The 55,206-nt window shown below is 71.1% G+C and carries 60 protein-coding genes and 4 tRNA genes (2 of these 64 only partly in view); 21 read left to right on the top strand and 43 right to left on the bottom strand.

Features of this window, described 5'->3' with window-relative positions; translation table 11 throughout:
• Together aceE and KV100_RS16895 are read left to right on the top strand one after the other, a co-directional pair.
• Window positions 1–2,290, top strand: partial view of a pyruvate dehydrogenase (acetyl-transferring), homodimeric type gene (gene aceE, locus KV100_RS16900; protein ID WP_220344265.1) — the 3' portion only. Its footprint begins 473 nt before the window's first position; the window shows 2,290 of its 2,763 coding nt (coding positions 474–2,763); its start codon lies off the left edge, out of view; it ends in the stop codon at window positions 2,288–2,290.
• A 161-nt stretch (window positions 2,291–2,451) separates the two neighbouring features.
• Entirely contained in the window at window positions 2,452–3,555 is a 1,104-nt protein-coding gene (locus KV100_RS16895; RefSeq protein WP_220344264.1) for a phosphatase PAP2 family protein, read from the top strand.
• A gap of 33 nt (window positions 3,556–3,588) precedes the next feature.
• On the opposite strand, the gene KV100_RS16890 is transcribed toward KV100_RS16895, so the two are convergent.
• Entirely contained in the window at window positions 3,589–4,584 is a 996-nt protein-coding gene (locus KV100_RS16890; RefSeq protein ID WP_220344263.1) for an alpha/beta fold hydrolase, read from the bottom strand.
• A 77-nt stretch (window positions 4,585–4,661) separates the two neighbouring features.
• On the opposite strand from KV100_RS16890, the gene KV100_RS16885 reads away from it, so the two are divergent.
• The 3 genes from KV100_RS16885 (at window position 4,662) to KV100_RS16875 (ending at window position 7,104) form a co-directional block, all read left to right on the top strand.
• Window positions 4,662–5,855, top strand: a complete 1,194-nt coding sequence (locus KV100_RS16885; protein ID WP_308291465.1) for a helix-turn-helix domain-containing protein — start codon at window positions 4,662–4,664, stop codon at window positions 5,853–5,855.
• Between the two features lie 365 nt (window positions 5,856–6,220).
• Window positions 6,221–6,478 carry an acyl carrier protein gene (locus KV100_RS16880; RefSeq protein WP_220344261.1) on the top strand — a complete coding sequence of 86 codons (258 nt, stop codon included), beginning with the start codon at window positions 6,221–6,223 and terminating at the stop codon, window positions 6,476–6,478.
• A gap of 80 nt (window positions 6,479–6,558) precedes the next feature.
• A complete protein-coding gene (locus KV100_RS16875; RefSeq protein WP_220344260.1) occupies window positions 6,559–7,104 on the top strand; it encodes a hypothetical protein in 546 nt (181 codons plus the stop codon).
• A gap of 11 nt (window positions 7,105–7,115) precedes the next feature.
• Here KV100_RS16875 and KV100_RS16870 read toward each other — a convergent pair whose 3' ends face one another.
• Window positions 7,116–7,613, bottom strand: a complete 498-nt coding sequence (locus KV100_RS16870; RefSeq protein ID WP_220344259.1) for a DUF3145 domain-containing protein — start codon at window positions 7,611–7,613, stop codon at window positions 7,116–7,118.
• A 161-nt stretch (window positions 7,614–7,774) separates the two neighbouring features.
• Between KV100_RS16870 and KV100_RS16865 the strand changes: the two genes are divergently transcribed.
• Complete coding sequence (locus KV100_RS16865) at window positions 7,775–8,440, top strand: SDR family oxidoreductase (RefSeq protein ID WP_220344258.1); 666 nt, start codon at window positions 7,775–7,777, stop codon at window positions 8,438–8,440.
• 18 nt (window positions 8,441–8,458) lie between these two features.
• Here KV100_RS16865 and KV100_RS16860 read toward each other — a convergent pair whose 3' ends face one another.
• A complete protein-coding gene (locus KV100_RS16860) occupies window positions 8,459–8,725 on the bottom strand; it encodes a hypothetical protein (RefSeq protein ID WP_220344257.1) in 267 nt (88 codons plus the stop codon).
• Window positions 8,726–8,820: 95 nt separating this feature from the next.
• A tRNA-Ile gene (locus tag KV100_RS16855) sits at window positions 8,821–8,895 on the bottom strand.
• A gap of 64 nt (window positions 8,896–8,959) precedes the next feature.
• On the opposite strand from KV100_RS16855, the gene KV100_RS16850 reads away from it, so the two are divergent.
• Complete coding sequence (locus KV100_RS16850) at window positions 8,960–9,715, top strand: PIG-L deacetylase family protein (protein WP_220344256.1); 756 nt, start codon at window positions 8,960–8,962, stop codon at window positions 9,713–9,715.
• 67 nt (window positions 9,716–9,782) lie between these two features.
• Here KV100_RS16850 and KV100_RS16845 read toward each other — a convergent pair.
• From KV100_RS16845 to KV100_RS16825, 5 genes are all read right to left on the bottom strand, one after another.
• Window positions 9,783–9,855: transfer RNA gene (locus KV100_RS16845), tRNA-Asn, on the bottom strand.
• Between the two features lie 62 nt (window positions 9,856–9,917).
• Window positions 9,918–10,433 carry a hypothetical protein gene (locus tag KV100_RS16840; protein WP_220344255.1) on the bottom strand — a complete coding sequence of 172 codons (516 nt, stop codon included), beginning with the start codon at window positions 10,431–10,433 and terminating at the stop codon, window positions 9,918–9,920.
• A gap of 18 nt (window positions 10,434–10,451) precedes the next feature.
• Window positions 10,452–11,315 carry a sigma-70 family RNA polymerase sigma factor gene (locus KV100_RS16835; RefSeq protein ID WP_220344254.1) on the bottom strand — a complete coding sequence of 288 codons (864 nt, stop codon included), beginning with the start codon at window positions 11,313–11,315 and terminating at the stop codon, window positions 10,452–10,454.
• Between the two features lie 118 nt (window positions 11,316–11,433).
• Window positions 11,434–13,374, bottom strand: coding sequence for a DNA primase (dnaG, locus tag KV100_RS16830; RefSeq protein WP_220344253.1), 1,941 nt, complete (start codon window positions 13,372–13,374; stop codon window positions 11,434–11,436).
• A 54-nt stretch (window positions 13,375–13,428) separates the two neighbouring features.
• Window positions 13,429–14,715, bottom strand: a complete 1,287-nt coding sequence (locus tag KV100_RS16825; RefSeq protein WP_301021765.1) for a deoxyguanosinetriphosphate triphosphohydrolase — start codon at window positions 14,713–14,715, stop codon at window positions 13,429–13,431.
• A gap of 138 nt (window positions 14,716–14,853) precedes the next feature.
• On the opposite strand from KV100_RS16825, the gene KV100_RS16820 reads away from it, so the two are divergent.
• Entirely contained in the window at window positions 14,854–15,831 is a 978-nt protein-coding gene (locus KV100_RS16820; RefSeq protein WP_220344252.1) for an alpha/beta hydrolase fold domain-containing protein, read from the top strand.
• Between the two features lie 24 nt (window positions 15,832–15,855).
• Here KV100_RS16820 and mutM read toward each other — a convergent pair whose 3' ends face one another.
• The 9 genes from mutM to KV100_RS16775 form a co-directional block, all read right to left on the bottom strand.
• Window positions 15,856–16,707: a bifunctional DNA-formamidopyrimidine glycosylase/DNA-(apurinic or apyrimidinic site) lyase gene (gene mutM, locus KV100_RS16815; protein WP_220344251.1), complete on the bottom strand. Its 852-nt coding sequence runs from the start codon at window positions 16,705–16,707 to the stop codon at window positions 15,856–15,858.
• Between the two features lie 15 nt (window positions 16,708–16,722).
• Window positions 16,723–17,559 carry a ribonuclease III gene (gene rnc, locus KV100_RS16810; RefSeq protein ID WP_220344250.1) on the bottom strand — a complete coding sequence of 279 codons (837 nt, stop codon included), beginning with the start codon at window positions 17,557–17,559 and terminating at the stop codon, window positions 16,723–16,725.
• Window positions 17,560–17,569: 10 nt separating this feature from the next.
• Window positions 17,570–17,755, bottom strand: a complete 186-nt coding sequence (rpmF, locus tag KV100_RS16805) for a 50S ribosomal protein L32 (RefSeq protein WP_220344249.1) — start codon at window positions 17,753–17,755, stop codon at window positions 17,570–17,572.
• A gap of 2 nt (window positions 17,756–17,757) precedes the next feature.
• Window positions 17,758–18,345, bottom strand: coding sequence for a DUF177 domain-containing protein (locus KV100_RS16800; RefSeq protein ID WP_220344248.1), 588 nt, complete (start codon window positions 18,343–18,345; stop codon window positions 17,758–17,760).
• A 125-nt stretch (window positions 18,346–18,470) separates the two neighbouring features.
• A complete protein-coding gene (gene coaD / locus KV100_RS16795) occupies window positions 18,471–18,953 on the bottom strand; it encodes a pantetheine-phosphate adenylyltransferase (protein ID WP_220344247.1) in 483 nt (160 codons plus the stop codon).
• Window positions 18,946–19,512, bottom strand: a complete 567-nt coding sequence (gene rsmD, locus KV100_RS16790) for a 16S rRNA (guanine(966)-N(2))-methyltransferase RsmD (RefSeq protein WP_220344246.1) — start codon at window positions 19,510–19,512, stop codon at window positions 18,946–18,948. Before rsmD ends, coaD begins: the two co-directional genes overlap by 8 nt.
• Window positions 19,509–20,222 carry a DinB family protein gene (locus tag KV100_RS16785; protein WP_220344245.1) on the bottom strand — a complete coding sequence of 238 codons (714 nt, stop codon included), beginning with the start codon at window positions 20,220–20,222 and terminating at the stop codon, window positions 19,509–19,511. The genes rsmD and KV100_RS16785 overlap by 4 nt, the downstream gene beginning before the upstream one ends.
• Window positions 20,219–22,432 carry an ATP-dependent DNA helicase RecG gene (gene recG / locus KV100_RS16780; protein WP_220344244.1) on the bottom strand — a complete coding sequence of 738 codons (2,214 nt, stop codon included), beginning with the start codon at window positions 22,430–22,432 and terminating at the stop codon, window positions 20,219–20,221. Before recG ends, KV100_RS16785 begins: the two co-directional genes overlap by 4 nt.
• Complete coding sequence (locus KV100_RS16775; protein WP_220344243.1) at window positions 22,432–24,045, bottom strand: DAK2 domain-containing protein; 1,614 nt, start codon at window positions 24,043–24,045, stop codon at window positions 22,432–22,434. The genes recG and KV100_RS16775 overlap by 1 nt, the downstream gene beginning before the upstream one ends.
• A gap of 126 nt (window positions 24,046–24,171) precedes the next feature.
• Here KV100_RS16775 and rpmB point away from each other — a divergent pair, with 126 nt between their 5' ends.
• Window positions 24,172–24,357, top strand: coding sequence for a 50S ribosomal protein L28 (gene rpmB, locus KV100_RS16770; RefSeq protein WP_220344242.1), 186 nt, complete (start codon window positions 24,172–24,174; stop codon window positions 24,355–24,357).
• Between the two features lie 115 nt (window positions 24,358–24,472).
• Here rpmB and KV100_RS16765 read toward each other — a convergent pair whose 3' ends face one another.
• Window positions 24,473–25,441: a thiamine-phosphate kinase gene (locus tag KV100_RS16765; protein ID WP_220344241.1), complete on the bottom strand. Its 969-nt coding sequence runs from the start codon at window positions 25,439–25,441 to the stop codon at window positions 24,473–24,475.
• Window positions 25,442–25,582: 141 nt separating this feature from the next.
• On the opposite strand from KV100_RS16765, the gene KV100_RS16760 reads away from it, so the two are divergent.
• Window positions 25,583–25,819, top strand: a complete 237-nt coding sequence (locus tag KV100_RS16760) for an Lrp/AsnC family transcriptional regulator (RefSeq protein WP_220344722.1) — start codon at window positions 25,583–25,585, stop codon at window positions 25,817–25,819.
• Complete coding sequence (locus KV100_RS16755) at window positions 25,798–26,274, top strand: DUF3515 domain-containing protein (RefSeq protein WP_308291464.1); 477 nt, start codon at window positions 25,798–25,800, stop codon at window positions 26,272–26,274. The genes KV100_RS16760 and KV100_RS16755 overlap by 22 nt, the downstream gene beginning before the upstream one ends.
• Window positions 26,275–26,295: 21 nt before the next feature.
• Here the strand turns inward: KV100_RS16755 and KV100_RS16750 are convergent, their stop codons facing one another.
• Entirely contained in the window at window positions 26,296–27,420 is a 1,125-nt protein-coding gene (locus KV100_RS16750) for a D-alanine--D-alanine ligase family protein (protein ID WP_220344240.1), read from the bottom strand.
• Window positions 27,421–27,457: 37 nt separating this feature from the next.
• Here KV100_RS16750 and KV100_RS16745 point away from each other — a divergent pair, with 37 nt between their 5' ends.
• Window positions 27,458–28,525: a PLP-dependent aspartate aminotransferase family protein gene (locus KV100_RS16745; protein WP_220344239.1), complete on the top strand. Its 1,068-nt coding sequence runs from the start codon at window positions 27,458–27,460 to the stop codon at window positions 28,523–28,525.
• 28 nt (window positions 28,526–28,553) lie between these two features.
• Here the strand turns inward: KV100_RS16745 and KV100_RS16740 are convergent, their stop codons facing one another.
• Complete coding sequence (locus KV100_RS16740) at window positions 28,554–29,555, bottom strand: NAD(P)H-dependent glycerol-3-phosphate dehydrogenase (RefSeq protein ID WP_220344238.1); 1,002 nt, start codon at window positions 29,553–29,555, stop codon at window positions 28,554–28,556.
• A 5-nt stretch (window positions 29,556–29,560) separates the two neighbouring features.
• Window positions 29,561–30,331, bottom strand: coding sequence for a 1-acyl-sn-glycerol-3-phosphate acyltransferase (locus KV100_RS16735; protein ID WP_220344237.1), 771 nt, complete (start codon window positions 30,329–30,331; stop codon window positions 29,561–29,563).
• 70 nt (window positions 30,332–30,401) lie between these two features.
• Here KV100_RS16735 and cofC point away from each other — a divergent pair, with 70 nt between their 5' ends.
• Together cofC and KV100_RS16725 are read left to right on the top strand one after the other, a co-directional pair.
• The gene (gene cofC / locus KV100_RS16730) at window positions 30,402–31,025 is read left to right on the top strand and encodes a 2-phospho-L-lactate guanylyltransferase (protein WP_220344236.1); all 624 of its coding nucleotides are present in this window, start codon (window positions 30,402–30,404) and stop codon (window positions 31,023–31,025) included.
• A 5-nt stretch (window positions 31,026–31,030) separates the two neighbouring features.
• Window positions 31,031–31,222, top strand: coding sequence for a hypothetical protein (locus KV100_RS16725; protein ID WP_220344235.1), 192 nt, complete (start codon window positions 31,031–31,033; stop codon window positions 31,220–31,222).
• A gap of 51 nt (window positions 31,223–31,273) precedes the next feature.
• Here the strand turns inward: KV100_RS16725 and KV100_RS16720 are convergent, their stop codons facing one another.
• The 3 genes from KV100_RS16720 to leuC form a co-directional block, all read right to left on the bottom strand.
• Entirely contained in the window at window positions 31,274–32,110 is an 837-nt protein-coding gene (locus KV100_RS16720) for an HU family DNA-binding protein (RefSeq protein WP_220344234.1), read from the bottom strand.
• Window positions 32,111–32,304: 194 nt separating this feature from the next.
• Window positions 32,305–32,904, bottom strand: coding sequence for a 3-isopropylmalate dehydratase small subunit (gene leuD, locus KV100_RS16715; protein WP_220344233.1), 600 nt, complete (start codon window positions 32,902–32,904; stop codon window positions 32,305–32,307).
• Between the two features lie 23 nt (window positions 32,905–32,927).
• A complete protein-coding gene (leuC, locus tag KV100_RS16710; protein ID WP_220344232.1) occupies window positions 32,928–34,334 on the bottom strand; it encodes a 3-isopropylmalate dehydratase large subunit in 1,407 nt (468 codons plus the stop codon).
• 105 nt (window positions 34,335–34,439) lie between these two features.
• Here leuC and KV100_RS16705 point away from each other — a divergent pair, with 105 nt between their 5' ends.
• Window positions 34,440–35,159, top strand: coding sequence for an IclR family transcriptional regulator (locus KV100_RS16705; protein ID WP_220344231.1), 720 nt, complete (start codon window positions 34,440–34,442; stop codon window positions 35,157–35,159).
• Window positions 35,160–35,194: 35 nt separating this feature from the next.
• On the opposite strand, the gene KV100_RS16700 is transcribed toward KV100_RS16705, so the two are convergent.
• Complete coding sequence (locus tag KV100_RS16700) at window positions 35,195–35,896, bottom strand: VOC family protein (protein ID WP_220344230.1); 702 nt, start codon at window positions 35,894–35,896, stop codon at window positions 35,195–35,197.
• 78 nt (window positions 35,897–35,974) lie between these two features.
• Here KV100_RS16700 and KV100_RS16695 point away from each other — a divergent pair, with 78 nt between their 5' ends.
• Window positions 35,975–36,196, top strand: coding sequence for a hypothetical protein (locus KV100_RS16695; RefSeq protein WP_220344229.1), 222 nt, complete (start codon window positions 35,975–35,977; stop codon window positions 36,194–36,196).
• A 39-nt stretch (window positions 36,197–36,235) separates the two neighbouring features.
• Here KV100_RS16695 and KV100_RS16690 read toward each other — a convergent pair whose 3' ends face one another.
• The 11 genes from KV100_RS16690 to KV100_RS16640 form a co-directional block, all read right to left on the bottom strand.
• Window positions 36,236–36,715 carry a methylated-DNA--[protein]-cysteine S-methyltransferase gene (locus KV100_RS16690; RefSeq protein WP_220344228.1) on the bottom strand — a complete coding sequence of 160 codons (480 nt, stop codon included), beginning with the start codon at window positions 36,713–36,715 and terminating at the stop codon, window positions 36,236–36,238.
• Window positions 36,712–38,202, bottom strand: a complete 1,491-nt coding sequence (locus tag KV100_RS16685; protein ID WP_220344227.1) for a DNA-3-methyladenine glycosylase 2 family protein — start codon at window positions 38,200–38,202, stop codon at window positions 36,712–36,714. The genes KV100_RS16690 and KV100_RS16685 overlap by 4 nt, the downstream gene beginning before the upstream one ends.
• A gap of 76 nt (window positions 38,203–38,278) precedes the next feature.
• Entirely contained in the window at window positions 38,279–39,187 is a 909-nt protein-coding gene (locus KV100_RS16680; protein WP_220344226.1) for an SDR family NAD(P)-dependent oxidoreductase, read from the bottom strand.
• Window positions 39,188–39,292: 105 nt separating this feature from the next.
• Window positions 39,293–39,365 (bottom strand) — tRNA-Glu (locus KV100_RS16675).
• A gap of 44 nt (window positions 39,366–39,409) precedes the next feature.
• Window positions 39,410–39,481 (bottom strand) — tRNA-Gln (locus KV100_RS16670).
• 259 nt (window positions 39,482–39,740) lie between these two features.
• Window positions 39,741–41,234 carry a glutamate--tRNA ligase gene (gene gltX, locus KV100_RS16665; protein ID WP_220344225.1) on the bottom strand — a complete coding sequence of 498 codons (1,494 nt, stop codon included), beginning with the start codon at window positions 41,232–41,234 and terminating at the stop codon, window positions 39,741–39,743.
• The gene (locus tag KV100_RS16660) at window positions 41,227–42,006 is read right to left on the bottom strand and encodes a fumarylacetoacetate hydrolase family protein (protein WP_220344224.1); all 780 of its coding nucleotides are present in this window, start codon (window positions 42,004–42,006) and stop codon (window positions 41,227–41,229) included. Before KV100_RS16660 ends, gltX begins: the two co-directional genes overlap by 8 nt.
• A gap of 57 nt (window positions 42,007–42,063) precedes the next feature.
• Window positions 42,064–42,426, bottom strand: coding sequence for a YchJ family protein (locus tag KV100_RS16655; RefSeq protein ID WP_220344223.1), 363 nt, complete (start codon window positions 42,424–42,426; stop codon window positions 42,064–42,066).
• Window positions 42,423–43,142, bottom strand: a complete 720-nt coding sequence (locus KV100_RS16650) for an isoprenyl transferase (protein ID WP_220344720.1) — start codon at window positions 43,140–43,142, stop codon at window positions 42,423–42,425. The genes KV100_RS16655 and KV100_RS16650 overlap by 4 nt, the downstream gene beginning before the upstream one ends.
• A 62-nt stretch (window positions 43,143–43,204) precedes the next feature.
• Window positions 43,205–43,933 (bottom strand): DNA repair protein RecO, encoded by a 729-nt coding sequence (gene recO / locus KV100_RS16645; protein WP_220344222.1) that lies wholly within the window; start codon window positions 43,931–43,933, stop codon window positions 43,205–43,207.
• Between the two features lie 90 nt (window positions 43,934–44,023).
• Entirely contained in the window at window positions 44,024–44,413 is a 390-nt protein-coding gene (locus KV100_RS16640) for a helix-turn-helix domain-containing protein (protein WP_220344221.1), read from the bottom strand.
• A gap of 104 nt (window positions 44,414–44,517) precedes the next feature.
• Here KV100_RS16640 and KV100_RS16635 point away from each other — a divergent pair, with 104 nt between their 5' ends.
• Together KV100_RS16635 and KV100_RS16630 are read left to right on the top strand one after the other, a co-directional pair.
• A complete protein-coding gene (locus KV100_RS16635) occupies window positions 44,518–45,405 on the top strand; it encodes an alcohol dehydrogenase catalytic domain-containing protein (RefSeq protein WP_220344220.1) in 888 nt (295 codons plus the stop codon).
• A gap of 37 nt (window positions 45,406–45,442) precedes the next feature.
• Complete coding sequence (locus KV100_RS16630; protein ID WP_220344219.1) at window positions 45,443–47,074, top strand: MFS transporter; 1,632 nt, start codon at window positions 45,443–45,445, stop codon at window positions 47,072–47,074.
• A gap of 50 nt (window positions 47,075–47,124) precedes the next feature.
• On the opposite strand, the gene leuA is transcribed toward KV100_RS16630, so the two are convergent.
• Window positions 47,125–48,840, bottom strand: a complete 1,716-nt coding sequence (gene leuA / locus KV100_RS16625; protein ID WP_255559409.1) for a 2-isopropylmalate synthase — start codon at window positions 48,838–48,840, stop codon at window positions 47,125–47,127.
• Between the two features lie 193 nt (window positions 48,841–49,033).
• On the opposite strand from leuA, the gene KV100_RS16620 reads away from it, so the two are divergent.
• The 3 genes from KV100_RS16620 to KV100_RS16610 all read left to right on the top strand — a co-directional run bounded on the left by KV100_RS16620 (window position 49,034) and on the right by KV100_RS16610 (window position 51,423).
• Entirely contained in the window at window positions 49,034–49,534 is a 501-nt protein-coding gene (locus KV100_RS16620; RefSeq protein WP_220344218.1) for an NAD(P)H-dependent oxidoreductase, read from the top strand.
• 34 nt (window positions 49,535–49,568) lie between these two features.
• Window positions 49,569–50,420, top strand: a complete 852-nt coding sequence (locus KV100_RS16615; RefSeq protein ID WP_220344217.1) for a septum formation family protein — start codon at window positions 49,569–49,571, stop codon at window positions 50,418–50,420.
• An 85-nt stretch (window positions 50,421–50,505) separates the two neighbouring features.
• Window positions 50,506–51,423 carry a septum formation family protein gene (locus tag KV100_RS16610; RefSeq protein ID WP_220344216.1) on the top strand — a complete coding sequence of 306 codons (918 nt, stop codon included), beginning with the start codon at window positions 50,506–50,508 and terminating at the stop codon, window positions 51,421–51,423.
• A 13-nt stretch (window positions 51,424–51,436) separates the two neighbouring features.
• On the opposite strand, the gene era is transcribed toward KV100_RS16610, so the two are convergent.
• The 5 genes in view from era to KV100_RS16585 are tightly spaced (at most 23 nt apart) and all read right to left on the bottom strand, a layout consistent with a single transcriptional unit that may run on beyond the window.
• Window positions 51,437–52,354, bottom strand: a complete 918-nt coding sequence (gene era, locus KV100_RS16605; RefSeq protein ID WP_220344215.1) for a GTPase Era — start codon at window positions 52,352–52,354, stop codon at window positions 51,437–51,439.
• Complete coding sequence (locus tag KV100_RS16600; protein ID WP_220344214.1) at window positions 52,351–52,707, bottom strand: cytidine deaminase; 357 nt, start codon at window positions 52,705–52,707, stop codon at window positions 52,351–52,353. Before KV100_RS16600 ends, era begins: the two co-directional genes overlap by 4 nt.
• Before the next feature lie 23 nt (window positions 52,708–52,730).
• Window positions 52,731–54,038: a hemolysin family protein gene (locus KV100_RS16595; RefSeq protein ID WP_220344213.1), complete on the bottom strand. Its 1,308-nt coding sequence runs from the start codon at window positions 54,036–54,038 to the stop codon at window positions 52,731–52,733.
• Entirely contained in the window at window positions 54,035–54,529 is a 495-nt protein-coding gene (ybeY, locus tag KV100_RS16590) for an rRNA maturation RNase YbeY (protein WP_220344212.1), read from the bottom strand. Before ybeY ends, KV100_RS16595 begins: the two co-directional genes overlap by 4 nt.
• Window positions 54,510–55,206, bottom strand: partial view of a PhoH family protein gene (locus KV100_RS16585; protein ID WP_255559410.1) — the 3' portion only. It continues 296 nt past the right edge of the window; the window shows 697 of its 993 coding nt (coding positions 297–993); the start codon falls outside the window, past its right edge — the gene reads right to left on this strand; its stop codon occupies window positions 54,510–54,512. The genes ybeY and KV100_RS16585 overlap by 20 nt, the downstream gene beginning before the upstream one ends.

Below are 55,206 nucleotides of genomic sequence, written 5' to 3'. Positions count from 1 at the left end.
CGGCATCTATGCCCGCGCGTTCCTCGAGGGTCGCCTGACCGCCGAGCAGCTCGCCAAGTTCCGCCAGGAGGTCAGCCATGGTCCGGGCAAGGGGCTCGCGTCCTACCCGCACCCCCGGCTGATGCCCGACTTCTGGGAGTTCCCGACCGTCTCGATGGGGTTGGCGGCACTCAACTCGATCTATCAGGCGCGGTTCAACCGCTACCTCCAGAACCGCGGCATCAAGGACACCAGCGAGCAGCGCGTGTGGGCGTTCCTCGGCGACGGCGAGATGGGCGAGCCCGAGTCCCTGGGCGCGATCGGACTCGCCGCCCGGGAGGAGCTCGACAACCTCACGTTCGTCATCAACTGCAACCTGCAGCAGCTCGACGGGCCGGTCCGAGGCAACGGCAAGATCATCCAGGAGCTCGAGTCGACCTTCCGCGGCGCCGGCTGGAACGTCGTCAAGGTCATCTGGGGTCGCGAGTGGGACGACCTTCTGGCCCGTGACGTCGACGGCGTCCTGGTCAACCAGATGAACCGTACGCCCGACGGGCAGTTCCAGACCTACTCGATGGAGGACGGCGCCTACACGCGCGACCACTTCTTCGGGGCCGACCCGCGGCTGCTCAAGATGGTGGAGCACCTCACCGACGACCAGATCTCCAAGCTGCCGCGCGGTGGTCACGACTACCGCAAGGTCTTCTCCGCCTTCGATGCGGCGATGAACCACACCGGGCAGCCGACGGTGATCCTCGCGCAGACCATCAAGGGCTGGACGATCGACGCGCTCGAGGGCCGCAACGCGACCCACCAGATGAAGAAGCTCACCAAGGCCGACCTCAAGAAGTTCCGCGACCGGCTCTACCTGCCGATCAGCGACGAGGAGATCGACGGGTCCGAGCTCGCGCCGTTCTACCACCCGGGCGAGGACTCCGACGAGATGCAGTACATGCGGGAGCGTCGCCGTCAGCTCGGCGGGTCGCTGCCCAAGCGCGTCGTCCGGGCCAAGCCGCTCGAGCTGCCCGGCGACGCGACGTACGCCGAGCTGCGGGGCGGGTCCGGCAACCAGCCGGTCGCGACGACGATGGCCTTCGTCCGCCTGCTGCGCAACCTCATGCGCGACAAGGGTGTGGGCTCGCGCGTCGTGCCGATCGCGCCGGACGAGTTCCGGACGTTCGGCATGGACTCGATGTTCCCGACGGCCAAGGTCTACAACCCGCACGGGCAGTCGTACGAGTCGGTCGACCGCAAGATCCTGCTGGCCTACAAGGAGTCGACGTCCGGCCAGCTCCTTCACGAGGGCATCAGCGAGGCCGGCGCCGTCGCCTCGATGACCGCCGCCGGATCGGCGTACTCGACCCACGGCGAGCCCATGATCCCGGTCTACATCTTCTACTCGATGTTCGGGTTCCAGCGCACCGGCGACTCGCTGTGGGCGATGGCCGACCAGCTCTCGAAAGGCTTCCTGATCGGCGCGACCGCCGGTCGGACCACCCTGACGGGCGAGGGACTGCAGCACGCCGACGGCCACTCGCCGCTGCTCGCCCGCACCAACCCCGCGGCTGTGCACTACGACCCGGCGTTCGGGTTCGAGATCAGCCGCATCGTCCAGAACGGCATGGAGCGGATGTACGGCTCCACCGAGGACCACCCGCACGGCGAGAACATCTTCTACTACCTCACCGTCTACAACGAGCCCATCGTCCAGCCCGCCGAGCCCGAGGGCCTCGATGTGGACGCGCTGCTGAAGGGGATGTACCGCTACCGCGAGGCACCCGAGCGTGGCGAGGGGACCCCGCAGGCGCAGATCCTCGCTTCCGGCGTCGCCGTGCCGTGGGCGCTGGAGGCGCAGCGGATCCTCGCCGAGGAGTACGACGTCCGAGCCCACGTCTGGTCGGTGACGTCGTGGAACGAGCTCGCCCGTGACGCCGACGCTGCAGAGCGGGCGACCTTCAACGCCCCCGGAGACGAGCCTGCGACGCCGTACGTCACCAGGGCGCTGGCCGATGCCCACGGCCCGGTGTTGGCGGTGACCGACTACATGCGTGCCGTCCCCGACCAGATCGCCCGCTGGGTGCCCCAGCCGTGGACGTCCCTCGGCGCGGACGGGTTCGGCTTCGCTGACACCCGGGCTGCCGCGCGGCGGTTCTTCCAGATCGACACCGCGTCGATCGTGGTCGGCGTCCTCGAGGCCCTGGCCGCCAACGGCGAGGTCAAGGCCGAGACGGCGGCAGAGGCGTACGCACGGTTCCGGCTCGATGATCCGACCGCGGTCGCCGACGTCCCCCAGGAGGGCAGCGACGCCTGAGGGCGGCGGCACGGACGCGGTGGTGACCCCCGGCACACAAATTGGTTGCCGGGGGCCAACCCCCCGTCCTCTAAGATGTCCCCATGGCCCCCCGTGACGATTCGACGCCGGACAGCGCCACGGCAGGGTCCACGAGCTCGAGAGCGAGGGGTGGTCCGGTCATGGTCGAGACCGCGACACCGCCGGCGCTGCGACGGACCCCGACGTGGGTCCGCATCCTGCGCTGGCCCTACACCTTCCTGGTCGCCTTCTCGATCGCCGTGGGCGGTTTCACCATCTGGGCGTCCTACTACCTCGACCTGCCGATGCGGGACCCGGAGGGCTTCCTCGGGCCGGCCTACGTCCGGCTGCCGATGCTCGGGCTGCTCTTCATCGGCGGCGGCCTCGCCGTCCAGGCGTTCCTGCAGACCAGGAGTCTTCGGGGCCTGCGGTCCCGCGTCACGACGATCGTCCGCACGGAGTGGAGCTGGAGCCGGCTCATCCATGCCGCGCTCGGCCTGATCGCCTTCTACATCTCCTACGTCAGCTATCGCAACCTCAAGAGCTTCCTGCCGATCGTGCGCGAGGAGGTGCTCCACGACGCCGACCTGATGAAGATGGACCACTGGCTCTTCTTCGGTCACTACCCGGCACTTGTCCTGCACGACGTCCTCGGCACGGGGTTCATCGCGCTGATCCTGTCAACGATCTACGTCTCCTACCTGATGCTGACGCCGGTGTCGCTCGCGGCGGTGCTCGTCCTCAACAAGGACCTCTCGCTCGGCGCGTGGTACGCGACGGCGCTCAGCCTCAACTGGATCCTCGGCGTCGGCAGCTACTACCTCGTGCCGACGCTCGGACCGGTCTTCGCCAACCAGTCGCTCTTCGCCGACCTGCCTGGCGACAGCGGGGTGGCGGCGCTGCAACGATCGCTGGCGCACGCACGCTACGACGTCCTGAGCGACCCGTGGGCGACCGAGAAGATCCACGGCATCGCCGGGTTCGCCTCACTCCACGTCTCCGTCGTCCTGACCGCGTGCCTCTTCTTCGCCATCATCGGGATCAACAAGTGGCTGATGCGCGGCCTGTGGATCTACTTCACAGGCACCGTGCTGGCCACGATCTACTTCGGCTGGCACTACGTCGCCGACGACATCGGTGGCGTCGTCATCGCCGTCCTGTCGATCGCGATCGGCGCTGCGGTTACCGGCAACTGGGGCTACCGCAAGACACGCAGTCGCGAGCGCAAAGCTCAGAAGGCCGCCCTCCACTCCTCGTCGGTCTGACGGCGTACGCGCGGGGCGGCGCGCGCCGGCGTGTCAGCCGGCGACGCCGAGGTCGTCGGTGGTGAGCTCGACGATGCTCGCCGCAGCCCCGACAGAGTCCTGCGGGCCCTCGGTCTGCGCTCCGTCCCTGAGCGTGGCCCCCCACCGCCGCGGGCGGAACCTCGCGGGCGGTGCTCCGTCGACGAACCGCGTGAGCACGTCGACGAACAGCTCCGGCTGATCCTTGTGCGGGAAGTGTCCGGAGTCGGGGAACAGCTCCACGATCGTGTGGGGCGACCGTCTCTGGGCGGCGAGCGCGTGCCGGGACGGGATGACGGAGTCACCGGCACCCCACACCAGGCAGAGCGGAATCACCTCGGCGAGGTAGGCGCGGTCCTTCATGGTGATGCGCTGACCGCGCCAGTCGACGACGTGACTCGTGACGGCGCGCACGGCGGCGCGGGCACCGGGGTCGCTGAGCGACTCGTAGATGTCGGCGGCCTCGTCGAGGTCGCGGGTGTAGGGAAGACCCGTCCGGGCGAGCGTGCGGAGCGCGACGCGGACCGGCACCCGCAGCGGTGGGATCGTGGCCAGCCCGAGACCCACGCCCGCTCCCGGGACGGTGATCAGCCTGATCAGCGGCGACACCTCGGTGCCGAGCCCGCCCGTGGCGACGAGGCAGATCCGCTCGGTCCGGTCGGGATACTGGTAGGCGAACTGCATGGCCACACCTCCGCCGAGGCTGTGACCGACGACCGTGACGCGATCGATCTCGAGATAGGTCAGGAGGTCGCGCATGCCGTTGGCGTAGCCGCCCAGCGAGTAGTCGGCCCGTGGCTTGTCGGACTCGCCATGGCCCAGGAGGTCGGGGATCACCACGGTGAAGCGTTCGGCCAACCGTTCGGCCACCGGCAACCACGTCGTCGAGTCGCAGCCCAACCCGTGCAGGAGCAGCAGCGCGGGCCCTTCACCGGTGATCCGGTACGCGCGGCGGTAGCCGTGCAGCCTGACGAACCGCGTCTCCAGCGAACCTGGGCTGAGTCCGTTCATCGAGCAGCTCCTCGGCGCCGGGGGAAGTGGAGCCACGATACCGGCCGATGAGCCGTCCTGCACCTAGTCTGGGCCCTGTGACCGCCGGGACTCACGAGGACTACGCGCAGGTGCTGGACAAGGCATCCGGCGATCTGACGACGGCCGCGATCGCGACGATGGAGCGCGAGCTCCGGTGGTTCCACGAGCTCGACGCCGAGCACCGGTCGTGGATCTCCCTGATCGCGCACGCCGGGATCGCCCAGTGCGCCGAGTGGATGCGCACCGGCACGTCGGCTCTCGACGTGACGGGCTCGGTGTTCGGCGCAGCGCCGCGGGAGCTGACGCGCCACGTCACACTCCACCAGACGGTGTCGATGGTCAAGACGACGATCGAGGTCATCGAGCGCCACATCGACGACCTGTTCTCGGCCGACCAGGCCCAGGAGGTGCGCCGGCAGGTCTCGGCCTACGCGCGGGAGGTGGCGTTCGCGACCGCAGACGTCTATGCCCGCGCAGCGGAGTCGCGCGGGCAGTGGGACGCGCGGATGGAGGCGCTGGTCGTCGACGCCGTGGTCCGCGGCGAGCCCGAGGAGGTCATCCGGTCTCGAGCAGCGGCCCTGGGATGGGAGGCAGAGGGCGGCGTGACCGTGCTCGTCGGTGCCGCACCGCCCCCCGCAGGTGCCGGTGACGAGGGCGTCGAAGAGGAGGTTCGCCGTCGGGCTCGGGTGGCGGGGATGTCGACGTTGACCTCCGTGCAGCTCGAGCGGCTCGTCGTCCTCCTCGGCGACGTGGCTGATCTCGAGCACGCAGCGGAGGCGGTGGCCGACGCGTTCGGCCCCGGCGCTCTCGTCGTCGGCCCTGTGGTCGACCACATCGCCCACGCGCACCGCTCGGCGAGGGCCGCGCTCGCCGGACTCCGTGCTGCTCGCGGCTGGGCGGGTGCGCCGCGGCCGGTGCACGCCGACGACCTCTTGGTCGAGCGGTCGCTGGCCGGCGACGGCCATGCCCGGCGGGCGCTGGTCGACATGGTCCACACGCGGCTGTCCGGCACCGATCCCACGCTCCACGGGACGTTGGCGACGTTCCTCGAGCAGGGAGCGTCCGTGGAGGCCGCCGCGCGCCGCTTGTTCGTCCACCCCAACACCGTCCGCTACCGCCTCCGGAAGGTCCGCGACGCGACCGGGCTCGACCCGCTCAACCCTCGCGGCGCCTACACGCTGCGGGTCGGTCTCACGCTGGGCGGGCTGCTGTCGGTCCCCGACGAGACGCGACCACGTCCGTCGTTGTAGGAACCCCACAACCGACTCCCGCAATTTTGGGTCGAGTCTTCTTCGTGGTCAGAGTTTCTGGCAGGCAGTCTTGGTCTCGTGCTCGCGAAATGCCATTCGCGACCGACATCGCAGGGAATCCGACCTACGCGGCTCGGACCGGCCCGGCGACCAGGGAGCGGGGCATGGCGCGGCGGCCGCGAGAGCGGCCACAACGGGGGTCGTCCATCGCCGTACGCCGACGATGACGAGTCGCGCAACGACCACACCTCGCTGGGGCGTGGGGGGGTCGCCTTTGTAGAGTCGTCGGCCGCGTCCGCACCGGGCGCGGCCGACGATCCCGACCGGCGTCTCGTGCCGGTGCCACCCGAACCCCTGAGGTCACCATGCACGCGCCCCACGTCCCCGTGATCGACGAGCTCGCCGCGATCCTCGAGCAGATCGCTCCCGGATCGACCACGGCTCCGCTCAACCCGTCGTCGTCGTTCACCGAGGACCTCGGTCTCGACTCGCTGTCCCTGGTCCAGCTGGCGCTCGCCATCGAAGAGCGTCTCGGTGTGCGTATCCCCGACGCCGACCTCGCGACGTTGCGTACGGTCGGGGACGCGGTCGCCTACGTCGAGCGGCGTCTCGCCTCCTCCTGACGCACCCCTCCCGACGGCCCCGTGTGTGGTCCCCCGTGTCGTTTGTCATGATGGAGACCGATCACCGAGGAAGGGCCTTGATGGATCTCAGCAGGGAGACGGCGGACGGCGCGCGCAATCGTCTTGTCCTCAAGATCGTGCTCGGGCTCGTCGCGGCAGGGATCACGATCGGGCTCCTCATGGGGATCGCGGGTGCCTCCGCGATGCGGGCGCTGGGGTTCAAGGCGGACGACGCTCCGGCGGAGCCGGCCGCAAGTTCTCCCACCACCACGCCCAGCGCACCGGACACGGAGCCGACGACACCCGCGCCGACCGCGCCCAGCGCGACGCCCGAGGCGACTCCGAAACCGAAGAAGGAGCCCGCGTTCCGCGCCAGCAGCAGCCGGGTCAGACCCGGGGAGCGCATCGAGTTCCGAGGCCGCGCACCCGGCCTCGGAGCAGGCGCCACCCTGACCATCCAGCGCAAGGGCGACGGCGGCGGGTGGTCGGACTTCCCGGTCCGCCTCGAGACCCGCAAGGGCGGAACGTTCTCGACCTGGATCGTGACGAGCCGGTCAGGGCGTTGGGAGTTCCGTGCGGTTGGTGACGGCTTCTCGTCCCCGTCCGCGACGGTAGAGATCGGCTGAGCGGGAGGCACTCAGCCGACGTGCAGCCAGCGAACCGGCGCCCCGTCCCCGGCGTACCGGAACGCCTCGAGCTCGTCGTCCCACGGACGACCGAGAAGCAGCGCCACCTCCTCCTCGAGTGCCGCGGCCCCCAGCTCGGCCTTGGCCATCGCCGCCTTCAGCCGCTCTTCGGGGACCATGATGTCGCCGTGGAGGCCGATCGCCGCGTGGAAGACGCCCAGCGACGGCGTGGACGAGAACCGCATGCCCTCGCTGCGCGCTGTCGCCTCCTCGGTGACCTCGAAGCGCAACCGGTCCCAGCTGCGCAGGGTCGACGTGAGCGTGGCCGCGAGACCGACCGGCCCCTGCCAGGACAGCTCGCAGCGGTAGGTGCCCTGCTCGGCCGGCTGCGGCGACCACGCCAAGGTCGCGGGCATGCCGACGACGCCTGCGACCGCCCACTCGACGTGTGGGCACATCGCCGACGGTGCGGAGTGAACGTACAGAACACCCCGGGTGGCGTTGCTCATCAGTGCCTCCTGGATCGAGATCCGCCTTCCCCAACGTCCTCGACGGCAGGCACTCCCCTCATTGTGCCGCATCGGGGGGCGACGCACCACGCCTGTTGTGGGTCGTGCCGCTCCGCGTGCAAGGATCGGATGGAACCGTCCCACGCTCGAAGGAGGATCCTGTGAAGGTCGCCATCGCCGGAGGACACGGCAAGATCGCCCTGCTGCTGGCCCGCCAGCTCACGGCAGCCGGTCACGAGGCCGTGAGCCTCATCCGCAAGCCCGAGCAGTCCGACGACGTCCGCGCCACCGGGGCGACGCCCGCGGTCCTCGACCTCGAGCACAGCACCGCGACGCAGGTCGCCGAGGCCCTCACGGGATGCGACGCCGCCGTCTTCGCCGCGGGCGCCGGGCCCGGCTCGACCATCGAGCGCAAGTGGGCGGTCGACCGCGACGCTGCTGTCCTCCTGGCGGCGGGAGCGCAGCTCGCAGGTGCCTACCGCTTCGTCGTGGTGTCGTCGATGGGCGCGGGCGAGGGCGATCCCGACAGTGACGACGTCTTCCAGGTCTATCTCGCCGCCAAGGGCCAGGCCGACGACGCCGTTCGAGAGAGCGGTCTCGACTGGACGATCGTGCGTCCCGGCGGGCTCACCGACGATCCCGGCACGGGCCGGGTCGCGGTGGGCGACCACGTGGGACGCGGCACGATCCCGCGGGCGGACGTCGCAGCGGTCCTGGTGGCGGTGCTCGAGGCGCCGTCCACAGCACGCACCACCTTCGAGCTCATCGGGGGTGACGTCCCGATCGACGAGGCGTTGGCCTCGCTGCCGCCGGGCCCGCCGGTCTGACGAGGTCTCCGTCCGGCCTCAGCTGCGGATCGTCGCGATGGCGGAGACGACGTACTCGCGCGGCCGGCTCTTGCCGGTGAAGGCGACCCGCATGCTGCTGTCGTCATCACCGGACCCGACGACGGTCACGTCGTGGCTCACCGCGACGATCTCTCCGCCGCCCTCGGCGGCGACGGTGTCCTGCAGGCGAACCGACACCTCGGCCATGGCGGTCTGGATGCTCGTGCTGGCCGACGAGACGGCATAGACCAGAGCCGTGCCTGCAGCGGTCGGTTCGTTCGACATGGATCGCGTCCTCCGGCAGGGTGAGGGCCCATCTCGGGGCCGCGTGGTCACGCGCGGACGTCGGGCGTGTTGGCGCACCACCCTCGCGTCGCACGTGGGGCGGGTGGGGCTCGAACCCACGACCTGACGGATTATGAGTCCGCTGCTCTAACCGGCTGAGCTACCGCCCCGGGAAGGACAGCCTAGTGCGGCGAGGGAGGGCGCGAACAGCCCGGATGGGCCTACGATCGCGGGATGACAGACCTCCAGCGCGACGTTCCGCAGGCGCTCGAACCGCTCGACGAGAGCTGGTCAACCGCGCTCGCCGTCGTGGCCCACCCCGACGACATGGAGTTCGGCGCAGCCGCCGCCGTGGCGCGCTGGACCGGTCAGGGCAAACGTGTCGTCTACTGCATGGCGACCGCGGGCGAGGCGGGCATCGACGGCATGGAGCCCGAGACCACGAAAGAGGTCCGGACCGCCGAGGAGATCGAGTCCGCCCGGATCGTGGGCGTCGACACCGTCGAGTTCCTCGGTCTCCCTGACGGGACGATCGAGTACGGCGTGCCGCTGCGTCGTCTGATCGCCCAGATGGTCCGGACCCACCGACCGGAGATCGTGATCACCGGCAACTTCGACCAGTTCTTCCCCAACGGCATCCTGAACCAGGCAGACCACATCGCCGTCGGGCGGGCGACCCTCGACGCGGTGCGAGACGCCGGCAACCGCTGGGTCTTCCCCGAGCCAGGGCTGGAACCCTGGGGAGGCGTGCGTCAGGTCTGGGTGTCTGGCTCGCCGGGCGCTCGCCACGGCGTCGACATCACCGACACCTTCGATGCCGGTGTGGCGTCGTTGCGAGCGCACCAGGCCTATCTGGACGGGCTCGGCTGGGTGGACTTCGACCCGGCGGCATTCCTGGGGAGCATGGCCGAGCCGGCCGGCGCCCTCATGGGCACCCGGTATGCGGCGTCGTTCGAGGTGTTCTCCCTGGGGTTCCCCGACGACGACTGACCGGAGGCTCCGGGACACGAGAAAGCGGCCTGACTGCGGAAGTCTCCGCCTGTCAGGCCGCTGCTTGCTCCCCCGACTGGACTCGAACCAGTAACCTGCCGGTTAACAGCCGGCTGCTCTGCCAATTGAGCTACAGGGGAACGCCCCGAAGGCGCGACCGCTAGCCTACCAAGCACGTCGCGGGCCGCCCAAACCGGGGTCGTCAGTCGTCGGACGCGAGCCCGAGGTCGGAACGCACCACCGCCAGCGCTCGGGCGGTCGCCTCCTTGACCGCGGCGTCCTCGGAGGAGAGGCCCCGGTCGAGCAGGTAGGAGAAGGTGACCGGACCCTGCCGGGTCGGGGATCGCCGCGCCACCACCGTCACCGCGTCGCGACCGTCACCGACCCTCTGGTGCGCGCGAGCGAGGATGCTCGCATCGACGCGCTCCCGGGCCAGCTCGACCAGCCGCCCCGACCCTTCCAAGGTGACGACGTCGCGTCGCAGGGCTCCCTCGTCCGCGGTGAGGACGGTGACGGTGGACGCCTCGGCGTCCCACGCGAGCGACTCCACCCGCTCCCACGGGATGCGCCGCCGGTCACCGTCACCGAGGTCGAGGTGCAGGGCGGCGTCCGTGCCCAGCTGCCAGGCGCCACGTAGGTCTTGCTGGGCAGCGAGCACCCGCTCACCGTGCTCGCGGGCGATGTCACGGCGGACCTGGCGGGGCAGGGTGGGGGCCATGTCCCCCATCATCGACCATCACCCTCCGAGCCCGGACACGGCGGGATGCGTCCGCAGCGCTCGCAGCACGCGTCGCTCGGTCGCCCGGACCCAGGCGGTGGTGCGCCCGAGCTCGTCGGCCACGGCGCGGGCCGTACGAGGACCGCCTCCGTCGAGCCCGAACCTGCGCTCCACCACCTCACGGTCGCCTTCGGGAAGCGTCCTCAGCGCCTCACGCACCGCTGCCTCGGCGGTGAGGTCACGGCTGGCGGCCCCCCCGACCACGGCCACGTCGAGACCCGCGGCGTCGAGAGACACGACTGGGGCATCGGCAGCCATCAGGCGCTCGACGACCGACACCGCGAGGCCCGTCCGAGCGGCGATCGCGGCAGGCGCGGGCACACGTCCGGCCTCGTGGACCAGCGCCTCCGCCGCCTCGCGGCACGAGACCGCGTCACGCTCAGCCCTCGGAGGCAGGCGCACGGCACGCCGAGTGCTCATGCCGTCGGACACGTGGCGGCGCACCCATGCGACGGCGTACGTCGAGAACCGCGTGCCGTGTGAAGGATCGAACCGGTCGACCGCGGCGATGAGACCCAGCGTCCCCTCCTGGACCAGGTCACCGAGAGGCACGCCACGGTGCTGGTGGGACCGTGCGAGCGCCACCACCAGCCTCATGTTGGCCAGGACGAGGTGCGAGCGTGCCCGCAGACCGATGTCGACGGTCTCCTCGAGGGCGACACGGTCGCCTGGAGGATCCTCGAGCGAGGTCAGCCGCGCAGCAGCGCGCCGCCCGGCGGCGCAGGCCTCAGCGAGGCGGCGTTCGTCCTCGGCGCTCAGCAGCGGTGTGCGCGTCAATGCGCGCACCGGATCGAGTCTCAGCGGCACGGGGGCAGGAGGCATGCCCACAGTCTCGTGCCGGGGTCGCCGCCGTCGCGGGCCCGCGCACGGCCGCTGTGGACGGCGCCTGTCATGGCGACAGTGGGGACGAGGTCGCCGCGGGCTCGAGGGTGCTGGCGACTCAGGCCAGCGAGCCGCCGATGGCCCTCTCACGCAGCTGGCGGCGCTGCTGCTCGAGCGCCACCAGGTCGCCGAACATCGCGTTGTAGTCGGCCGTCGACTCCAGAGGATCGGTGCGCTGCAGCCTCGACTTGACCGCGGCGATCCTGCGCAGGATGGCGAGCTCCTGGACGCGGGCGGCGAGGGCGACGACGAGCGCGGCGTCAGGGACGCCCGACACCGGCAACGGGTCGACCGACAGATGGGCGAGCGTGCGCTGTGCCTGCGGGTCCCCGAGGCGGTCGCGAACCCGGGCGGCCCAGGCGTCGTCGGGCTTCGACGGCAGCCCTTCCGCCTTCGCCGCCGACCAGATCGCCGTCGCGTACGGGTGCGTGAAGACGTCGTCGTCGAGCGCGTCGGCGTACGGGGCGAGGAGGTGAGGGTGCTGGACGAGCACCTTCAGGAGCTCGCGCTCGTCGGTGAACCGCTGCTCCCCCAGGCTCGGCACCGGCGCCACAGGCTCGTCGGCCGCAGGACCCGACGTCGGGCTTGCCCCGTCGGTCGCCCCTGCCTCGTCGGACCGGCCCGCGCCACGGCTGCTGCTCGTGCGCGTGGCGGGGCGCGGAGCGGGACGGCGGCGGGCCTCACCCAGCTCGCGGCGGACCTCGTCGAGCTCGACGCCCACCGTGGAGGCGATCTCGCGGACGAACTGCTCGACCTTGCCCTGGTCGCGGACCGCCGAGACGAGCTCGACCGCCGATCGAAGGGCGTCGACCCGTTGGTCGGCGTGGTCGAGGTCATAACGGGCGACGACGTTGCGCAGCACGAAGCGGTAGAGCGGGATCCGGGACGCGACCAGCTCCTGCACCGCCGCGTCGCCCTGGTGGAGCCGTACGTCGCAGGGGTCCAGGCCGTCGGGCTGGACGGCTACGTAGGTCTGGGCGACGAACTGCGCGTCGCCCTCGAACGCGCGCATGGCGGCCTTCTGGCCCGCCTCGTCCCCGTCGAACGTGAAGATCACCTCACCGCGCATCGCCTCGTGGTCGAGGAGCAGCCGCCGGAGGACACGGGCGTGCTCCTCCCCGAACGCCGTGCCGCAGGTCGCCACCGCCGTGCCGACGCCGGCCTCGTGACAGGCCATGACGTCGGTGTAGCCCTCGACCACCACCGCCTGGCTGGACTTGGAGATCGCCTTGCGTGCGAGGTCGACCCCGTACAGGACCTGGCTCTTCTTGTAGAGCGGCGTCTCCGGGGTGTTGAGGTATTTCGCCTCGATCCGGTCGTCGTCGAAGAGGCGGCGCGCGCCGAAGCCCACCACGTCGCCGGACGCGTCGCGGATCGGCCACATCAGGCGGCCACGGAAGCGGTCGTACGGTCCGCGGTTGCCGCGGGCGACGAGGCCGGCGGCCACCAGGTCGTCGTCGGCGAACCCGCGCCCGCGGAGGTGCCGGTAGAGCGCCTCTCCGTCGCGAGGGGCGAACCCGACGCCGAAGCGTTCGGCCGCGTCGCGGGAGAACCCTCGCTCGGAGAGGAACTGGCGCCCCTTCACGGCGACCTTGTCGGACGCGAGCTGGTCGGAGTAGAACTCCTCTGCGGCGGCGTTGGCCGCGACCAGTCTCCCCCGCTGGGCGAAGTCCCGCTGCGGGCCTGCTGGACCATCGACGTAGGTCAGGGTGATCGCGTACTTGGCGGCCAGTCGCTCGACGGCCTCGCTGAAGCTGATCTGGTCGATCTTCTGGAGGAACGTGAAGACGTCACCGCCCTCTCCGCAGCCGAAGCAGTAGTACATCCCGCGCGACGGAGTGACGTTGAACGACGGCGACTTCTCGTCGTGGAACGGGCAGAGGCCCTTGCGGGAACCACCACCGGCGTTGCGCAGCGTCACGTACTGCTCGACGATCTCGTCGATCCGCGCACGCTCGCGCACTGCTGCGATGTCGTCCTCGCGGATCCGGCCTGCCACGCAGGCGAGTCTACGGTGCTCCCACGAGCCGGCCGCCGCCGTGCACGACGATGCCTAGAGCAGTCGTCGTCCCCAGGCGCGGGCCGAGTCGTCGGTGAGCGAGGCCACCTGGTCGACCACCACGCGCAGCCGCGACTCATCGGAGTCGGCCAACCGCAGATCGGCCGCGAACGGCGCCTCCAGCAGCTCCGGCCCCTTGGTGACCAGGACCTCGACGAGACCGGTGAGGAGGGTGCGCTGCTGCGCCAGCAGCTCGACTCTGGCGTCGTCACGCATGACGTAGTGCGCCGCGACCGCCTTCAGGACCGCGATCTCGTCGCGTGTCTCGTCGGGGACGACCAGGTCGGCCTCGTAGCGGGTCAGCGGGACCGACCCGTACGACGCACGGGTCGCGTCTCGCGCAGCCGCCGCGAAGCGTCCGACGAGCGCGCTCGTGAGTCCCTTGAGCGCGCCGAGCGAACGGCGGCTCCCGTCGTACGGCGAGGTGGGCCACTCGGGCATCGCGGTGAGCCGGGAGTACGCCGCGTCGAGCCGGCGGTCGGACGCGTCACGGACGTACCACTCGCGGACGGTCGACCAGATCACGTCGCGGTCGTCGGGGATGGCGAACAGGTCGACGCTGCCGGCGACGATCCCGTCCTCGACGTCGTGGACGCAGTAGGCGATGTCGTCGGAGAGGTCCATCACCTGGGCCTCCACGCAGCGGCGGTCGCCCGGGGCGTCGCGGCGGATCCAGCCGAAGACGGCGAGGTCGTCGTCGTAGACGCCGAACTTGCGCACCAACCGCGGAGACCCGTCGCCGTGGGTCCCCTCCGGGACGGGCGCGGCGTCGCGGGTCCACGGGTACTTCGTGCAGGCGTCGAGCGTCGCCCGCGTGAGGTTGAGGCCGACGCTGACGCCGTGCGGGTCGAAGGTCTTGGCCTCCAGCCTGGTGAGGATCCGCAACGTCTGAGCGTTGCCCTCGAACCCCCCGCACGCCGCCGCCACCTCGTCGAGCGCGCGCTCGCCGTTGTGCCCGAACGGGGGATGACCGAGGTCGTGAGCCAGCGCGGCCGAGTCGACCACGTCGGGGTCGCAGCCCAGCGACTTCCCGAGCTCCCGGGCGACCTGCGCGACCTCGAGGGAGTGCGTCAGACGGTTGCGCACGAAGTCGTCGGTGCCGGGTCCGACCACCTGGGTCTTGGCGGCGAGACGACGTAGCGCCGCCGAGTGGAGGATGCGTGCCCGGTCACGCTCGAACGCGCTTCGGCCGGCCCGCTTGGGCGGCTCCGGCACGACCCTCTCGCGGGCCGATGCGGGGTAGGGCTCGCGCGAGGGGGCGGGCACGTCGGGCGGGGTCACGTCCACGAGCCTAGCGATCCGTCAGCCCCTCTTGCGCATGCGTGCGGGAGGCCATACGTTTCGGAACGCCGTTCCACCGTCATCTCGGGAACGCGTCGGTCGGTGCCGTGTCCATCACCTCACGCACCAGGAGCACCGTTGAAGAACTCGTCACCGCGGCGTCTGCCGCGCCTGCTCGCCACTGCCGCCGGAGCCGTCGGCGCGATCGCCGCACTCCTCGTCGGCTCGCCGCCTCCGGCGTCGGCCGCCGTCGCCTGCTCGGGCTACTCCTCCTCCACCACCACCTGTGTCAGCTCCCCGATCACGGTCGGCGGCACGTCGTACGCCGCCGACTGGTACCTGCCCAACGGGACCGCCACCGGGCTGATGCTGGTCGAGCACGGCTTCAGCCGCAGCTGCAAGCACCTCCGCGGCACCAGCAAGGCGATCGCGCAGAAGGGCCTGATGGTCGTCTGCCTGAACGAGGACATGACAGCCGGCAACCCCGGGCTCGCCACGATCATCGGCAACGCCCTGGCCGACAGGGCCGTCGTCCCACCCAACGGCAAGCCCCTCCCCACGGCCTACATCGTCGGAGGCCACTCCGCGGGCGGGCACTTCGCCGCCCTCGTCGGGCAGCGACTCGCTCAGCGCGGCTACGCCGGGCTCAAGGGCGCCGTGCTCTTCGACCCGGTCGCGGCCGACGGGTTCACCGCCGCGCTCCTGGCGGTCTCTGCCGGCGGGTCGCGCCCGGTCCTGAGCATCGCTGCGCGCCCGAGCGTCATCAACCTCTTCAACAACTCGTTCGGTGCACTCACCTCGCTCGGCGCGGACTTCGTCGGTATCCAGCTGGTCTGGTCGAAGATCTCCCTGGGCACCCCGAGCGGCGGCAGCTGTCACATCGACAGCGAGGGCGAGAACACCGACTTCATCGGCGTGGCGGGAGCGCTCTGCAGCCCCAACGCCACGCAGACCGCTCGGCTGCGTGACTTCGCCTCGACCTGGGCGAAGGACCTCGCGACGGGCACACGCACGGCGTCGCACTACTGCACGGACGCCGACGTGGTCGCCACCTGCGGGTCGGTCGTGAGAGACCTCGTCGACCGGTCGCTGCCGCTCGCGGCACCGATCCGATGAGGTGACGTGTCCCCGCTGCCGGCCTCACCAGCGCCCGTTGCGCGGCCGGGGCTGGCAGCGGGGGCACGTGTACGACGAGCGGTTCATGAAGGAGTCGCGCCGGACGGGTGTCCCGCAGCGCGAGCACGGCTCGCCCTCCTGCCCGTACACCTCCAGCGACCGCGAGAAGTAGCCGCTCTCGCCGTTCACCGCGACGTACAACGCGTCGAACGACGTGCCGCCCTGCGCGAGCGCCGCGGTCATCACCTCCCGTGAACCCTCGAGCACCCGCTGCGCCTCGGCCCGCCGGAGGGTGTCGGTGGGCCGGGCGTAGTGCAGCCGCGCGAGCCACAACGCCTCGTCGGCATAGATGTTGCCGATCCCCGAGACGAGCGTCTGGTCGAGCAGCGCACGCTTGAGCCCCGTCCGACGACGGCGCAACCGATCGACGAACTCCGCGTCGTCGAACGAGTCGTCGAGCGGGTCTCGCGCGATGTGCGCGATCTCGGAGGGGAGCTCGGCCCCGCCGTTACTGAGGGCCAGCCCGCCGAACATCCGCTGGTCCACGAACCGCAGCTGCACGCCGTCCTCCAGGTCGAGCACGACCCGGAGGTGTCGCTCTGTCGGGGCGTCCGGCGGCTGCACCAGGAACTGGCCGCTCATCCCCAGGTGCGCCAGGACTGCGTCGCCCGACTCCAGCGGCAGCCAGAGGTACTTGCCGCGACGTGAGGCTCCCAGCACGCGGTCGCCGGTGAGGCGCAGCGCGAAGTCCTCGGGCCCGGCGAGGTGGCGACGCACGGGGCGGGGGTGGAGCACCTCGACCCGCTCGATCCGGCGTCCCGACACGTGATCGGCGAGGCCACGCCGGACGACCTCGACCTCGGGAAGCTCAGGCATGGCTGGCCGACCGGCTCAGGAGTCGGCGCGTGACCTGGACGTGCCGGCGCCGGAACCTGCCGCGGCGGCCTCGGCCGACTCCGCGGCATCGACGACCTCGGCTGCCGGGGCGACGGTGCCGTCCTCATGATCGACCGCGTCGACGGTCGCCTTGATGGCCCGCCAGGCCGTCTCCGCGACCTGCTGCTCGGCTTCCTTCTTGGAGTGGCCGGTGCCCTCGCCGTAGACCTGCCCGCCCACGCGGACGTGGGCGGTGAAGGTCTTGTCGTGGTCGGGACCCTCCTCGGTGAGGCGGTACTCGGGCACGCCGAGGCGTCGGTCGGAGGAGAGCTCCTGAAGACTCGTCTTCCAGTCGAGGCCAGCGCCGAGCTCGGCAGCGCGCGCCATCACCGGGTCGAAGAGCCGGTGGACGACCGTGTCGGCGCCGCTGAACCCGTCCTGGAGGTAGACGGCCCCGATCACCGCCTCGACGGTGTCGGACAGGATCGAGGACTTGTCGCGACCACCGGTCGCCTCCTCGCCCCGCCCCAGCCTCAGGTAGGCGCCCAGCCCGAGCGTGCGAGCCACGTCGGCCAGCGCGCGGGCGTTGACGACCGCAGCTCGCAGCTTGGCGAGGCGGCCTTCGGGAAGGTCGGGGTGCGCGTTGTAGAGCGTGTCGGTGATCACCAGACCGAGAACGGCGTCCCCCAAGAACTCGAGCCGCTCGTTGTTGGGGATGCCGCCGTTCTCGTACGCGTACGACCGGTGCGTCAACGCCTGCGTCAGCAGCCCCGGCGCGAGGCCGGGCACGCCGAGGCGCTCCAGAAGGGCAGCGTTCGCTGCCCCGTCACCGTCGTCGACGACGTCGGACACGAGAGGCTTCTCAGACGACCTGGCGCAGCTCGCCGCGGGGACCGTACTGGCCGCAGTCCGGGCAAGCGCGGTGCGGCAGGTGCTTGGCGCGGCACGCCGGGTTGGCGCAGATCACGAGCTGAGGCGCGGAGGCCTTCCACTGCGAACGACGGTGGCGGGTGTTGCTGCGCGACATCTTGCGCTTCGGGACTGCCACTTCTACTCCTCGTTTGGGCCGGACTCACGCCCGGTCTGGTCCGTACCGCCCGCGGGGCGGTCGTTGCCTTGCTTCAGCTGGCTGAGCGCCGACCACCTCGGGTCGACGGCCTCGCCGTGTGTGTGCTCTGGGTCGTCCGCGAGCCGTGCTCCGCACTCGGCGCACAGTCCCGGACAGTCCGGGGCACACAACGGGTTGTGCGGAAGTGCGAGCACCACCGCGTCCCGCAGGACAGGCTCCAGGTCGAGCAGGTCTCCCTGGAGTCGGGCGATATCGTCCTCCTCGCCCTCGTCGTCATACACGTACAGCTCCTGAAGGTCGACGGTGACCTCACCGTCGATCTCCTGCAGGCAGCGTACGCACTCACCAGAGGTGTGCACCGAGGCGGTCCCTGTCAGCAGGATGCCTTCCATGACCGACTCGAGCCGGAGATCGAGATCGACGTCACTTCCCTCGGGCACGCCGAGCATGTCGACACCCATGCCCGCCGGAGCCTTCGCCGAGTAGGTGAACTCGCGCTGCGTTCCGGGTCGGCGCGCGATCTCGTGCGTGTCGAGAACGAACGGCGCCCGGGAGTCGAGCGTGGTCACACGTACTCCTTAAAGGCATGGCGAGGTGCGGCCCAGTTGCAGGCCACGGACCAGGATAGCGAACCCACCCACGCGAGCGCGAACCCGCATGCGCGGGTGGCCCGCCGGGCGCCAGGCCCCGCGGGCTACCCCTCGGCGGCGAGCTTGCGCTCGAGTGCCGCGAGGACTACCGGCGGCACGTGCGGGGACACGTCTCCCCCGTGTCGCGCGACCTCCTTGACGAGGCTGGAGGCGAGGAAGGAGTATTCCGGGCTGGTCGGCATGAACAGCGTGTCCACCCGGGCCAGCGTGGAGTTCATCTGGGCCATCTGGAGCTCGTAGTCGAAGTCGGAGACCGCCCGGAGACCCTTCACGACCGCCTGGATGCCGTGGGCGGTGCAGAAGTCGACGAGCAACCCGGAGAACGTCATCACCCGGACGTTGGCGAGATCGCCCAGCACCTCCTCGAGGAGCGCGACCCGCTCGGCCGTGTTGAACATCACCCGCTTGGAGTCGTTGATCCCCACCGCGACGACAACCTCGTCGAAGAGATGGGACGTGCGGGCGACGATGTCGACGTGCCCGAGCGTCACCGGGTCGAAGGATCCGGGGCAGACGGCCCTACTCATGCGGCCGACCGTACCAAAGCGTCGTCTCGCCATAACGGCGGTCTCCGAGCGGCTCGACGGCCTCGGGCCACGCGAACGCGCCGTCGCGGGTGGAGCGCTCGACGACCACGATGCCGTCGCTCGACCACCAGCTCTGGGACGTCACCACCGCGACCACGGCACTGACCTCGTCGTTCGGCACGTCGTACGGAGGGTCGAGGACGAGGAGGTCGTACGGCGCCGGCGGCGGCGTCCGGACGAACGAGCGCACCTTCTCCGCCACGACGTCGACGGCGCCGGAGACCCCCAGCTCACGCGCGTTGCGGCGGATCACCTGCGCCGTACGCCGGTCGGCCTCGACAAGCGTCGCGTGGACCGCCCCACGCGAGACCGCCTCGAGGCCGAGAGCGCCCGACCCGGCGTACAGGTCGAGCACCCGTACGCCGTCGAACCCGCCGAGCCGCGTCTCCAGCGCGGAGAACATCGCCTCGCGCACACGGTCGGAGGTCGGCCGCGTCGCGGAGCCGGGCGGGGTCGCCAGCCGCCGGCCGCCGAGCGCGCCCGCGATGATCCGTGTCATGAACGCCCTCGCTCGTCGATCTCCAGGTCCCGCAGCGCGAACCGGAGATGTTCCCACTCCTCGTTGAGGACGACGTGCAGGCACTGCAGCACGCTCACCCTGACCGTCGGCCTCCACGGGTCGACGCGTGGCTGGGCGAGGAGCTCGTGAGTCACGTGGTCGAGGAACTCTCTGACCAGCGCCTGGTGCTCGCCACGGACCGCGAGGATCTCGTCGTACGAGGTCGGCTCGCGGAAGATCGTGACGTCGCCGCCGGTGTCGGCGAACTCGGCGAACGGCTGGCCGATCGGGTGGTACGGCTGCTGCTCCCCGAAGATCGCGCCCTTCAGCCACACGTCCGTCGCCATGACGAGGTGGCGGAGGGTCTGGGCGAACGTCCACTCGCCGTCGACCGAGACGCCCTCGCGCCCGCGCGCCGTGACGAGCGCCTCGGCCCACGCGGCCTCCACGGCCGACCAGGCCTCGCGCAGCCCGTCGGGGTCGGTCGCGTCCTTGAGCTCGCGACCGGGGAAGCGCTTGGCAAGCTCGCTCTCAACGTAGGACGCGACGTCGATCCCGTTGACGAAGAGCGGACCGTCGGCGAGGTCGGGCGTGTCGAGATCCATCCCCGCGACGTAGACCCCGCGCATCACCACATCGGCCAGGTCGGAGCGGACGACCCTCGCCCCCGACAGGTCTTCGTCGACGAACTCCCTGCGCTCACCCGTCATGTCTTCTCCAGGTAGTCGGCCTGCGTGCTGTCCTCGAGCTCGCGCACCACCGCGGCCAGCGCCGCGTGGGCCGCGAGCGACGGGTCGTCGGCCACCACCTCGGCCGCGTCCTCTCGCGCGTCGGAGATCACCTGCTCGTCGCGCACGACCGAGAGCAGCCGCAGACTCGACCGGACCCCGGACTGGCGAGCCCCGAGCACGTCTCCCTCGCGCCGCATCTCCACGTCGAGGCGCGACAGGGCGAAGCCGTCCGACGTCGCGGCGACGGCGTCGAGGCGCTCGCGCGCGGTGCTCCCGGCGGGCGCGCCCGTCACCAGCAGGCAGAGCCCGGCGTGCGCGCCGCGGCCGACGCGTCCGCGGAGCTGGTGGAGCTGAGAGACGCCGAAGCGATCGGCGTCCATGATCACCATCGCGGTCGCGTTGGGGACGTCGACGCCGACCTCGATCACCGTGGTGGCCACGAGGACGTCGATCTCACCCGCTGCGAAGGCGCGCATCACCGCCTCCTTGTCCTCGGCTGCCATCCGGCCGTGCAGCGCCGCGGTCCGCAGACCGGCCAGCGGCCCGTCTCGGAGCAGCTCGTGCAGCGCGAGGACGGAGGTCAGGGGGCGTGCGGACTCGTCCTCGGCGGGCTCGAGCTCCGCGCCGTCCTCGGAGGCGTCCGCGCGGTCGCCGCCGTCGCCGATACGCGGGCACACGACGTACGCCTGGCGTCCGTCGGCGACCTCCTCACGCAGTCTCTCCCACGTCCGGTCCACCCACGTCGGCCTCTCCGCGACCGGCACCACCGTCGTCTGGATCGGCTGCCTGCCCCGCGGCAGCTCGGTCAGGGTGGAGGTGTCGAGATCTCCGAAGACGGTCATCGCCACGGTCCGCGGGATCGGTGTCGCCGTCATCACCAGCAGGTGCGGCGCATCGACGCCCTTGGCGGTCAGCGCCGCTCGCTGCTCCACGCCGAACCGGTGCTGCTCGTCGACCACGACGAGCCCGAGCTCGGCGAGCTGCACCTTGTCCTCGAGCAGAGCGTGGGTGCCGACGAGGATCCCCGCCTCTCCCGACGCCGCGTCGAGGAGCGCCTCACGTCGCGCCTTCTGGCCCATCGAGCCGGTCAGGAGACGCACTCGGGTCGCGGCGTCGGCCGACCCCAGCATCCCCGCCTGAGCCATCGGTCCGAGCATCTCCACCATCGACCGGTGGTGCTGCTGTGCGAGCACCTCCGTCGGCGCGAGCAGCACTGCTTGTCCACCGGTGTCGACCACCTGGAGCATCGCGAGCAGCGCCACGACCGTCTTGCCGGAGCCGACCTCGCCCTGAAGCAGCCGTTGCATCGGCTGGTCGCGGTCGAGGTCTGCCTCGATCTGGGCCGCGACCTCCTGCTGCCCGGCGGTGAGCGCGAACGGCAGCTGCGCCTCGAACCGGTCGCGGAGCCCGTCGGCCACGTGCGGGCGCCTGGTCGCCGGCGCCGACGACAGCGCGTGCCGGCGGACGGCCAAGGTGGTCTGGAGGACGAACGCCTCCTCGTACTTCAGGCGCTCCCGCGCCCGCTGGTAGTCCTCGAGCTCGCGGGGACGGTGGACGTCCTCGTACGCGGTCCTCAGGCCGACGAGCCCGCGCCGGCGGCGTACGGGCTCGGGGACGGGGTCGTCGACCTCGTCGAGCGCGTCCAGCACGATCGCCACCGTCTTCTCGATCGTCCACGACGACACCGCCTGGGTGGCGGGATAGATCGGCACGATCGTGCCGGCGTACTCCTCGGCCTCGTCCCGCGCCTCCTCCTCCGACCCGGTGGGACGGATCTCCGGGTGCAGCAGCTGCTTGCGGCCACGGAACTCGCCGACCTTGCCCGCGAACATGCCGAGGGTGCCCGGGCGCAGGCGTTGCGCGATCCACGGCTGACGGAAGAACGTGAGCACGAGCTCGCCGGTGCCGTCGGTGACGACGACCTCGGTGCGGACGTTCTTGCCGCCGGGCCGCCCGCCCCCTTTGGGCCGGAACGGGTACTCCTTGACGTGCACCACACGGGCGAGGACGGTGACGTGCTCGTCGACGCGCAGCGCGGCGAGGTCGGTCAGCGACCCCCGCTCGGCCAGACGTCTCGGGTAGTGGCGGAGCAGGTCGCCGACGGTCGTGACGTCGAAGCTCCGCTCGAACGCGTCGGCGGTGCGCGCGCCGACGACGTTGGCGAGCCTGGTCCGTGGTCCGACGCCCACTACTCGACCGCCACCAGCAGCGGGTAGCGCTCCTGCCCGCCGTCGTACACGACCAGCTCGACGTCGGGTCGCCGCGCCCGCAGCCAGCGTTCGACCCGCGGCACCACGTCGTCGTCGAGCCCGGCGCCGGTGACGAGCGTGACCAGCTCGGCGCGCCCGGTGATGAGGCGGTCGAGCACCTGGCGTACGACGTCGGCCTGCTCGTCGCCGATGATCGAGAACTCGGCGTCGACGACGCCGAGCACGTCACCGACCAGGCAGGGACCTGCCATCGTCATCCCGGACTCGGTCGCGACCGTGATGGCGCCGTGCTGGGTCCCGCGGGCCGCACTGGTCATCGCCACCACGTCGTCGTCGAACGGGTGACCCGGCTCGTGGACGGCGACCGCGGCGAGCCCCTGCACCTGCGTCCACGACGGGATCACGGTGGCATGCACGCCAGCCTCGCGGGCCTGGGAGGCGGCCGCGTCGCAGACGGCACGGAAGTCGCGGCTGTTGGGCAGCACGATGACGTCGTCGGCCCCGCAGTCGAGGATCGTGTCGAGGACGGTGCTGACAGCGAGCGGACCGCCGGGCACCGTGGTGACCACCACCGCGCCGGCATCGCTGAACAGGGAGGCGAGTCCTGGCCCGGCCGCGACGGCGACGACGGCCCGGCTGCCGGAGGTGCTCGCACGGACGCCAGCCTGCTCGGCGAAGTGGGTGACGGCGATCCGGTACGGCCGTCCGGCATCGAGCCCTGCCTCGATCGCCGCACCGACGTCGTCGACGTGGACGTGGACGTTCCACAGACGGTCGCCGCCGACCACCACGAGACAGTCCCCCAGGCCGTCCAGGCGCGAGCGCAGCGCGGGGACGGCCGCGTCGTCGGCCTCCAGCAGGTACATCACCTCGTACGACGGCCCCGCGCCGTCGAGGGTGTGGGGGCCGGTGTCGTCGACGAGCGGTCGCGGGAGGTCGGCCGCCGGCTCGGGGTCGGGGACGAAGCGGCCGGTGATCAGGTGCTCGGTGGTGTCGAGCACGACGACCAACGCACGTCCCCCGGCATCGACCACGCCGGCACGGGCGAGGCGGTCCAGCTGCTCGGGCGTCCGCAGCAGCGCCTCGCGAGCCGCCGCCGCGGACGCGCTGACCATGGCGGCCAGGTCTCCCTCGGCCGCGACGACGTCCTGCGCCGCCTCGGCCGCCCGACAGGCGACGGTGAGGATCGTGCCCTCGACCGGGTGGCCGACCGCCGCGTACGCCGCCGCCGAGGCCTTGCTCATCGCATCGGCGAGGCTGGCTGCCGTCACCTCCGCACCCTCGGAGTCGGCCAGCACCGGCAGCGCGGCGCGGAGCAGCTGGGCCATGATCACGCCGGAGTTGCCCCGCGCGCCGAGCAGCGCACCGTCGACGTAGTCGCGCACGACCGTCGGGAGTGGCGCGTCCTGGTCCAGGGCGGAGACGATCGCCTGCGCCGCGGCCTCGAAGGTGACGTAGACGTTGGTCCCCGTGTCCCCATCGGGGACCGGGAAGACGTTGAGCGCGTCGATCTCGGCGCGCGCTGCGCCGAGAGCCTCGGTGCAGGCCCGCGCCCAGGTGGCGAAGGACTCCGAGGAGACGTGCGTCGTCATGGTCTGAGAGACTATCCCTGGGCAGGCCCGCACCGTGAGCGACGAGGCCGATTGGCTCCGGCCTTGCTCGATCAGATAATCTTGATCTTTGGTATCCCCCCTTCGACTCAACCGGGAGTGTTCGCTGTGGCTGCAGTCTGCGACGTGTGCGGCAAGAAGCCGGGTTTCGGCAACAACAAGCCGTGGTCGCGCAAGCGCACGCGGCGTCGTTTCGACCCCAACATCCAGCGCGTGCGTGCGGTCGTCGGTGCGACTCCGAAGCGCATGAACGTGTGCACCGGATGCCTCAAGGCCGGCAAGGTCAGCCGCTGACCGGATCGCCGGTCGGTCGCCGCTGACGCTGCGACCCCGCGTCCTCGCACGACGAGGCGGGCAACACCCTCTGGGTGGGCCCGCCTCTTTGGCGTCCCCCTCGGCGCGGGGCGCCTCAGCGGTAGTGCTCGTGTCCTTCCGGGCCGTCCCACGCAGCACCGTCCACCGTGACGTCACCCTCGCCGTCCACGACCCGCCCGACGATGGTCCAGCCCTCCGGCGCACCCCGGTCTGCAGGAAAGGTCGCGGCCAAGGTGTGGTCGTCTCCACCGGTGAGCAGGAACCCCAGCGGATCGGCGTTGGTCGCCGCCGCCACGTCCGCGATCGGGTCCGGGACATCGAAGGCCGAGCCCACCAGCGCGATACCGACGCCGCTCGACGTCGCCACGTGGCCGAGGTCTGCCAGCAGGCCGTCGCTGACGTCGATCATCGCCGTCGCTCCGTGCGCGGCGGCACGCGGTCCCTCGTCGTACGGGGGCTCGGGCCGCCGGTACGCCTCGACGAGCACCCTCGGGGACCGGAACCCACGCGCGAGGACGTGGAGACCCGCCCCCGCCCACCCGAGTCGGCCCGTGATCGCGACGAGGTCGCCGGGGCGAGCTCCCGAGCGGAGGACCGGCGCCTGCGCGGACTCCCCCAGCACCGTGATCGCCAGGGTGATGGCGTCGGCAGCAGTCACGTCGCCGCCGACGACCTCCGCGCCCACGAGCGCGGCCTCCTCGACGATCCCCCGGGTCAGGTCCTCCGCCCACACGGTCTCGAGGTCTCCGGGAGCGGCGAAGCCCACGGTGAGCGCCGTGGCGACACCGCCCATCGCCATGACGTCGGCGAGGTTGGCCGCGGCCGCCCGGCGGCCCACGTCGTAGGGCTCGGCCCAGTCCCTGCGGAAGTGACGGCCCTCGACGAGCATGTCGGTCGAGACGAGCACCGAGCCCGCCCCGACGCGGACGAACGCGCAGTCGTCCCCCGGCCCGACGATGACCCGGCTCGACAGTGGTTCACGGGCTACCCGGGCGATCAGCCCGAACTCGCCGAGCTCGCCGATGGTCCGCCCGCCGCTCGTCTCCGCGCGTGTCGTGTCCATCTGCCCATCCTGTCATCGCGGTCGCACCGCGACCCCGCCGCCGCGGCCGCGGCCGCGCGATCCCTCAGCGTCACGACGCCGTCACGATCCTGTAGCGTGTCGGAGGCGGTGAACGTTGTCGAGCCACGGAGGAAGCCCAACATGGTCGTGCAGGCCTACATCCTGGTCCAGACCGAGGTCGGCAAGGCTGCCGACGTCGCCACCGCGATCGCTGAGGTCAGCGGCGTGACGCTCGCCGAGGACGTGACCGGACCGTACGACGTCATCGTCCGCGCGGAGGCCAAGCACGTCGACGAGCTCGGTGAGATGGTCGTCGCGCAGATCCAGCGCATCGACGGCATCACCCGGACCCTCACGTGTCCCGTCGTGCACCTCTGACCCACCCCCGGCGGACCGCCCTCGGACTGGTCGCTCTGGCCGCCCTGACGCCGGCCTGCGCGGACACTGTCGCGATCGACCCTCCCACTCCGTCCGACGACGTGGCGGCGATCTGCTCCGCCATGCTCGACGACGCGCCGGCGACGGTCGCCGGACAGGACTCGGTCCGTGTCGCACCGGCCGGCTCGGGACGTGCGTGGGGAAGCCCGGCGATCGTGCTCCGGTGCGGCGTCGAACGCCCTGCCAGCCTCGAGCGGACCTCGCGCTGCGACGTGGTCGACGACGTCGGGTGGTTCAGCCAGAAGGACGACGAGCGCTACGTGTTCACGACCATCGGCCGCCAGGCGTACGTCGAGGTCGCGGTCCCGCGTCGCTACGACCCGCCCGCCGAGGCGCTCAGTGACCTGGCCGCCACGGTGGCCGAGCACGACCCGGTCGTCACGCCCTGCGTGTGAGGGGTCGAGCGCCGCCAGCCGTCAGCGCAGGTCGGTCGGACGCGCGAGCGCGTGCGCGATCAGGCGCTCGACCAGCTCGCGGTAGCCGAGCCCCTTCGACTCCCACACCTGGGGATACATCGAGTACGGGGTGAACCCGGGCATCGTGTTGACCTCGTTGAGGTAGAGCGTTCCGTCGACGAGGAAGAAGTCCACCCGGGCGAGCCCTTCGCAGCCCAGGGCCTCGAAGGCGCGAGCGGCCTTGGCGCGCACGCGCTCGACCAGGATGTCCTCGAGCGGAGCGGGGATCAGGTTCTTGGAGGTGCCGTCGAGGTACTTGGCGCTGAAGTCGTAGAACTCGTGCCCGGAGCCGAGGTCGACCGCGATCTCGCCCGGCGCGCTGACCTCCAGGGAGCCGTCCGGGTTCTGGAGAACCCCACACTCGATCTCGCGCGCGTCGGCCGCGGACTCCACGATGACCTTGGGGTCGTACTCCTCGGCGAGCGCGATCGCCGCGGCCAGGCCGTGCTCGTCGTGGACGAGCGTGCCGCCCATGCTCGAACCCGCACGGGAGGGCTTGACGAACACGGGGTAGTGGAGCGACGCGACGGTCTCCCTCACGGCCGCGGCATCGGTGCGCCACTCGTCGGCGGTCACGACGGCGTACGGCAGCTGAGGGAGCCCGGCAGCGGCGAAGAGCTGGTTGGCGACGGCCTTGTCCATGGCGACCGCGCTCGCCAGCACACCGGAGCCCACGTAGCGGATCCCGGCCATCTCGAAGAGTCCCTGGATGGTCCCGTCCTCGCCCCACGGGCCGTGAAGCAGCGGGAACGCCACGTCGACGCGCGCCAGCACGCGGCTGGACCCGTCGGGCTCGAGGGCCAGCAGGCGCTCGCCGGCGAGGGCCACGGGCGTGCCGGTGGAGTGGACATCGGGGAGGCCGTCGGCGTCGGTGGTCATCGCGTCGTCGGCCAGCACCCAGAGGCCGTCCCGGGTGATCCCTACGGCGACCACGTCGTAGTGGTCGCGGTCGATCACCCGCAGGACCTCTCGAGCGGTCATGCAGGAGACCGCGTGCTCGCTCGACCGGCCGCCGAACACGATCAGGACGCAGGGGCGACCGGACGTGGGCGCCAGGGTGGACGTCTCGGAAGTCGTATCGCTCATCGGGGCGACCCTATCGTGAGGCTCCACAATGGTCGGCATGGCTCGCTCACACACCTTCAGCCCAGAGACCCTCGTCGTCGCCGCCGGGCGCCCCGCCCGCACCCCCGACTCGCCCCTCAACGTGCCGCTGACACCCGCGAGCACCTATGTCGCCGGGGGCGAGCTCGAGTACGGAGGCTTCGGCAACCCGACCTGGGCGGCGTTCGAGGACGCCGTCGGTGCGCTCGAGGGCGGACAGGCGGTGATGTTCGCCTCGGGGATGGCTGCCGCGAGCGCCACCCTGTCGCTGGTCCCCGACGGCGGCGTCGTCGTCGTTCCCCGCCACGCCTACAACGGTGTGCTGGGCCTCCTCTCGGAGGCGGAGAGGCGCGGGCGGATCCGGTTGCGGACGGTCGACGTCACCCTGCCCGGTGCGATGGTCGACGCCGCGGAGGGGGCGGCGATGGTGTGGATCGAGTCGCCGACCAATCCCGCCCTGGAGGTCGTCGACATCGTCGAGGTCGCGACCGCCGCGCGGGCTCGCGGCGCCCTGGTCGTCGTGGACAGCACCTTCGCGACGCCGCTGGTCCAGCAGCCGCTCGCGCTCGGCGCGGACGTCGTGGTCCACTCTGCGACCAAGCTGCTGGCCGGTCACAGCGACGCGCTCGCTGGTGTGGCGGTCGTCGCGGACGACGCGACGTACGCCCTGCTCAAGTCGTACCGCCGGATGCACGGGGCCGTGCCGGGGACGCTCGAGGCGTATCTCGCGACCCGTGGGCTGCGAACCCTCGCCGTACGGTTCGAGAGGGCCCAGGACAACGCTCGGCGGGTCGTCGACGCCCTGCGGTCCCACCCGGCCGTCAGCGAGGTGCGCTATCCCGGGTTCGGGACGATCTTGACGTTCGAGCCGGTCGCCGGTGCGGACGCGGCGCACCGGGTGGTGACCTCGAGCCGGTTGGTCGTCTGCGCGACCAGTCTCGGCGGCGTGGAGTCGACCTGGGAGCGCCGCAGGCGGTGGTCCGGCGAGCCCACCACGGTGCCTGAGGCGCTCATCCGGATGTCGGTGGGCATCGAGGGGTTCGACGACCTGTGGGACGACGTCGAGACAGCGCTCGGTCACGCCTGAGGCGTACGCCGCCTCGGCCGGGAACGCGTCAACGGACCTCAGGCTGCGGCGTACGCGAGACCAGCGCCGCGACGAGCTCCTTCGGCGTGGTCTCCCCGCGGATCAGAGCGGCGACCTGCTCCACGATCGGCATGTCGACACCGTGGAGGCTGGCCAGCTCCGAGAGCGAGTCGCTGGACTTGACGCCCTCGGCGACCTGCCGGGTGGAGGCGACGATCTCGTCGATGCTCATCCCCCGGCCGAGCTTCTCTCCGAAGGTCCGGTTGCGCGACAACGGTGAGCTGCACGTCGCCACCAGGTCGCCCATGCCCGCGAGCCCCATCATCGTCATGGGGTCGGCTCCCATCGCCATGCCCAGCCGTGCGGTCTCGGCCAGTCCACGCGTGATCACCGACGCCTTGGCGTTGTCGCCGAACCCGAGACCGTCGGCGACGCCGACAGCCAGGGCGATCACGTTCTTGGTCGTGCCCGCCAGCTCGCAGCCCACGACATCGGTATTGGTGTACGGCCGGAACGCAGGGCTGTGGCACCAGGACTGCAGACGCTTGGCGACCGCCTCGTCGGCACAGGCGACCACCGCGGCGGCCGGCTCGCGCTGGGCGATCTCGCGCGCCAGGTTGGGTCCGGTCACGACCGCGACGCGCTCGGGTCCGGCGCCGGTGAGCTCGGCGATGACCTCGCTCATCCGCAGGTGCGTCCCCAGCTCCACACCCTTCATGAGGCTCACGACGACCGCGTCCTGGGGGATGTGGCGGGCCCAGTCGGTGAGGTTGGCGCGCAGCTGCTGCGACGGCACCGCCAGGACGACGACCTCCGCGCCGGACAGGACGATCTCCGGGTCGTGACTGGCCTTGATCGTCTCCGGGAGCAGGATCCCGGCCAGGTACTCCGGGTTCTCGCGCGTCTGGTTGATCGCGTCGCAGACCTCCGTCCGTCGCCCCCACAGGTGCACCTCGTTGCCGGCGTCTGCCAGCACCAACGAGAAGGCGGTCCCCCAGGAACCGGCGCCCAGGACAGCGGTCTTCGCCATGCGTACTACTCCTTCGTGGCGTTCAGGCGTCGCGGTCGCGGACGCTCTCTGACCCGCGGATCGTCCAAGGACATGCGCTGCGTCGGCACCGGCAGGTCGCGGAGCTTCGCGAGCTGCTCGGTGACGGCATCCATGATCCGATCCGTGGCCGTCGCGAGGATAGCCGCCGAGACCTCCTGAGCGCGAAGGTCGTCCAGATCGACCGGCGGACCAGCCGAGATCTGCATGGTCTTGCGAGGCAGCAGGTGCGGCCGGCCGTACGGCTCGAGGAGCATGTTGGGACCCCACTGCGCGATGGGCACGACCGGCTTCCCGGTCGCGAACGCGACGCGAGCCGCGCCTGTCTTGCCCGACATCGGCCACTCGTCGGGGTCTCGGGTGATGGTCCCTTCGGGATAGAAGATCACTCCCTCACCGTCGAGGACCGCCTGCTTCGCGGCGGCGAACGCGTCCGTGGCCGTGGTGGTGCCGCGGTAGACCGGGATCTGTCCCGTGGCGCGCAGGATCTTGCCCACGACCGGGAGATCGAGGATCGCCGCCTTCGCGAGGTAGCGCGGGGGGACACCGTTGTCGTACAGGAAGTGCGCCAGCATCACCGGGTCGATGTGCGAGACGTGGTTGCAGGCGATCACGAACCCGCCATGAGAGGGAAGGTTCTCGACGCCGCTCCACTCCCGGCCCACCATCGCCGTCACCGGCACGCGCAGCGCCGCGACGATCGTCCGGAGCACCATCCCCGGGTCGCGCCCGGCGGACGCGGTGGCAGCGGTCTTCACCGGCCCGAGCCTAGTTCATCCCGGCGGGTGCGATGCCGCTCTTCTGGGCCCGTGGGGCAAGATCGATCCCGTGGCAGGACGGTGGGCCCTCGTGGTCCCGGTGAAGGACACCGCGGTGGGCAAGTCCCGGCTCGCGCCGCTCGGCGCGCAACGGCCGGCGCTGGCGCGCGCCATGGCGCTCGACACGCTCGAGGCCGTCGTCGGCAGCCCGCTCGTCGCCCGTGTGGTCGTGGTGACCTCCGACGGCGCGCTGGCCGATGCCGTCCTGTCCGAGGTGAGCACCGACGTGGAGGTGGTGCCCGATCCCGGCGCAGGTCTGCGTGCCGCGGTGCTGGCCGGCGCGGGCGTCGCGGCCGACAGCGGTCTGCACCTCGCGGTCGTGACGGCCGACCTGCCGGGCATGCGCCCGGAGGACCTCGACGCGACCCTGACCGAGGCCGACGGGCACGAGATGTCGATGGTCGCCGATGCCGACGGGGTGGGGACGACTCTGCTCGCGGTGACCGATCCGACGACGCTCGATCCGCGGTTCGGCGAGAGGTCGCTCGACGCGCATCGCGCAGCCGGGGCGGTTTCCCTCCCCGCCGCACTCGGGCTGAGGCGCGACGTCGACCTCCCCGTCCACCTCGACGAGCTTCGGGCGCTGCTCGGCCCGCGCACGGCCGCCGTCGTCGCTCGGCTCGCGATAGGGTGAGCGCCGTGCAGGCGACCATCGCGAGCTACGACGCCGACCAGGGCGGCACGCTCGTCCTCGACGACGGGGTCACCATGGAGTACGCGGCGGACGTGGTCGTGGCGTCGCCGGTCCGCCACCTCCGTCCGGGGCAACGGGTGATCGTCGAGCTCACCGACGGGGCCGACGCGACGGTGCGCGCGCTGCGGATCCACTGAGGCGGGCACAGGTGCGGCCCCAGCGATGGCCGGGGCCGCTCCTGTGGCTCGTCAGACGCGTGCGGTTGCCCGCGCGGGAGCCCTCTTCGCGGTGCCGGAGGCCTTCTTCGCCGCCGTCTTCTTGGCGGTGGACTTCTTGGCGGCCGCCGCCTTCTTGGCTGCGGTGGTCTTCTTGGCGGCGGGCCGCTTTGCCGCGGTCGTCTTCTTGGCGGTGGACTTCTTGGCCGTCGACCTGGTGGCCGCGGTCGTCTTCTTCGCCGTGCTCTTCTTCGCCGTGCTCTTCTTCGCCGTGCTCTTCTTCGCCGTGCTCTTCTTCGCGGTGCTCTTCTTCGCCGCGCTTGTCTTCTTCGCCGGCGACTTCCTCGCCGTGCTCTTCTTGGCCGCGGTCGTCTTCTTCGCCGGCGACTTCCTCGCCGTGCTCTTCTTGGCCGCGGTGCTCTTCTTCGCCGCAGTCGTCTTCTTCGCGGCGCTCTTCTTGGCTGCGGTCGTCTTCTTGGCGGCCTTCTTCGCCGTCGTCTTCTTCGCCGGCGACTTCGCCGTCCTCACACCTGCCACCACGTTCTTCAGCTCCCCTCCGGGTTTGAACTTCGGGATGGTGCGATCCGCGATCACGTGGATCTCCCCCGTCCGCGGATTCCGAACCTCACGGCCGGTGCGGATGGACTGGTGAAACACTCCGAACCCGCTGAGCACGACGCGCTCTCCCCCGGAGAGCCGTTCGGTCAGCGTCGTGATCACTGCGTCGAGAGCGCGGCGTGCCTCGGCGCGGTTCCCCTCGAAGGAGACCGCGAGTGCCTCGACGAAGTCGCTCTTGTTCAACGGTTCCTCCGTGAGCGGTTCGGTATTTCGCTTTTGACGGTAAGCATTCCGCTTGTCCGTCTCAAACACCGTAGGGGTATTTGACCGAACGTGTTGCGTCGTGCCGCGGCGACGGTGTCGCGCCGTGTGGCGCCACCGGTCCGCGAACGCGCACCGAGGCAACGACGACGAAGCCCGGAAACCACCGTGGCTGCGTGGTTTCCGGGCTTCGTCGAATCGACACTCTCCGCGACGTCACCTCGTCTGGGCGACGTCGCGCTCTGTCACATCGTCACGGGCTTGAAGGACGGTCGCGACGACTCGTACGTGCTGATCGCGTCCTCGTGCGAGAGCGTGAGGCCGATGTCGTCGAGACCCTCGAGCAGTCGCCAGCGGGTGTAGTCATCGATGTCGAACGAATCCTCGACGCGGTCGATGCCCTCGCCGGCGACGACAGTGCGCGCGACCAGATCGACGGTGACGGTCGTGCCCGGCTGCGCCTCGATCAGGTCCCAGACCTTCTGCACCGTCTTCTCCTCGACCTGTGCCGCCAGGAGGCCGGCCTTGCCCGAGTTGCTCCGGAAGATGTCACCGAAACGCGGCGAGATCACCACGGCGAACCCGTAGTTCTGCAAGGCCCACACCGCGTGCTCGCGCGACGACCCGGTGCCGAAGTCCGGTCCGGCGACGAGCACGGTCGCGCCGGCGTACGCCGGCTGGTTGAGGACGAATGCCGGGTCCTTGCGCCATCCGGCGAACAGCCCGTCCTCGAACCCGGTGCGCGTCACGCGCTTGAGGTACTCGGCAGGGATGATCTGGTCGGTGTCGACGTTGCTGCGTCGCAGCGGCGCGGCCACACCGGTGTGCGTGCTGAACTTCTCCATGAGGTTCTCCGTCCAGTCCGGGGTCAGGCGTGCGCGAGGTCGGCGGGTGAGGCGAGGTGACCGAGGACGGCCGTCGCCACGGCGACCTCGGGTGAGACCAGGTGCGTTCGTCCGCCCTTGCCCTGGCGTCCCTCGAAGTTGCGGTTCGACGTCGAGGCGCTCCGCTCCCCCGGCATCAGCTGGTCGGGGTTCATGCCGAGGCACATGGAGCAGCCCGCGCCGCGCCACTCGGCTCCTGCCTCCTTGAAGACGACGTCGAGCCCTTCCTCCTCGGCCTGCAGCCGGACCCGGACCGATCCCGGGACCACGAGAAGGCGGGTGTCGTCGGCCACCGTGCGACCCTCGATCCACCGAGCCGCCGTCCGCAGGTCCTCCATGCGGCCGTTCGTGCACGAGCCGATGAAGACCGTGTCGACGGGGATGTCGCGCATCGGCGTGCCGGCCGTGAGACCCATGTAGTCGAGCGCGCGCTGCGCGGCGATCTTCTCGCTCGGGTCGTCGAAGTCGTCGGGCGAGGGGACCACGGCCGAGAGCGGAACGCCCTGACCCGGGTTGGTGCCCCAGGTGACGAACGGGGTGACCGTCGAGGCGTCGATCGTCACGACCTTGTCGAACTCCGCGTCGTCGTCGGTGGCGAGGCTCCGCCAGTGCTCGACCGCAGCGTCCCAGTCCGCGCCCTTCGGCGCGTTGGGCCGGCCCTGGAGGTAGGCGAAGGTGGTCTCGTCGGGAGCGATCATGCCGGCCTTCGCACCCCACTCGATGGACATGTTGCACACCGTCATCCGCGACTCCATCGAGAGCGAGCGGATGGCCTCTCCGCGGTACTCGACGATGTAGCCCTGGCCGCCGCCGGTCGTCTCCTGCGCGATCAGCGCAAGGATCAGGTCCTTGGCGGTGGAGCCCTCCGGCAGCTCTCCGACGACGTCGACGGCCATCGTCTTGGGCGTGGCCTGCGGCAGCGTCTGGGTGGCCAGCACGTGCTCGACCTCGCTCGTGCCGATGCCGAACGCGAGGGCGCCGAACGCACCGTGGGTCGACGTGTGGGAGTCGCCGCACACGATGGTCATGCCCGGCTGGGTCAGACCCAGCTGAGGACCGACGACGTGGACGATGCCCTGCTCGATGTCGCCCATCGGGTGCAGCCGCACTCCGAACTCCGCGCAGTTGCGGCGCAGGGTCTCGACCTGGGTCCGCGACACCGGGTCGGCGATCGGCTTGTCGAGGTCGGTGGTCGGGATGTTGTGGTCCTCGGTCGCCAGCGTCAGGTCAGGGCGGCGTACGGCACGGCCCGCGAGCCGTAGACCGTCGAACGCCTGCGGGCTGGTCACCTCGTGGATGAGGTGGAGGTCGATGAAGAGCAGGTCCGGCTCTCCGTCGGCACGCCGTACGACGTGCTCTTCCCACACCTTCTGTGCAAGGGTCTTGCCCACTGCTCTCTCCTCCACCACCATGGCCCACGACGGACCTTTCTCGGCGAGCGGCCTCACGCTCGGCCCCTGCTTGCATTTCACAATGCGAGACGGCAATATCAAGGCATGGACAACTCTAGCGGAGTCGGCGTTCTCGACAAAGCCGCCCTCGTCTTGTCGGCGCTCGAGGCCGGGCCCGCCACACTCGCCGGTCTTGTCTCGAGCACCGGGCTCGCCCGGCCGACCGCGCACCGACTCGCGGTCGCGCTCGAGCACCACCGCCTGGTGGCCCGCGACATGCAGGGAAGGTTCGTGCTCGGACCACGGCTGCTGGAGCTCTCCGCCGCGGCCGGCGAGGACCGCCTCCTCGCGGCTGCCGGACCAGTGCTCGCGAGGCTGCGGGACATCACCGGCGAGTCCGCCCAGCTCTTCCGGCGCCAGGGCGACTACCGGGTCTGCGTCGCCGCCGCGGAGCGACCCACCGGCCTCCGCGACACCGTGCCGGTGGGCAGCCAGCTGACGATGCGGGCAGGCTCTGCGGCTCAGATCCTCCTCGCCTGGGAGGATCCCGAGCGGATGAACCGCGGCCTCCAGAACGCTGCGTTCACCGCGGCCGCGCTGTCGCAGGTACGCCGCCGCGGCTGGGCGCAGAGCGTCGGTGAGCGGGAGCCCGGCATCGCGTCGGTGTCGGCCGGAGTCCGCTCGCCCTCCGGCAAGGTGATCGCCGCCGTCTCGGTCTCCGGCCCGCTCGAGCGGCTCACGCGCCAGCCGGGACGGATGCACGCGCCCGCCGTCGTCGCCGCCGCCGAGCGTCTCTCACAGTCGCTGCGTCGCAGCGGCGAGTAGGCGCTGACGACCGCGAGCGCGGCAGCGCGTGGGAATCATCCGGCGCGGACCCAGAACTCGTTGCCGTCCGGATCGGCCATCACGACGACACCGTCTCGGCCGGCCTCGAGCCGGGTGGCACCGAGGGCGACCAACCGATCGATCTCGCGCTCCTGAAGGCCCGGGGCGGCGAGCAGGTCGAGACGCTGCCGGTGCGGCCGGGTCTCTGCGGTGACCGGCGGACCTCCCCAGGCCACCTTCGTCCCGCCTCCGAGCGACTGGATGGCGGTCTCCTCGTCCTGGTCCCACACGAGCGGCCATCCCAACGCCTCGCTCCAGAAGGCCCCGACCGCCCGGGTGCCCTCACACGCCAGCTCGCCGAGGAAGCCACAGCCGGCCAGGTACGCGTTGTCGGGCTCGATCACGCAGAGCGCATTGCCCTCCGGGTCTGCGAGGACGATGTGTCCCTCCTCGGGACGCTGACCGACGTCGAGGTGCGCTCCGCCGAGAGAGAGCGCCTTCGCCACCGTCGCGCGCTGGTCGTCGGAGTCTGCGCTGGTCAGGTGAAGATGCATGCGGCGGGGGCCGGTGGTGACGGTGGGGCTGGGCGCGAACCTCAACCCGAGCTGGCCGTCCTCGCCCGGCAGCAACGCGGCGTCCACCTCGTCGACGACGTCGCGCTCCAGCAGCTGGGCCCAGAACCGTGCCAGCCGAGTCGGGTCGTGCGCGTCGAAGGTCGCTGCTTGCAGGGTGACCATCGTTCGAGGTTAGGTGTCGGCCATCGGCGACGTCGAACGACTTTCGGGGCGCCACGGAGGTGCCGTAGAGTCCGCGGGATGGGTGGTCAGGCAGCGGGATTCGAGTACGTCATGCGCGCCGACGGCAGCGTGATCATCACCCACCACGGCCGGGTGGCGGCAAAGCTGCGCGGCGGCCGCGCCGCCGAGTTCCTCGCGGAGGTCGAGAACGATCCGCAGCTCGTGATGGCCCGCTGGACGGGCAACTACCGGCACGGCAACGAACGGACGGCGCGCCAGCACCCTCGCAACCGCCGCTGAGTACGGGAGCGACCGCGGTGGTCGCTGCCCCACCCACACTCAGAACAGAGCAGGCCCCTGCTCGAGGTCGAGCAGGCGCTGCTTGCGGTCCAGCCCGCCGGCGTACCCCGTGAGGGTGCCGTTGGCCCCGATCACGCGGTGGCACGGGACGACGATGGGGATCGGGTTGGAGGCGTTCGCGGACCCGACCGCACGCGCACCGAACGCCCCGAGCTCGAGCAAGGCCGCCAGCTGACCGTAGGTCACGGTCTTCCCGTACGGGATGTCGCAGAGCGCCTGCCAGACCGCGCGCTGGAACCTCGATCCCTTCTGCGGACCCAGCGGAAGGTCGAACGTCGTCCGCTCTCCGGCAAAGTACTCCTCGAGCTGGGCCACCGCGACGTCGAGCACCGCGTCGCGGGGCGAGTCCGGCTCCGCGGGGTCGGCACCGAAGTCGATCGCGACGACGGCCGAGCCGTCGCTGTGGACGCGGAGCCCGCCGATGGGGCTGTCGAGGTAGGCCGTGGTGGTCGTCGTCATGAGTGCCTCTCAGTGGTCGAGGTGTCGGGAAGGCGCCAGAGGTGCATCGCGGCGTACGAGCGCCACGGGCTCCAGCGGGTCGCGGGATCGGCAGCGCCGGTGCGTACGAGGAGCGCGTCGAGCCGTCGTCGGATCACCAGGTCCGTGGCCAGCAGGACGTCAGGGTCGCCCGCCGCGCGCATGAGGACGTAGTCCGCGGTCCACGGGCCGATCCCTCGCAGCTCGAGCAGCTGCGTCCGGAGAGCGGCACGGTCGGCGCTCGGCCCGATGTCGAGCTTGCCGACGGCGACGGCGTCCGCGAGTCCGGCGACCGTCGACGCACGCGAGCGTGGCATCCCCAGCGCCGCGGGGTCGACGGCCGCGAGGACGTCCGGCTCAGGGAAGACGTGAGTCAGCGCGTACGCCGCTGCGAGCGGGTGCGCCTCGGGGTCGAGGACGGCACCGTGCGCGCCGACGATGCGGGCCAGGGTCGTGCGGGCTCCCGCCACCGACACCTGCTGCCCGACCACGGCGCGGACCGCCAGCTCGTAGCCGTCGACATGACCGGGCACACGGATCCCGGGCGTCGCTCGGACCCTGTCACCCAGCAGGGGGTCCGCGCCGAGGACCTCGTCGACGGCGACCGGGTCGGCATCGAGGTCGAGCATGCTCCGACACCGAGCCACCGCCGCCATCGTGTCGCGCAGGTCGCTCAGCTCCAGGACGCACTGCACGTGGTCGTCGGCCGGCGCGAGTGCGACGACGCCGGGACCGTGCGGGAGACGGAGCGTGCGGGCATACGTGCCCTCGCGCACCGTCTCCAGCCCGGGCACCGCACGCGCGGCGAGGAAGTCGAGCAGCGGACCGTGCGCGAAGGGGCGGCGGACCGCGAGCCTGAGCTCGATCCGGGCGGAGGAGGACGTTCGCGGGGTACGGCGGCCGCGGCGACGCGCGCTCACGCGCAACCCGCTCGGTGTCGCGTCGTACACCGTCCGGAGCGTGTCGTTGAACTGGCGGACCGAGGAGAACCCCGCCGCGAAGGCGACGTCGGTGACCGGGACGTCGGTGGTCTCGAGCAGGATGCGCGCGTGGTGGGCACGGTTGCTGCGCGCGATGGCGAGGGGTCCCGCGCCGACCTCGTCGACCAGCATCCGGTGCACGTGCCGGGTGCTGTAGCCGAGCCGGCCGGCGAGCCCCGGCACTCCGTCGCTCTCGACGACGCCCTCACGGATCAGGCGCATGGCGCGACCGACCGTGTCGGTGCGCACGTCCCACTCCGGCGACCCCGGCACCGCGTCGGGGCGGCATCGGCGGCACGCCCGGAACCCGGCGTCGTGGGCCGCGGCAGCGGTGGCGTAGAAGCGGACGTTGCGACGCAGGGGGGTCCGGGCGGGACACGACGGTCGACAGTAGATCCCGGTGCTGGTGACCGCGGTGAAGAAGACGCCGTCGAACCGCGCGTCCTTGGAGCTCACCGCCCGGTAGCGGCGGTCGTCGTCGATCCTCATGGGTCCAGCATGCCTCGCGGGACCGACGGGTTACTCGCGGGAATCGGACACGACGGTCCGGGCGTCCGCCATCGTGTCAGGACGTCAACCCGGCGAGCCGCGCGCTGTCAGCCCACAGGGCCGCTCCCGTGGCGGCGTCGCGGGCACGCACCGACGGCTCCGGCCATGTGATCCGTCCGCGGCGGAGTGCGGCGTACGTGCGCCCGGCAGGGGGGCGCGTACGCCCGAGGGCGAGGTCGGCGAGCGCGTCACCCGCCGCCTCGCGCGTGTTGTGGGTCGCGTTGACCGCGCGTAGCGGCCGCCCCAGCACGGGTCCGCCCAGCGCGGACCAGGCCGCCCGCATGGGCAGCGGCAGGCTCCTCGCCAGCCCTGTCCCGAAGACCTGGCCCGGACAGAACGCCACCGCCGTCACACGGCGTTGACGGACGTCGGGGAGCACCGAGAGTGCCCGCACCGTGAGGACGACGCAGAGCTTGGACGCCGTGTAGGCGTGCTCGGCGGCCTTTCGGGCGCGATCGTGGGTGCCGGGATCGCGGTCGGGATGCGCGAGGAGCACGGCGTCCGCGTGTCGAGGAGCCTCGAGCCCCGCTCCGGTCGCCGGGTCGTGCGACCCGCTCGTGGTGATGACGACGGCCCCGTCCTCCGCGACGCGTGGCACCAGCCGCCGCAGCAGGAGGTAGTGCGCGAGGTGGTTCATCGCGAACGTCGTCTCGAACCCGTCTTCGGTCCGTCCCGCAACGTCGCGGCCGATGCCGCCGGCGTTGAGGACGAGGGCGTCGATCGGCGCCTCGCCCAGCAGATCCTCGACCGCCGAGGCGAATCTCCGGGTCGAGGCGAGCCGGGTGAGGTCGAGCGGAAGCACCTCTCCGTACGGCGCCGTGCCCCGGGCACCGACGAGCAGGCGTGCGTCGGCGGACTGCGCAAGCTTCTCGGCGGCGGTCGCACCGATCCCGGAGGAGCCGCCTGTCATCACGATCGTCGGCACGCCAGTCCTCCGGACGTCGTCGCTACCCTCGCACCACCGTAGCGGAGACGCGGAGACCTCGGAAACACCAAGGCGCCCGAGTCCTGAGGACTCGGGCGCCTGTTGTAGCCCCGACGGGATTCGAACCCGCGCTACCGCCTTGAGAGGGCGGCGTGCTAGGCCGCTACACAACGGGGCCTGGTGGTGAAAGAAACCTACCGGACGTGCCGGTGGACTCTCTCGCTGGGGTACTAGGACTCGAACCTAGACTAACGGTGCCAGAAACCGACGGGCTGCCAATTACCCCATACCCCATGGCTGTGGTCCGGATCCTTGCGTCCCCGAACCGAGAAGAACATTACCGGACGGCTTCGTGGCGCCCAAATCCGGGGGCCGCCTTGATGCCGTCTTCGCAGGTCAGCGCGCCGTTCTCGGGTCGCGACGCCGTCCCTGGCTGCCGCCGCGCCCGTCAGCGCCGAGCGCCGCGGCGGCGGGACCGCGACGACGGCTGGGCGGCGGGGTCGCGCAGCGCAGGGCGGCGCGACCCCGACGTGAGAATGTTCACGTCACCCGATCAGCCGACGGAGGTGAGGGCACTGTCGAGGCGCGTGAGCGTCCGCTCCTTGCCGAGCAGCTCGATCGACTCGAACAGCGGTGGCGAGATCCTCTTGCCCGACACCGCGACTCGGACCGGCCCGAAGGCGTGGCGCGGCTTCAGGCCCATCCCGTCGACGAGCGCAGAGCGCAGCGCCCCCTCGATCGACGCCGTGTCGAACGAGTCGAGCGCCGCGAGCGCGTCACGCGCGGAGCGGACGACGGCGAGGCCGTCCTCGGTGAGGACCTTCGCGGCGTCGTCGGGATCGATCGAGAACGTGGCCTCGGAGACGAAGAGGAACGCGAGCATGTCGACGGCCTCGCTCAGCACGGTGATCCGCTCGTTGACCAGCGGTGTCGCGGCAGCCAGGAGGCCGAGGTCCTGCTCCGAGGGCTCCGCCGCGACCAGACCGGCGTCGACGAGGTACGGGAGCAGGCGCGTGGCCAGCTCCTCGACCGGCAGGTCGCGGATGTGCTGAGCGTTGACGGCCTCGCACTTCTTGGGGTCGAACTGCGCAGGGTTCGGGTTGACGCGGGCGATGTCGAACGCCTCCGCCATCTCCTGGAGCGAGAAGATCTCGCGGTCACCGCCGATCGACCAGCCGAGCAGCGCGAGATAGTTGAGCAGTCCCTCCGGCAGGAAGCCGCGCTCGCGGTAGCCGGCGAGACCGCCGCCGGGATCGCGCTTGGACAGCTTGCGGTTGCCCTGCCCCATCACGAACGGGAGGTGCCCGTACTCGGGGACGACTCCCTCACCGACGCCGAGCTCCACGAGCGCACGGTGGAGCGGGATCTGACGCGGCGTGGAGCTCAGAAGGTCCTCGCCCCGGAGGACGTGGGTGATGCCCATCATCGCATCGTCGACCGGGTTGGTGAGGGTGTAGAGCGGCTGGCCGTTGGCGCGCACGATCACGTAGTCGGCGACGTGCTCGGGCTCGAACGTCACCTCTCCTCGCACCAGGTCGGTGAAGGTGATCGCCTCGTCGGGCATCCGGAACCGGACGACCGGCTTGCGACCCTCCGCCTCGTACGCAGCCCGCTGCTCTGCCGTGAGGTCACGGTGCAGCCCGTCGTACCCGCTGGAGCGTCCCTCCGCTCGTGCGGCCTCGCGCCGCTGCTCGAGCTCCTCAGGGGAGTCGTACGCGTAGTAGGCGTAGCCGGCCGCGACCAGCTTCTCGGCGACCTCGGTATAGAGGCCCATCCGCTCGGACTGCCGGTAGGGCCCGAAGTCGCCACCGACCTCAGGGCCCTCGTCCCAGTCGAGCCCGAGCCACCGCAACGAGTCGAGCAGACCCTGGTAGGACTCCTCCGAGTCGCGGGCGGCGTCGGTGTCCTCGACGCGAAAGACGAACGTGCCGCCGTGGTGGCGCGCGTACGCCCAGTTGAACAGTGCGGTCCGTACGTTGCCGACGTGCAGGTTGCCCGTCGGGGACGGGCAGAAGCGCACACGGACAGCGCGGTTGGACTCAGTCACGGGAAACCACCTTGTTGGTCAGCGTTCCGAGGCCCTCGACGGTGATGCTGACCTCATCACCAGGGTTCATGGGTCCGACACCCTCAGGGGTGCCGGTGAGGATGACGTCGCCCGGGAGCAGCGTCATGAAGCTGGACGTGTACGCGATGAGGTCCGGGATCTTGTGGACCATGTCGGAGGTCCGACCGTCCTGGACGACCTCTCCGTTGACGGTCGTGGTGAGCCGCAGGTCGGACGGGTCGAGGTCGGTCTCGATCCACGGGCCGAGCGGACAGAAACCGTCGGCCCCCTTGGCCCGGCTCCACTGCCCGTCGGTCTTCTGCCGGTCACGCGCCGTCACGTCGTTGGCGACCGTGTAGCCGTGGATCACCCTCGCGGCGTCCTCGGCGGGCACGTCCTTGCAGATCCGGCCGATCACGACCGCGAGCTCACCCTCATAGCTGAGGAGCTCGGTGAAGCTTGGATAGAGGATCGGGTCGCCGGGCCCGGTGACGCTGGTGTTGGGCTTGAAGAACACCAGCGGCTCGTCGGGCACCTCGTTGCCGAGCTCGGCGGCGTGGGCGGCGTAGTTGCGGCCGATCCCCACCACCTTGCTCCGCGGCAGCACCGGGGCGAGCAGCCGGACGTCGTCGAGCGGGATCCGCTCCCCCGTCAGCTGGATGCCTGCATAGAGAGGATCGCCGGTGATCACCGCGATCACGGAGACGCCGTCGGCCTCGCCGACGACGCCGAACCGGGGGTCCTCGTCGGTCGTGAATCTCGCGATACGCACAGGGCTCAGCCTAGCCCCGGCGTGCAGGGCGAGACCGACCGCGCCGGGCGACGCCCCCTACGCCTCGCCCACGTAGACCCACCGGCCGGTGCGTCGCTCGAACCTGCTGCGCTCGTGCAGGACACCCGGCCCCGACGCGGTCGTGCAGTGCGCTCGGAACTCGACCTCGTCACCGACGGCGTCGACGATCTCGAGGCCGACCCACGTCACCCCGGGCGTGTTCGCCACGTCGTCGGGCCTGGTACGGGGATGCCAGGTACGGAAGACGTGGTCGAGGTCGCCGACAGCGTACGCCGCGTAGCGCGAGCGCATCAGCTCCTCCGGCGTCTCCGCCTCGGCCTCCCCGCGGTGCAGCCGCCCGCAGCAGCGGTCGTACGAGATACCCGAACCGCACGGGCACGTGCGCTCGAAGACGCTCATGCCGAGCCGTAACGACGGTTGCGGCGGGCGTACTCCTCGATCGCCTCCCACAGCGCACGCCGGTCCACGTCCGGCCATGCGATGTCGGAGAACACCATCTCCGCGTACGCCGACTGCCACAGCAGGAAGTTGCTCGTCCGCTGCTCGCCGGAGGTGCGCCAGAAGAGGTCGACGTCGGGCATGTCGGGCTCGTCGAGGTAGCGGGCGAGGACGCGCTCGTCGATCTTGCCCGGCTTGACGCGTCCGTCGGCCACGTCACGCGCGAGCGCCGCGGCGGCGTCGGCGATCTCCGCGCGCCCGCCGTAGTTGACGCACATGGTCAGCGTGAGCACGTCGTTGTCCTTGGTGAGCTCCTCGGCGGTCTCGAGCTCGTTGATCACGCTGCGCCACAGCCGCGGTCGGCGACCCGCCCAGCGGACCCGGACGCCCAGGGCGTGCATCTCGTCGCGACGGCGGCGGATGACGTCGCGGTTGAAGCCCATCAGGAATCGCACCTCGTCCGGCGAGCGCTTCCAGTTCTCGGTCGAGAACGCGTAGGCGGAGATCCACTTCACACCAGCCTCGATCCCGCCCTCGACCACGTCGAACAACGACGACTCGCCGGCCTCGTGCCCCGCGGTCCGCGGCAGACCGCGTTCCTTGGCCCAGCGCCCGTTGCCGTCCATGACGATCGCGACGTGTCGTGGGACCTGGTCGGGCGGCAGAGCGGGCGGCATCGCGCCGGAGGGATGCGGGGTCGGCCGTCGTACGGGGTGGCTCACGTGCTCATTGTGTCCGGTCAGCGATCGACGTAGTCCAGCGACCGCAGTCCACGCTCGAGGTGCCACTGCAGGTATGCCGCGACGAGAGCGCTGGCTTCGCGCCGCGCCCGGTCGCCGGCCGCCTCGGCCTGGGGCCACGCGCCGCTGAGGAGGAAGCCGAGCAGCGCGACCGTGTCCGGCGCGGGATTCGCCGACCCCGGGACGCGGCAGTCGGCGCACAGCATGCCTCCGGAGCCGGGGTTGAACGAGCGGTGCGGACCACCGACGCCGCATCGCGCGCAGGCGTCGAAGCTGGGGGCGTAGCCCGCGATCGAGAGGGAGCGGAGGAGGAACGAGTCGAGGATCAACCCGCTGGGGTGGCGCCGGTCGGCCAGTGCGCGCAGCGCTCCGACGAGCAGCAGGTACTGCTGTGACGCCGGGTGGCCGTCCTCGCCGACGAGCCGGTCCGCGGACTCGAGCATCGAGGTGCCGCAGGTGTAGGCGCCGTAGTCGTTGCCGAGGCGTCCGGCGTACGCGTCGAGCGTCTCCACCTGCGTGATGACGTCGAGCGTGCGGCCCTCGGCGAGCTGGAGGTCGACGTGCATGAACGGCTCGACGCGTGACCCGAAGCGCGAGCTCGTCCGGCGTACGCCTCTGGCGACCGCTCGGACACGACCGTGGCGCCGCGTCAGCAACGTGACGATCCGGTCCGCCTCGCCCAGCTTCTGGGTCCGGAGGACGACAGCCTCGTCACGGTAGAGCGCCACGGACCCATTGTGCCCGGCGGCGCACGGTCGAGGGTGGGCCGCGCCGGAGGCACGCTGCGCAACACGGCCGGTGACCGCGCGGTCGTGGCGCTAGCGCGGGGTGGCGTCGTAGGCAGCCCGGGCAGCATCGACGGCGGGCATGTGGAGCTCGGCCCACTCCTTGAGCTCGCAGACGACCGCCAGCAGCGACCGACCCAGGTCAGTCAGCGAGTAGTCGACCCGGACCGGGACCGACGGAGTCACGCGACGGTGGACGAGGCCGTCACGCTCGAGGTTGCGCAGCGTCTGGGTCAGCATCTTCTGGCTGACGCCCTCGATCGTCGCGGCGAGCTGGGAGTAGCGCAGCTCGCCGTGGACCCCCAACGCCGCGATCGTCAGGCTGGCCCACTTGTCGCCGATCGTGTCCAGCAGACGCCGGCTCGGACAGTGGGCGCCGAACGCGTCGAACCGGGGCGCCTCGGGCGCGACATCTGCGGTCATGGCATACCTCCGGGTGCGTTGACCACCGAAAAGTCGGTACTTCCGGATAGAGAGTAGGTCTCCGATAGTGAGAGGGACAAGCCTCAAACCATCAGGAGTCCTCGATGCACGTCCTCGTCTCACGCACCGGCAACCCCATCCCGACCTGGGAGGCCGCTTCCCCCAGGTCTCTGGCTCCGCACGACGTCCGCGTCCAGGTCGCGGCGGCGGGATACACGTTCTTCGACAGCTTCGTCGCCGCAGACCACGCAACGCTCGGACTGCCCGATCTCATCGGCCTCGGCTTCGACTTCTCGGGCACCGTGGTCGAGGTCGGGCCCGGGGTCGACGCCGTCACCGTGGGCGACCGCGTGGCAGGTCTGCACGCCGACCCGACCGCGCCGGCTCGCGCCCACGCCGAGCAGGTGGTCGTCCCCGTCGACGACCTCGCGCGGGTGCCGGACGGCCTCGACCTGGAGACCGCCGCGGCCGTCCCGCTCAACGCTCTTGCGGCCCTCCAGACGCTCGATCTGCTGCGTGTCACGGACGGGTCGCTCCTGGTGACCGGTGCCGCGGGCGGCGTCGGGACGTGGGCGACGGTGCTCGCAGCGCGCGCAGGGTGGGCCGTCGACGCACTCGTGACGCCGGGGACCGAGCACCTGGCGGACTCGCTCGGAGCCAAGCGCGTCCTCACGGAGGTGCATGGGCGGGGCTATGACGCCGTTCTCGACGCCGCCGGCCTGCAGGAGGCCGCGCTCGCGCCTGTGGTCGATGGTGGGCAGCTTGTGGGGGTCAAGCCGGGATGGCCGGTTCCGCCCGAGCGGGACATCACCGTCACCTCGGTCACGACCCGTCCCGCTGGGCAGGCCCTCGCCGACCTGCTGCCCCTCGCTGCCGACCAGACCGTGCCCGTACGGATCGCAGCCCGACGCCCCATGAAGGACGCGGCCGCCGCCTACGCGGAGGCCGGAGCGGCCCGTGGATCCGCAGGTCGTTGGATACTCGTCCCCTGAACCCATCCCTCGGTGGAACGCTGTTACGATCCGCCGGATGAGCACCACTCCGATCACCCCGCGCCAGTGGTTGGCGATGCTGACGCTGTCCCTCGGCGTCTCTCTCGTCGTGATGGACATGACCATCGTCAACGTCGCCGTCCCCGTGATCATCGAGGACCTCGGCCTGACCGCAGCGGGCGCACAGTGGATGAACGCGATCTACCTGCTGATGCTCGCCTCGCTGCTGCTGGCGGCGGGCCGCCTGGGTGACCGGATCGGACGCCGCCGGGTGTACGCCGCCGGTCTGGTGCTGTTCATGGTCGCGAGCCTCAGCGCCGGCGCGGCCCAGAACCAGGAGATGCTGATCGCGGCCCGCTTCGTTCAGGGTCTGGGCGCCGCCATGATCGTCCCGGCCAGCCTCTCGACCCTGAACGCGACCTTCCAGGGCCGTGCCCGCGGGATCGCGTTCGCGATCTGGGGATCGACGGTCGGCGGCATGGTCGCGGTGGGACCGCTGCTCGGCGGATGGCTCGCGACCGAGTCGACGTGGCGGTGGGCCTTCTGGATCAACCTGCCGTTCGGGTTGCTCGCCTTGGTCGGCATCGTGAAGGTCCTCGACGAGACACGGGACGACGACATCCGGCCCGGCATGGATCTCCCCGGCCTCCTTCTCTCGACGCTCGGCCTCGGCGGCGTGGTGTTCGGCCTCATCGAGGGTCAGTACTACGGATGGTGGCGCCAGGAGTCCGGGGCGCTCTCCCCCGTCCCGTTCGCCCTCGCACTCGGTGCCGTGCTCCTGTCCGCGTTCATCGTCGTCGAGGCGCGCCGCGCCCGGGCCGGCGCGGTGACGCTGGTCGACCTCACGCTGATGCGCTTCCGCTCGCTGCGCTACGGGTCGATCGCCGCCATGGTGGTCGCGCTCGGCGAGATCGGGCTCATCTTCACCCTTCCGCTGCTCCTGCAGGGTGCCCTCGGCTACACCCCGCTCGGCACCGGAGTCCTCGTCCTGTGGCTGGCGATCGGCACCTTCCTCGCCTCGGGCGCCACCCCTCCCCTGACCCAGCGTCTCGGTCAGCGCGCGGTCATCCGGATCGGACTCGCCCTCGAGGTCGTGGCGATCGCAGGGACGGCGCTCGTCATCGCCGAGGACGTCAGCGGGCCCGTGATCGCGGCGCTGCTGTTCGTGTACGGCGTCGGCGTCGGCATGGCGACCGCACAGCTGACCAGCGCCATCCTCGTCGACATCCCGGTGGGGTCGAGCGGACAGGCCTCAGGGTTCCTGACGACGGTCCGACAGCTCGGCTCCGCACTGGGGATCGCTGTCCTCGGAGGGCTGCTCATCTCCACCCTGGCGGCGCAGACGGCCGACGAGCTCGCGGACACCGATCTTCCCGCCTCCCAGCAGGACGAGGTCGTCGCGCTCGTCCGCGACAGCGCGGGTGCGGTGATCCCCACGCTCGTCGAGGACCCGGCGACGGCCGAGGCCGGGCAGGCCGCCGAGGCCTCGATGATCACCGCCAGCAAGATCACCATCGGCGCCGCGGCCGTCATCCTCGTCGGTGGGCTCGCAGCAACGCTCGCGATGCCCGCCGCACCGATCGGACCGGTTGCCCCGTCGCCGTCAGCCCCCGGGTCGACGCCAGGCCGACCGACGGCAGAAACGAGCCGACCTCCCCGACGCGGGTGACCCCGTCACCGCTGGGGCGCCAGGAGGCGGCCCCAGCGGTGCACCACGAGTCAGTCGCGGGCGGCGGCCGCGCGGTTGGCTGCTGAGACGACGGCCTTGAGCGACGCCGTCACGATGCTCGGGTCGACACCGACCCCCCAGACGATCTGGTCGCCGATCTCGCACTCGACGTACGCCGCCGCGGCCGCGTCGCCGCCGGAGGACAGCGCGTGCTCGGCGTAGTCGAGGACGCGGATGTCGCCGTTGACCGCCGCGATGGCGTCGACGAACGCGGCGACCGGGCCGTTGCCCTCGCCCTTGAGCGACTGGACCGCGCCACCGACCCGGACGTCGACGACGAGCTCGTCGAGGCCGTCCTGGATCGTCGACGAACGGAACGCCTCGAGGGCGTACGGTGACGTCCGCTCGAGGTACTCCGCCGAGAACGCCTGCCAGATCCCGTCGACCGACATCTCACCGGCCTCGCCCTCGGTCATCGACTGCACGACCCGGCTGAACTCGATCTGGAGCCGGCGCGGGAGGTCCATCTTGTGCTCGGACTTCATGATGTACGCGACGCCGCCCTTGCCGGACTGGCTGTTCACCCGGATGACGGCCTCGTACGACCGACCGACGTCGTGCGGGTCGATCGGCAGGTACGGGGCCTCCCACGGCATCTCGGAGACCGGGATGCCACCCTCGGACGCCTGACGGTCCAGGTCCTCCAGGCCCTTCTTGATGGCGTCCTGGTGCGAGCCGGAGAACGCCGTGTAGACGAGGTCGCCGGCGTACGGGTGGCGCGGGTGCACGGGCAGCCCGGTGCAGTACTCGACGGTGCGGCGCACCTCGTCGATGTCGGAGAAGTCGATCTGCGGGTCGATGCCCTGGCTGAAGAGGTTCATGCCCAGCGTGACGAGGTCGACGTTGCCCGTGCGCTCCCCGTGCCCGAACAGGCAGCCCTCGACCCGGTCGGCACCGGCCATCATCGCCAGCTCCGTGGCGGCCACCGCCGTACCGCGGTCGTTGTGGGGATGCAGCGAGATCGCGACGTGCTCGCGACGGCTGATCGCACGACCGAACCACTCGATCTGGTCGGCGTAGGTGTTGGGGGTGGCCATCTCCACGGTCGCGGGCAGGTTGAGGATGATCTCGCGACCGTCCTCGGGCTGCCACACGTCCATCACGGCCTCGCACACGTCGACGGAGAAGTCCAGCTCGGCGGCGGTGAAGATCTCGGGCGAGTACTGGAAGCCGAAGTCGGTGCCCTGCAGGTACTCCTCGGCGTACTTCATGACGAGCTCGGTGCCACGGACGGCGATCGACCGGCACTCGTCGCGGTCGACGCCGAACACCACGCGCCGAAACAGGGGGGCGACCGCGTTGTAGAGGTGGATGGTGCCGTTCTTGGCGCCAACCAGCGACTGTGCCGTCCGGTCGATCAGGTCCTCGCGAGCCTGGGTCAGGACGGAGATCGTGACGTCGTCGGGGACCAGGTCGTCCTCGATCAGGTGGCGGACGAACGCGAAGTCGGTCTCGCTCGCGCTCGGGAAGCCGACCTCGATCTCCTTGTAGCCCATCCGTACGAGCATGTCGAACATCCGCCGCTTGCGGGCAGGCGTCATCGGGTCGATCAGGGCCTGGTTGCCGTCACGGAGATCGGTCGACAGCCAGCGGGGGGCCTCGGTGACGGTCTTCGCCGGCCAGGTGCGGTCGGGCAGGTCGATCGGCGGGAACGGACGGTATCGCTCGTACGGCATACCGCTCGGCTGTTGCGGGGAGATGGCCATGGTGGGTCCTCGTTCGGTGCGGTGGGTTCGACGGTCGAGACGGGCGCCGCGGTGCGGCAGACGGTCGGCCATGACGAACCCCGCGACGAGGGGGTCCGACCTAGAGCGAACCCTCGCCGCGGCACCGAAGGAGGAGGCGCGCGAAGTACATGGCTACCGGCAGCATAGCCCACGCCGACGCTAGTCTCGCCAGGTGGCAACCCTGCTCCTCGTGCACCACGCCCCGACCCCCACCGTCTGCACCCTCGCCGACGCGGTCATCGCCGGCGCGCGCGACCCGAGCATCGAGGGCGTCGACGTCGTGGTGCGGCCCGCGCTCGAGGCATCGGCGTCCGACGTTCTCGCCGCCGACGGGTACGTCCTCGGGACGCCGGCCAACTTCGGCTACATGTCAGGGGCGTTGAAGCACTTCTTCGACACGATCTTCCTGGAGGCGGGAGGAGCGCTGACCGACGACGGCTCGGCGGGTGGCGCCACCTCCGACGGCCCTCCCCGACGGACCAAGCCGTACGGCCTGTGGGTCCACGGTCGCTACGACACCACCGGCGCCGTCCGAGCCGTCCAGTCGATCGTCGGGGCGCTGCCCTGGTCGCAGTCCGCCGCGGTCCTCGACGTCATGGGCGACGTGGGCGAGCGGGAGAAGGGTCAGGCGTACGAGCTGGGCGCGACCGTGGCCGCGCTGCTCTCGGCGTGATGCCGGGAACGGCCCCGGCTCCTACGGTGGAGGGGTGCCCGCTCGGACGCCCGTCGCCGGTCGTGCCGTCGTCGCTCTGGTCGCGGCGTCGGCCATCACCCTGTCGGCATGCACCGGGGGCGACGGGTCCGACGACCCGGGATCGCGTGCGACCGGCGACTCCCCGAGCGCGTCGCCGATCCCGACGACGGCGCCCGAGCCGATCGCCGGCGCGTGCTACCGGCTCTCCGCCCCCCAGCTCGCCGAGGCCCAGGTCGGGGTCGCCCCGGTCCCGTGCACGCAGCCGCACACCACCGTCACGTACCTCGTGACGAGCCTGTCAGGCATCACCGAGCCGATCGACGCGACCGCCCTCGCCGCCAACGCCGAGCGCCGGTGCCGCGCTGCGCTGCGCACGTTCGTCCGCGCCACGCCGGCACGGCTGGCGCTGTCTCGGGTCCGGTCGGCGTGGTTCGTCCCGAGCGACCAGGACCTCGACGCCGGCGCACGCTGGTTGCGCTGCGACCTCGCCGTGTCCCGGACGGACACCACCCTCATGAGGCTGCCGGCCCAGGCCGCGGGCCTCCTGCGGCGCGACAGCGCACTCGACCGCTACGGCCGGTGCGCGCGGACCGATCTGGCCGGGGTCCGGGCAGGACGGGGTGGCCGGGTGTGTGCCCTCCCCCACACGTGGCGCGCCGTCGCGGCCCGCCGGCTAGGAACGGCCCGCACGCCGTTCCCCGGCCCCTCCATCCGCGGTGAGGTGCTCGGTCGCTGCGAGGGCGCTGCCCGTGCGTTCACCGACAACAGCACCCGTGACATCGAGGTCGGCTGGCTTCCACCCGACCGCGCGGCCTGGGCCCAGGGGCAGCGCTTCGGACTCTGCTGGACCCGTACGCGCAGGTGAGTCACCTCGCAACCGGACGGCTCGGGTGCCCCACCCCCGTAGACTGGCACCCGTCGTGCCGTCGAACCCCCCGGAAGGACCTCCCGTGACGGCTGCCCGCCGCCTCCGCACCCGCGACCTCGCGCTCGCCGCGCTCGGCGCCGGAGCGCTCGTCCTCGTCACAGCGTGCGGGTCGGCGACCGACCTCGCGACCGACGAAGACTCCACGAGCGTGACCTCGCCCGAGGACGAGGACCCGCCACTGCGCACCTTGCCGCCGACCACTGGGACCCCGGCCCCTTCGGCGACGCCTTCGACGCCGGCGGTGGTCCTGCCCAAGATCGGTGAGTGCCGCAAGCCGGGTCCGGTCGACGCCGCCCTCCGCGTGAGCGACGACGACGTCGCTCCGGTCTCCTGCTCGGGAGCCACCTCCGTCACCTACCTCGTCCGCTCGATGCCGACGGCGGTCCGCTCCGCGGTCACCGCGTACGACACCACCCGCATCCTGGGGTCGGCGCGGGGCATCTGCGAGAAGGCGGTGATCGCTCACCTCGGGGCCGACCAGTCGACCTTCAAGCGGTCCCAGTTCGACTTCATCGTGGGCGTGCCCAGTGCGGCCCAGACCGCCGCCGGGGCCGGCTGGATGCGCTGCGACCTCGTGCTGCCCGCCTCCCCGACCCGGCTCGCTGCCGTCCCGGGCAAGACCAAGGGGGCGTTGAAGGGGCGCGCGTCGTCGCGCTACATGCAGTGCGTCCGAGGCGACATCCGCGTGGCAACAGGGACCGTGCCGTGCACGACCAAGCACCAGTGGCGCGGGGTCGACAGCGTCAAGCTCGGCGCCCCCAAGGCCAAGTACCCCGGCGCCAAGAAGGTCCAGGCCACCATGCGCGACCGTTGCCCGGCCGGGGTTCGGCGCTACCTCGACACCAGGGGATCCTTCGACTACGGCTACATCTCGCCCAGTCGTACGGCCTGGCAGCGCGGAGAGCGCTGGGGCGTCTGCTTCGCCAAGACCCGCAAGTAGGCGGCGAGCCGCCTCAGAAGCCGAGGCGCCGCAGCTGCTTGGGGTCGCGCTGCCAGTCTTTTGCCACCTTGACCCGCAGGTCGAGGAAGACCGGGGTGCCGAGGATCCGCTCGATCTGGCCGCGCGAGTCCGACCCGATCTGACGCAGCCTCGATCCGCCCTTGCCGATCACGATGCCCTTCTGGCTGTCGCGTTCGACGAAGATGGTCGCGCGGACGTCGACGAGCGGCCGGTCCTCCGGGCGGTCCTCGCGGGGCACCATCTCCTCGATGACGACCGCGATCGAGTGCGGCAGCTCGTCTCGGACGCCCTCGAGCGACGCCTCGCGGATCACCTCGGCGACCAGAGTCTCCTCCGGCTCGTCCGTCAGCTGACCCTCCGGATACAGAGGGACACCCTCGGGCAGCTCGTCGATCAGCAGGTCACGAAGGTGCGCGACCTGGTAGCCCGACTTCGCCGACACCGGCACGATGTGCCGCCACTCCACGCCCAGCTCCTCGCCGGTCGTGGCGATGTCGGCGAGGTGTGCCATGAGCCGCTCGGGGGCGACCTTGTCGGTCTTGGTGGCGACCGCGATCATCGGCGTCCGGCGGATCTTGGCCAGCTCGCCGATCAGGTAGCGGTCGCCGGGGCCGATCTTCTCGTCGGCGGGCAGGCACACGCCCACCACGTCCACCTCGCCCCACGTGCTCCGAACGAGATCGTTGAGGCGCTCGCCCAGCAACGTGCGCGGCCGGTGCAGGCCTGGGGTGTCCACCAGGATCAGCTGCGCCTCGGGCGTGTGGACGAGACCTCGGATCACGTGCCGGGTGGTCTGGGGACGCGATGAGGTGATCGCGACCTTGTCACCGACGAGCGCGTTGGTGAGGGTCGACTTACCGGCGTTGGGCCGCCCGACGAAGCACGCGAAGCCGGACCGGAAGGCGCTCACGACTGCACCACACGCTGGGCCGAGCCCTGGGCGTCGGCGACCAGGACCGGCACGCCGCTGCCCGCGAGGTCGCGGACGACGGCGAGGTCCTCGTCGCGCACGCCGTCGGCGTCGGTGCTCACCGCCACCGCCTCGAGACCGGTCGCACCCGACGACACCGCCATCGCGACCGCGAGACTCAGCGCGGACAGCTGCAGCGACGGGAGGTCGACGGTCGAGGCAGCGTAGGTGCGTCCGTCACGGTCGCGGACCGAGGCGCCCTCTGCCGCCCGGGTGCGGGCGCGGGTGGCGCGTGCGAGGGTCAGGATCTTGAGGTCCTCGGGGTCGTCGACGCCAAGCGGTGCGGATGCCATGAAGCCAGGGTATCGGCGAGCCCTCAGCCGGACGCGGCCGCGCCGACCGACTCCGCGGAGTCGTCCTCGGTCTCCTCGCGGCTGACCAGGACCGTGCCGATGCGGTTGCGGCGTCCGCGAGGCGCCTCGGCGACGAAGCGCAGGCCGTCGAGCAACACCTCGCTGCCGGCGATCGGGACCTTGCCGAGGTGCTTCGCCATGAGACCACCGACGGAGTCGACGTCGTCGTCCTCGATGGGGACGCCGAAGAGGTGCTGAAGATCGTCGACGTCATAACGAGCGCTGATCCGCACCGAGCCGTTGGAGAGGTGCTCGACGTCCTCCGGCGGCGCGTCGTACTCGTCGGTGATCTCACCGACGATCTCCTCGAGGATGTCCTCGATCGTCACCATCCCGGCGGTGCCGCCGTACTCGTCGACGACGATCGCCACGTGCGTCCGCTCCGACTGCATCCCGCGCAGCAGGTCGGCCGCGGGCTTGGAGTCGGGCACGTAGGAGCACGGCCGCATGACCGACTCCACCCGCTCGGTGGTCTCGGCGTCACGGTTGTCGAAGACCCGCTTGGTGATGTCCTTGAGGTAGGCCATGCCGACGACGTCGTCGAGGCTCTCGCCGGTCACCGGGATGCGGGAGTAGCCGCTGCGCAGCGCGAGCGACATGGCCTGGCGAAGGGTCTTGGTGCGCTCGATGAACACCACGTCGGTCCGAGGCACCATCACCTCGCGCACGACCGTGTCGCCGAGCTCGAAGACCGAGTGGATCATCTGACGCTCGTCGGACTCGATGAGCGCGCTCTGCTCTGCCAGGTCGACGAGCTCGCGCAGCTCGGCCTCGGAGGAGAACGGCCCTTCCCGGAACCCCTTGCCCGGCGTCAGCGCGTTGCCGACCATGATCAGCAGCCGCGGCACCGGCCCGAGGATCCGGGTGATGGCGGCCAGCGGTGCGGCGGACAGCAGCGCGACGCGTTCGGAGTTCTGGCGCCCGAGCGTGCGCGGACCGACTCCGATCGCCACGAACGACACGACCGCCATGACCAGGGTCGCGACGACCACCTGCTCCCACTGCCCGTCGAGAGCGTGGACGAAGACGACCGCCACCATCACGACCGCGCCCGTCTCGGCGAGGATGCGGAGGAACAGCGCGGTGTTGATGTACGGGGCGGGATCGCGGACGATCTTGGCGATCCTCGCCGCTCCGGAGCGGCCCTCGGCGACGAGCTCGTCGGCGCGCGCCTTGGAGAAGGTCGAGATGGCGGCGTCCATGCTCGCGAGGAGCCCCGCGAGGACGACCAGCACGATCGCCGACACCACCAGCCACACGTCGGAGCTCACGACTGCGCCTCCTCCGTCGTGCGTCCGCCGTCGCGCCAGCGCGCGAGCAGCACGTCCTGCAGCGCGAACATCTCCTCGTACTCCTCGGGCTCGGCGTGGTCATAGCCCAGCAGGTGAAGGATCCCGTGCACCGTCAACAGCTCGAGGTGGTCGGCGAGGACCAGGCCCTCGGCCTCGGCGTCGGCCGTGGCGACCTCGGGGCACAGCACCATGTCGCCGAGGTATCCCTCTTCGGCCTCCAGGTCGTCGGTGCCGGGTCGGAGCTCGTCCATCGGGAAGGACAGGACGTCGGTGGGGCCTGTCTTGTCCATCCACTTCTCGTTGTACTCGGTCATCGTGCCGGCGTCGACGACGATCATCGTCATCTCCGTCGCGGGCGCCAGTCGCATCTGCTCCATCACGAACCGCGACAGGCGGGTCAGGCGCTCGATGTCGACGGGGGCCCCGTCGGCATCACGAAAGCTCGACTCGTCAAGAATGTCGACGTTCACGACTCTCGCCCTCACCCTCGTACTCGTCGTAGGCGGCGACGATACGGCCGACCAGCTTGTGACGAACCACGTCGGCCGAGGTCAGCACCGGGAACGAGATGTCCTTGACGCCGTCCAGGATCTCGCGGACGATCCTCAGCCCGCTGCGCTGGCCGTTGGGGAGATCGATCTGGGTCACGTCGCCGGTCACGACCATCTTGGAACCGAATCCCAGGCGCGTGAGGAACATCTTCATCTGCTCCGGCGAGGTGTTCTGTGCCTCGTCGAGGATGATGAAGGCGTCGTTGAGGGTCCGCCCGCGCATGTACGCCAGCGGTGCGACCTCGATCGTCCCGGCCGCGAGCAGCTTGGGGATCGTCTCGGGATCCAGCATGTCGTGGAGGGCGTCGTACAGCGGCCGGAGGTAGGGATCGATCTTCTCGCTCAGCGTGCCCGGCAGGAAGCCGAGGTTCTCGCCGGCCTCGACGGCAGGACGCGTGAGGATGATCCGGTTGACCTCCTTCGCCTGCAGGGCCTGGACGGCCTTGGCCATGGCGAGATAGGTCTTGCCCGTACCCGCCGGACCGATCCCGAAGACGATCGTCTGTCGGTCGATCGCGTCCACGTAGCGCTTCTGGTTGAGCGTCTTGGGGCGGATCGTACGGCCGCGGTTGGAGAGGATATTGAGGCTCAGCACG

The sequence above is a fragment of the Mumia sp. zg.B21 genome, from assembly GCF_019550855.1.
In the GTDB taxonomy this organism is placed as follows: domain Bacteria; phylum Actinomycetota; class Actinomycetes; order Propionibacteriales; family Nocardioidaceae; genus Mumia.
The sequence above is the reverse complement of the archived record's forward strand: the minus strand, read 5'-3'. Positions and strand labels throughout refer to the sequence as shown.

What these genes read in the sequence shown, in the direction of transcription:
- KV100_RS16895 (WP_220344264.1), top strand. Translation starts at nt 2,452, where the DNA reads ATGGTCGAGACCGCGACACCGCCGGCGCTGCGACGGACCCCGACGTGG.
- KV100_RS16890 (WP_220344263.1), bottom strand. Translation starts at nt 4,584, where the DNA reads ATGAACGGACTCAGCCCAGGTTCGCTGGAGACGCGGTTCGTCAGGCTG.
- KV100_RS16880 (WP_220344261.1), top strand. Translation starts at nt 6,221, where the DNA reads ATGCACGCGCCCCACGTCCCCGTGATCGACGAGCTCGCCGCGATCCTC.
- KV100_RS16875 (WP_220344260.1), top strand. Translation starts at nt 6,559, where the DNA reads ATGGATCTCAGCAGGGAGACGGCGGACGGCGCGCGCAATCGTCTTGTC.
- KV100_RS16870 (WP_220344259.1), bottom strand. Translation starts at nt 7,613, where the DNA reads ATGAGCAACGCCACCCGGGGTGTTCTGTACGTTCACTCCGCACCGTCG.
- KV100_RS16860 (WP_220344257.1), bottom strand. Translation starts at nt 8,725, where the DNA reads ATGTCGAACGAACCGACCGCTGCAGGCACGGCTCTGGTCTATGCCGTC.
- KV100_RS16850 (WP_220344256.1), top strand. Translation starts at nt 8,960, where the DNA reads ATGACAGACCTCCAGCGCGACGTTCCGCAGGCGCTCGAACCGCTCGAC.
- KV100_RS16840 (WP_220344255.1), bottom strand. Translation starts at nt 10,433, where the DNA reads ATGGCCCCCACCCTGCCCCGCCAGGTCCGCCGTGACATCGCCCGCGAG.
- KV100_RS16835 (WP_220344254.1), bottom strand. Translation starts at nt 11,315, where the DNA reads ATGCCTCCTGCCCCCGTGCCGCTGAGACTCGATCCGGTGCGCGCATTG.
- mutM (WP_220344251.1), bottom strand. Translation starts at nt 16,707, where the DNA reads ATGCCTGAGCTTCCCGAGGTCGAGGTCGTCCGGCGTGGCCTCGCCGAT.
- coaD (WP_220344247.1), bottom strand. Translation starts at nt 18,953, where the DNA reads ATGAGTAGGGCCGTCTGCCCCGGATCCTTCGACCCGGTGACGCTCGGG.
- rsmD (WP_220344246.1), bottom strand. Translation starts at nt 19,512, where the DNA reads ATGACACGGATCATCGCGGGCGCGCTCGGCGGCCGGCGGCTGGCGACC.
- KV100_RS16785 (WP_220344245.1), bottom strand. Translation starts at nt 20,222, where the DNA reads ATGACGGGTGAGCGCAGGGAGTTCGTCGACGAAGACCTGTCGGGGGCG.
- KV100_RS16775 (WP_220344243.1), bottom strand. Translation starts at nt 24,045, where the DNA reads ATGACGACGCACGTCTCCTCGGAGTCCTTCGCCACCTGGGCGCGGGCC.
- KV100_RS16765 (WP_220344241.1), bottom strand. Translation starts at nt 25,441, where the DNA reads ATGGACACGACACGCGCGGAGACGAGCGGCGGGCGGACCATCGGCGAG.
- KV100_RS16760 (WP_220344722.1), top strand. Translation starts at nt 25,583, where the DNA reads ATGGTCGTGCAGGCCTACATCCTGGTCCAGACCGAGGTCGGCAAGGCT.
- KV100_RS16750 (WP_220344240.1), bottom strand. Translation starts at nt 27,420, where the DNA reads ATGAGCGATACGACTTCCGAGACGTCCACCCTGGCGCCCACGTCCGGT.
- KV100_RS16745 (WP_220344239.1), top strand. Translation starts at nt 27,458, where the DNA reads ATGGCTCGCTCACACACCTTCAGCCCAGAGACCCTCGTCGTCGCCGCC.
- KV100_RS16740 (WP_220344238.1), bottom strand. Translation starts at nt 29,555, where the DNA reads ATGGCGAAGACCGCTGTCCTGGGCGCCGGTTCCTGGGGGACCGCCTTC.
- leuD (WP_220344233.1), bottom strand. Translation starts at nt 32,904, where the DNA reads ATGGAGAAGTTCAGCACGCACACCGGTGTGGCCGCGCCGCTGCGACGC.
- KV100_RS16705 (WP_220344231.1), top strand. Translation starts at nt 34,440, where the DNA reads ATGGACAACTCTAGCGGAGTCGGCGTTCTCGACAAAGCCGCCCTCGTC.
- KV100_RS16700 (WP_220344230.1), bottom strand. Translation starts at nt 35,896, where the DNA reads ATGGTCACCCTGCAAGCAGCGACCTTCGACGCGCACGACCCGACTCGG.
- KV100_RS16695 (WP_220344229.1), top strand. Translation starts at nt 35,975, where the DNA reads ATGGGTGGTCAGGCAGCGGGATTCGAGTACGTCATGCGCGCCGACGGC.
- KV100_RS16690 (WP_220344228.1), bottom strand. Translation starts at nt 36,715, where the DNA reads ATGACGACGACCACCACGGCCTACCTCGACAGCCCCATCGGCGGGCTC.
- KV100_RS16685 (WP_220344227.1), bottom strand. Translation starts at nt 38,202, where the DNA reads ATGAGGATCGACGACGACCGCCGCTACCGGGCGGTGAGCTCCAAGGAC.
- KV100_RS16655 (WP_220344223.1), bottom strand. Translation starts at nt 42,426, where the DNA reads ATGAGCGTCTTCGAGCGCACGTGCCCGTGCGGTTCGGGTATCTCGTAC.
- KV100_RS16650 (WP_220344720.1), bottom strand. Translation starts at nt 43,142, where the DNA reads ATGCCGCCCGCTCTGCCGCCCGACCAGGTCCCACGACACGTCGCGATC.
- KV100_RS16640 (WP_220344221.1), bottom strand. Translation starts at nt 44,413, where the DNA reads ATGACCGCAGATGTCGCGCCCGAGGCGCCCCGGTTCGACGCGTTCGGC.
- KV100_RS16635 (WP_220344220.1), top strand. Translation starts at nt 44,518, where the DNA reads ATGCACGTCCTCGTCTCACGCACCGGCAACCCCATCCCGACCTGGGAG.
- KV100_RS16630 (WP_220344219.1), top strand. Translation starts at nt 45,443, where the DNA reads ATGAGCACCACTCCGATCACCCCGCGCCAGTGGTTGGCGATGCTGACG.
- leuA (WP_255559409.1), bottom strand. Translation starts at nt 48,840, where the DNA reads ATGGCCATCTCCCCGCAACAGCCGAGCGGTATGCCGTACGAGCGATAC.
- KV100_RS16600 (WP_220344214.1), bottom strand. Translation starts at nt 52,707, where the DNA reads ATGGCATCCGCACCGCTTGGCGTCGACGACCCCGAGGACCTCAAGATC.